Raw genomic sequence first — 54601 nt, forward strand, 5'->3', positions numbered from 1 at the left:
GTGGATAAGGGACGGACGTAAGCACCGCAGGAGCGAGTGAAACGAGCGACGAGGAGCGCAGAGAGCGTCTGCCCGCCTCACGGCTGGGGCTTCGGAGGCGTTCGCCGCCGATTGGCGGGCAGCTATTCACTACAGAACGGCGACATCACTGGGGACGGTTCCCTCCCTAGAAACGTATTAGTCCGCGATCGCTTCCGACTCGGCGGTCATCGCAGACGGGTCCTTCACCCAGAGATCGCCGAACAGGTCGTCCTGCTGGAGGCGGACCGAGCCGCGGTGGGCCATGAACAGCAGCGCGAGGTACGTCATGAACGGGCGGCCGCCGGCGCTCTCGATCTCCGCGAACAGCACTTCCGTGCGCCCGCGGTCGAAGTGCGTCCGAAGGACGCTGTCGATCTCCCCGATCACCTCCTCGATGTCCTCGTCGTGGGTGCGGTCGGTCGCCTCGCCCGCGGTCGGCTCGCCGTCCTGCCGGAACTCGTCGCCGGCGCGGTAGTCGAGCGTCTGCGTGCCGCGGGCGTGGCCGTGCGGCGACTCCGAGGTGTCGTACTCCCGGGAGTCCTTCCACCACGAGCCGCGCTCGGCCTCGCGCAGCTCCCGCACGAGCTCGTCGAGCGTCTCCGGCGACCCGCGAGTGTTCTTCCGGTCGAGCCGGCGGTCGATCTCGGCCTCCAGCTTGTCGACCGGGTCGAACCCGTCGGCGGCCGGGTCGGGCGCGCCGCCCTCCATCGCGACCTCCCACGGCTCTGGCTCCGGCTCCTCGTCCTCGTCGTCGTCCGCCAGCATGCCGTCGCTTTTCATCCGGAGGAGGACGCTGGCGTAGAACAGCGCCCGGCCGGTCGTTCGGAGGTCCGTCTCGTCGAGCTTCTCCAAGAAGGCGTCCGTCACTTGGACGATGTCGATGTCCCACGGTTCGATCTCGCCCTCCTCGGCGAGCTGGACGAGGAGCTCGACTGGCTCGACCTCGTCGTCGTCGGTCTCGTCCGGCGGTGCGACATCGGGCACGTCCGACGGTGAGACGTCGGGCACGTCCAAATCGGGCGCGCCGGTCGACTCCGCCTCGTCTCCGGACGCGTCGTCCGTGAACGGGGCCGCGCCGTCGCGGTCGCTCGTCAGGTCGAGGTCCGGGACGCCGCCGGCGGCCCCGTCGCCCTTCTCAGTCATCCGCACTCACCTCCTCGTCGGCGTCGTCGCCGAACTGCATCCCGGTCACCGCCGAGAGGTTGTCGCCCTGCATCGTGACGCCGATGGCGCGGTCTGAGCGCTCCAACAGCGCCGCGCGGTGGCCGACGACGACGAACTGCGCCTCCTCGGCCAGCTCCTCTATCATCTCGCCGACGCGCTCGGCGTTGACGGCGTCGAGGAAGGCGTCGATCTCGTCGAGCGCGTAGAACGGCGCGGGGTTGTGGCGCTGAACGGCGAAGATGAAGGACAGGGCGGTGAGCGACTTCTCCCCGCCGCTCATCGCATCGAGCCGCTGGACCGGCTTGTCCGCGGGCTGGGCCTTCATCGTCAGCCCCTCCTCGAACGGGTCCTCGGGGTTCTCCAAGACGAGCTCCCCCGTCCCGGCCGAGAGGCGCGCGAAGATGTCCTCGAAGTGGTCGTTGATCGACTCGAACGTCTCCATGAACGTCTCCTTCTTCGCCGCCTCGTACCCCTCGATGCGTTCCTCGATGGCGTCGCGCTCCTCGACGAGCACGTCCCGGCGCTCCCGGAGCTCGTCGAGCGCGGCCTCGACCTCCTCGTACTCGTCGATCGCGAGCATGTTCACCGGCTCTAACGCCTCCATCTCGGTCTCCAGCTCCTCGATCCGCGACTCGACCTCGTCGAGGTCGGGGATCTCGTCGGCCTCGTAGGCGCCGACCTGCGACTCTAACTCGTCGATCTCCCACTCCAAGCGGTCGCGGCGGTCGGTGAGGTCCGACAGGTCCGACTCGGCCTCGGCGACGAGCGACCGCTGCTCGTCGCGCGCCTGCGTCGCCTCGCGGATCTCCTCGCGGAGTTCCTCGCGGTCGCTTTTCAGCGCCGAGAGCTCTTCTTCGAGGTCGGCGATCGCCTCCTTCTTCGCTTCGAGCTCCGCCTCCCTCTCCTCGATCGCCGCCTCGTGGTCGGCGATCGCCTCCTCGGCCTCCGCCTTCGCGTTTTGGGCCTCCTCGACGTCGTCGTGGAGGTCGTCGAGCGCGTCCTCGGCGTACCCCTTCTCTAACTCCAGTTCGTTGATCCGGCCGTCGAGCGAGCTCATGCGGTCGTCGAGGTCGCCGATCTCGGCGCGGATCTCGTCGGCGCGCTCGGAGAGCTCGGGGATCTTCGAGTCGGCGAGTTCGGCCTCGATCTCGTCGATCTCGGCCGCGAGCTCGTCGATCTCCGCGTCCGTCTCCGCCAGCTCCTCGTCTAACGCGGTCATTTCCGCGTCGACCGACTCGCGTTCCGCCTCCAGCTCCTCCAGTTCGGCCTCTAGCTCCTCGATCCGGGCTTCCGCCTCCGCGAGGTCGTCTTCTGCGCGCTCGACGTCCGCCTCCAGCGACCGGACGCGCTCGGCCGCGTCGGCCTTCCGGTCGCGCGCGTCCTCGATGTCGTCGTCGAGCGCGTCGATCTCGGACTGGACCGACCGGCGCTCGTCTTCGAGTTCCGAGATCTCCGTCGCGAGCCGTTCGATCTTGCCGCCGCCGGACTTCGTGAACGAGTAGCGGGAGCCGCCGCCGGAGCCGCCGGTCATCGCGCCCGACTTCTCGACGAGGTCGCCGTCGAGGGTGACCATCCGGTAGTCGCCCATCAGATCGCGGGCGGTCGCCATGTCCTCGACGACGAGCGTCGAGCCGAGCACGTACGAGAAGATCGACTCGTACTCGGCGTCGTAGTCGACGAGGTTCCGCGCGAAATCGACGACGCCCGGCAGCGAGGGTTTCCGCGGCAGGCTCCGGTCGTCCATCTCCGTGACGGGGAGGAACGTCGCCCGCCCCGCGTTGCGCCGCTTGAGGTAGTCGATACAGGTCGAGCCGACACCGTCGTCGTCGACGACGACGTTCGCCAGCCGCCCGCCGGCCGCGGTCTCGCAGGCTTCGGCGTAGTGGGCTTCGACAGAGGCGAGTTCGCCGACCGCGCCGTGGACGCCGTCGATGCCGCCGTTCTTCACCTCGGTGACCGCCCGGGGCCACGAGGCGTCGCCGCGCTGGTCGGCCGCCGCCTCCAGCTTGGCGTACTCGTTCTGCTTCTCGCGGAGGGTGTCCTCGATCGCCTCGAGGCGCTCCTCTGCTTCCGCCTTCTCGGCGAACAGGTCGGCGACCGCGTCCTCGATGGTCGCCTGATTCTTCTCGGCCTTGTCGAGCTCCCCTTTCAGCTCGGAGATCCGCGCTTTGTGTTCCGGGAGCGACTCCCGGGCCTCCTCCAGCTCCTCGCGAGCCTCGCTCACCGCGTTCGAGCGGCGGCGGGCCTCGTCGAGCAGCCGGTCTTTCTCACGTTGCGTCTCGTTTTTTTCCTCGCGGAGCGACTCGATCGCCTCCTTCTTCTCCGACAGCTCGGCCTTCAGCTCGTCGAACTCGGTGTCGGCACCCTCGATCTCCGCCTCGACGTCGGCCAACTCGGAGCGCTTCGTCGCCAACTCCGATTTCACCGCCGCCTTCTCCACTTTCGTCTCGCGGATCTCGCCTTCCAACTCCTCGATTGTCTCCTCCTTGCGGTCGATCTGGACGAACGCCTGCCGGCGGTCGTTCTCGGCGGACTCGGCGCGCGACTCCGCCGACTCGATCCTGTCTTCCAGCCGCGAGATCCCGCCTTTGATCTCCTCGATCTCCGAGCGGATCTCGATCTGCTCGTCTTCGCCCTTCGTCTCGATCTCGTGGTTGAGGTCTTCGAGGTCCTCCTCCAGCCGGGTGAGCTTCCCCTGTCTGGCGTCGAGTTCCGCGCGGAGCTCACCGAGGTCCGCCTCGGCCTCGTCGATGTCGGCCTCGACGGTCGCGAGCGCGTCGCGCTTCTCCTCCAGCTCGGAGGCCTTGCGGAACCCGCGGTACTCCTCTAACTCGTCGCGGAGCTCCTGGTACTGGAGGGCGGTCTCGCGCTCGTCGGAGAGCCGGTCGAGCCGGTCCTCCTTCTCGCCGATCCGGAGGTCCGCCTCGCCGATGCGGTCCTCGACGGTGTCGAGCTCCTCGTAGGCGGCCTCCTTCTTTTCGTCGAACTCGGCGACGCCCGCGATCTCGTCGATTATTCCCCGCCGCTGGTAGGGGGTCATGTTGATGATCTCGGTGACGTCACCCTGCATGACGACGTTGTACCCCTCCGGCGTCACGCCCGCGGCCGCGAGCAGATCCTGAACGTCCGAGAGGTTCACCGAACGGCCGTTGAGGTAGTAGTACGAGTAGTAGTTGTCCTCGGTCTCCTTGACGCGCCGCTTGATCGTGATCTCGGAGACGTCGCCGACGTTCTCCGTGCCGGCCGCGGAGACGACCTGCGACCGGTCGAGGGTCCCGTCCTCGTTGGAGAGAACCACCGTCACCGAGGCCTCGTTCGGCCCGTCGGCGGCCTCGCCGTCGTCGTGGCCGGGGTTGTAGATGAGGTCGGTGAGCTTCTTGGCGCGGATCCCGCGAGTGCGGGCGAGGCCGAGCGCGAACAGCACGCCGTCGATGATGTTCGACTTCCCCGAGCCGTTCGGGCCGGTGACGACCGTGAAGTCCTCGTAGAAGGGGATCCTCGTCGTTCGCCCGAAGCTCTTGAACCCGTCCAGAACGACTTCAGTGATGTGCATGTGGTCGGAGGCGACCGGTTACGCGACGATGATGTCGTCGCCCTCGCTCGACTCGCCCTCGTCGTCCTCGGCGGGCTCCTCGGCCGCCGCGTCGGCGTCGGGCGTCGTCGCCGACTGCTCGGGCACGATGACGTCCTCACCGTCGCTCGCGGCGTCCGCGCTGGCCGCGTCCGCCCCGTCGGACGACTCCTCGACGGACTCGAAGACGTCGACGTGGTCGTCGGAGTGGGTCGTCCGCTCGCCGCCGGACGCCGAGTCGTCCCCGGCCTCCTCGGCCGCGGGGTCGTCTCCCGCCGAGCGATCGGCCGCGGGCTCGGCGTCGGACGCACTCGCCTCGGCGCCGGCCGCCGGGCCGGCGGCGTCGGCCTCGACCGCGACCGACCGCTCGTCTTCGAGCTGTCGGACGCGTTCCTTCATCTCGACGAGCTCCTCGGTGAGCCCGTTGACCGCCGCCTGTAGCTCCGCGACCTGCCGTTCGAGGTCCTCGACGCGGTTACTCATTATATTCACGCATGCTCGCGCGACGCGTATAAATCTGCGTCAGACACATGTGTGACCAAATACCACGATCGGGGGCGAACGCCGCGGCGTATCGACGTTCGGCCAAACATTTCGGATTCGGTAAACGTGTCAGACAACGGGGGAAGATACTTGTACCGACCGGCGGTACGAGTCCGGTATGAGCAAGATCACCTTCCGGGCGGACGACGACCTCGTCGACCGGCTGGAAGCGTGTGACGCCTCCAAGAGCGAGGTAATGCGGGAGGCGCTCCGGACGCACCTCGACGAGGTCGACGCGGAGGACGGCGCGTCCGACGCGTCCGACGCCGCGGCCGGGAGCGTCGACGACGCCCTCGCGGACCGCGTCGACGAGCTGATCGCGGAGCGGCTCGACGCGGCGTTCGACGAGCGGCTCGGCTCGGCGGACGGCGCCGGTCTACCCGCGTACGCGCCCGGCGGCGCCGGCGGCGCCGGCGACGTCAACGTAAACGTCACGCTCGACGCGCCGTCAGCCGGGTCGAGCGAGCCGGCGGAGGCCGTCAGTGTGGCGCGTGAGACGGCCGAGGCGGCGGACTCGGGCGGACGTAAGACGGAGGATAGCGTCGGTGCCCGGAACCGTGAGGCGCAGACGGGCGAAAGTGCTTGCGGTGGCTGCGGCGAGGTCGTCCCGCGAGAGCACGTGTACTGCCCGAACTGCGGAGAAAAGCAGTCGCACAGAGCGTTCTGCGAGTGCGGTGACGAGATCCGGACGGACTGGGCGTTCTGCCCTGGCTGCGGTCGGCGGACCCCGGCCGCAGACGTATTGAAAGACAGGTAACAGGTTGTAAGCGCTCAAATCCGTCGAAATCGACCGACTCAGCGGTCTGTCTTACAACGTCCGATAGTTTTATATTGGTAGCCTCGGTGATTTGAGTTGCGTAAGACGGTCGTCTTACAACGGGCGTCCGGCTCGGGGCACGGCCCCCTGCCCGGGCGGCTCCGGACTGTAAGACACACGCGTCGCGTGTTCGCCGTCTTACCGGGGGAATACAATGGAGCGTGTGACACTACGAATCCCGAAACAGCAGATCGACGAGGTCGAACAGATGGTGGAAACGGGCGAGTTCCCGAACCGGAGCGAGGCGATCCGGTCGGCCGTCCGAGACATGTTGAACGAACAGGACGGCGAGCGCGACGAGCGCGGCCGCAACCGCAGCTGGGCGAAGGTGTAAACTGATGCAAGATCTCGTTCAGGACGCCCTCGACAACGCGGAAGCGGAGAAACGCGACATGGACGTCGACATGGACGACGACGAGTTCGGGGACCCCCGGATCGTCATCGTCGGTGCCGGCGGCGCCGGGAACAACACGGTCAACCGGCTGTACAACATCGGCGTCGACGGCGCCGACACCGTCGCCATCAACACGGACAAACAGCACCTCAAGATGATCGAGGCCGACACCAAGATCCTCGTGGGCAAGTCGCTCACGCAGGGGCTCGGTGCCGGCGGCGACCCCAAGATGGGCGAGCGCGCCACGGAGATGGCGCAGGGGACGATCAAAGAGGTGCTCGGCGACGCGGACCTCGTCTTCGTCACCGCCGGCATGGGCGGCGGCACGGGCACCGGCGCGGCGCCCGTCGTCTCGAAGATCGCCAAAGAGCAGGGCGCCATCGTCGTCGGGATGGTGTCGACCCCGTTCAACGTCGAGCGCGCCCGCACGGTGAAAGCCGAAGAGGGGCTCGAAGACCTCCGGAACGAGGCCGACTCGATCATCGTCCTCGACAACAACCGCCTGCTCGATTACGTCCCGAACCTGCCGATCGGGAAGGCGTTCTCCGTGATGGACCAGATCATCGCGGAGACGGTGAAGGGGATCTCCGAGACGATCACCCAACCGAGCCTCATCAACCTCGACTACGCGGACATGTCGACGATCATGAACCAAGGCGGCGTCGCGGTCATGCTCGTCGGCGAGACGCAGGACAAGAACAAGACCCAAGAGGTGGTCAACGACGCGATGAACCACCCGCTGCTCGACGTCGACTACCGCGGCGCCTCCGGCGGGCTCGTCCACATCACTGGCGGCCCGGACCTCACGCTGAAGGAGGCCGAGGGAATCGCGAACAACATCACCGAGCGGCTGGAGGCGAGCGCCAACGTGATCTGGGGCGCACGCATCCAGGAGGAGTACAAGGGGAAGGTGCGCGTCATGGCGATCATGACGGGCGTCCAGAGCGCGCAGGTACTCGGCCCCTCCACCCAGAAGCAGGCCGACAAGTCACGGGCGGCGGTCAACGCCGACGACCTCGGCGACTCGCGCTCCCGGGCCGCCGAGGCGAACGAGGCAGCAGGCGGTGCGGGCGGCGCAGGCGGCGCGGGCAACAGGGGCGAGCCGGCGGTCTCCGGCGGCACCGACCGCGGCTGGGAGTCCGACGGCGGCAGCGACCAGATCGAGAAGAACAACGGACTCGACGTCATCCGCTGACCCTCGGTCGTCCGGGGATCGACCGCGGTCGACTTTTTCCGACGCGCCGGCGCGCGTCTTCCGCGCTCAGACGGCTTCGATCGATTCTAGCAGCCGGCACTTCCGACAGACGTCGCGACTCGTCTGCGAGCCGCAGCGCTCGCACTCGCGGAGGGCGGAGCTCTCGCCGTCGGCGTCGTCTCCCTTCTCGCCGTCCCCGCGGTAGGCGTCGGCCGCCAGCGCGGACAGTTCCTCGTAGCCGGCCATGATCGAGTGGCGCGCGCCGGGGTGGTTCTCCTCTAAGGCGTGGATCGTCGACTGGATCTCGCCGCGGTACGCCTCCTCGGCGTGGGGGCACTCCGCCATGTGCGTGGGGAGGTCGCGGACGTGGCAGTACAGCGCGATCTCCTTTTCGGGCACGTCGCGGAGCGGCTTGGCACGCGGGACGAACGCGTCGGTGTCCCCGCGCTCGTCGAAGGGCCCGAGCGAGGCGTCGAAGTGTTTCGCGACCTGCCGCACGTCGCCTTCGAGGAAGTTCATCATGGCGGTCTGCGCCTCGTCGTCGAGGTTGTGTCCGGTGAGAAGCTTGTCCGCGTCGAACTCGGCGGCGTAGTTCTCCAGCAGGTCGCGGCGGAACACGCCGCAGTACGCGCAGGCCGCCATATTCTCGGGGTCGTCTTCGACCACGTCGTCCATCCGCACGTCGAACTCCTCCTCGTAAGACACGAGTTCGTGGCGCATGGAGAGGTCGTCGGCCAGCTCCACGCAGGCGTCCACGCTCGCGTCGCGGTACCCCTCGATCCCCTCGTGGATCGTTAAGGCGAGCATCTCCACGCGGGGGTCCTTCCCGAACACGTCGTCCAGGATCGTCGTCAGGGCGACGCTGTCTTTCCCGCCGGAGAGGCCGATCACCCAGCGGTCGGGGTCGTCGGGGGTCGCGTCCGGGTCGAGGAGGCCATCCTCGCGGACCCGACGCTTCACGCGCTTCTCGACCGACTGCCGGAGGTGTTGGCCGCAGAGGTGCGCCCCGGAGTAGGCGGCGTGGTGGATCGCGTCGGCCCCGCACTTGTCGCACTCCATCGGTGTCGGGTTGCGGTCGCGCGGGGATACCCGTTTCGGGCCAGCTACGCGAAGAGAGTAGTGAGACGGGGCGGCGGCGACGCCGGCGCAAACGATTCCGAGAGCCCGACCGTTCGCTCGGGAGTGGCGGAACACGGATTGGTCGAAACCGCCTCCGAGGCCCCAGCCGCGAGGCCCCGCACCTCACGCCTCCCCAGCCTCGTCGCCGGCTGCCAGAGGCGCGTCGCGCCTCGCTCCCGCTCACGCCCCGCGGGCGTTCGCGGCGTCCCTCGGGCGTGCTCCTCGCGGCCTGTCGGCCGCTCGCAGGCACTCGCCGTTGAGATCCGCGTAAACGCGTGTTAGACGCCAGTGATCCACGACTGAAGCCGTGGGATTCCTCCCTGTTCCTCTGTGAAACCCCGGACGCGTTGTCGCCGGTTCCGACACCGGTTTGTCGGCGGAACCCCCCGAATCGGCGTGACCGATTCCCCGACCGGGGCCGACCGCGATCCCGACCCGCGACCGCTTCGCGAGGACCCGCCGGCGGAGAGCCGCCGCCCCCGGCTCTGGCGGTACGGGTTCAACCTCCTGCCCGCGTACCGGGGGACCGGGGCGCGCGTCGACCACATCGCCGCCGGGTGGCGGTACGTCCGGATTCGGGTTCCGCTGAACTGGCGCACCCGGAACGCGGTCGGCACAATCTTTGGCGGCAGTATCTACGCCGCGATCGACCCGGTGTACATGATGATGCTCCGCCGCGTCCTCGGCGACGGGTTCACCGTGTGGGACAAGTCGGCGGCGCTGGAGTTCATCGAGCCGGGTCGCGACACGCTGTACGCGGAGTTCGAACTGCCGTCCAACGAAACCGAGGCGATCCGCGAGGAACTCGACCCGGGCGAGTCGACCGACCGCGAGTACCTCGTCTCGCTCGTCGACGAGGACGGGGGGGTCCACGCGGCCTGCGAGAAGACGCTGTACGTCCGCCGCGACGAGTGAGGAGCCGTCGCGAGCCGGCGGCGGGTCGGCTCAGTCGTCGGCGGCGCGTCCGACGGCGTCGAGCGGCGACACCGAGATGACCAGCCGGTCGTCCGCGGTGGTGCTCACCATCTTCGACTCGGCGAACCGGCTGCCGTCCGCCCGGAGCCCCGTGCTCGTCCCGCTCCACCGCTCGCCGCCGGTCACGGCCGGGATGATGTGGGTGCGGATGTGCTCGACTTCGTCGGCGGGGTGGAGCCGCTGCCACGGCTCACCTTCGAGCTCCTCGGGGTCGTACCCGTACAGCTCGCCGTACTCCTCGCCGACGAACTCGAAGGTGCCGTCCGGTCCCACGGTACAGACGCCGTCGAGCGCGACGTCCGAGGGACGGCCGTCGTCGAAGCCGGCGTCGAGGCGCCCGCGCTCGCCCGCCTCGGCGCGTTTGACGCGGCGGAGCAGTGCGGTGTAACCGTCCGCACCGCCGTGTTTCGAGACGTAGTCGCTGACGCCTGCGCGGACCATCTCGGCCGCGATCTCGTCGGGACCGGTCGCCGAGAACAGCAGGAACGGGAGCTCCGGCTCGGCCTCGCGCGCCGCCGAGAGCAGTTCGACGCCGGTGAGGCCGGGCATGTCGTAGTCGCTGACGACGCAGTCGAACGACTCGCGCTCGACGCGGCGGAGCGCCTCGCGGGGGTCCGTCTCGGCCGCCGTCTCGCAGCCGAGGTCGTCGTCTCGTTCGAGGTGCGTCGCCACGAGCCGGGCCAGCCCCGGTTCGTCGTCGACGCACAGGAGGCGAAACGTGTCCGTCATTGCGAGTCCTCGGGGAGTGGCGTACTTATCCGTGACCGTTCGATATTCAGGGCTGAGAATCGCGGACGAGACCGGTCGTTACGCGGTCGCGCCGGCGACGAGCGCCTCCTCGACCGTCTCGACGAAGCGGTCGGGGTGTTCGACGTGCGGGAGCAGCCGCGCGCGGTCGAAGACGACGAGGCGCGCGTCGGCCGCGTCCGCGAGTTCGCGGCCGTCCGTCAGGGGGCTCACGGTCGCCTCTCGGCCCCAGACGATCGTCGGGGGCACGTCGAGGTCGGCGAGCGCGGCCGCGAGGTCGATCTCGCTGTTGAGCGTCCCGGAGACGAACGACGCGGGTGCGAAGCGCGCGTTCTCGACGTGGGTCGTGCGCCACTCGTAGTCGGTCCACTCCGCGCTCGGGTTCGCCGGGTCGTCGTAGCCGTGGTCGGCGTTGAAGTACCGTATCGACGGCTTCGCCGTGATGGCGTTGAACAGCGCCCGGCCGACGAGCGGCGCGCGGAGCAGTTCGCGGAGCCACCCCTTCGCCGGACTCGGCCCCGCGGTCGCGGTGGGACAGACGGCGAGGAAGCCGCTCAGCTCGACCCCGCCGTCCGCGTCGCCGTCGTCGACCGCGGCGGCCGCGTACGCCGCCGACAGCGAGGAGGCGACGACCGCGGGCTCGTCGAACTCGGCGAGGAAGTCGTGAACGAAGTCCTCGTACAGCGCCGCGGAGTACCGGAGCGGCGGCCGGTCGGAGCGGTCGTACCCCGGGAAGTCGGGCGCGACGACGTGGTACTCGTCGGCCAGGTCGTCGAACACCGCGCGCCACTCGCCGGAGGAACCGGCGGCGTTGATCCCGTGGAGCAACACGAGGTCGGGGTCGTCCGGATCGCCCGCCTCGGTGTACGCGACATCCATCCCGCGCCAGCGGAAGAGGCCGTCGTCGCCGTCGAGCGGGGGCTCCAGTTCGCCCTCGTAGCGGAGGCCGGTGTTGAGCGCGGCGAGCGCGCCGACGCCGAGGACGGCGCCGCCGAGGAGGTTCCTGAGCTTCATACAAACTGTTGGTTCGCTGGCGACTTATACTCGTGGGACGCGGCGGAACGCCGCCCCTCGGAGCGGGCCGGGCGTTCGGGGAACCGCCCGTCAGTCGCCGGCGTCGCCGTCCGCGGCCTCGTCGACGCAGTCGGCGATCGGACCGACGATCGCCTCGGCGACCGCGTACGGGTCCGTCTCCCGGTCGCGGACGCGCTCCGCGAGCCGGTCGATCCCGCCGTGCCGTTCGATCTCGGCGGTCGCGAGCGACCCCACGGCCGCCCGCACGAGCGTGCGGATCTCCTCGGCGTACCGGCGCCGCTCCGTCGCCGCGATCCGACCGGACTCCCGGAGGTAGGCCGCGTGCGCGTCGAACGTCTCGATCAGCGCCGCCACGCCCTCGCCGGTGTTCGCGACGGTCTCTAACACGTCGGGCGTCCACGACCCGTCGGAATCGCCCGCGTGCGGATCGGACCCGCTGTGTCCGGACCCACCCGCGCGGTCGCCGTCGCCGTGATCGGACGACGAGCCCCCGGCGCCGGTCGGGGCCGTCGAGGTCGCGCCGTGGTGGCCGGCGTCGCGTCCGGTCGTACCGCCCTCGCGGCGGTGGACCATCTCCTCTAGCTCGGCGACGGTCCGCTGTGCGCCGTCCATGTCAGCCTTGTTGACGACGAACACGTCGCCGATCTCGAGGATGCCGGCCTTCAGCGTCTGGACGTCGTCGCCGGAGCCGGGCTGGACGAGCACCGCGACCGTGTCGGCCGTGCGGACCACGTCCACCTCGTTCTGTCCGGCGCCGACGGTCTCTAACACGACCAAGTCCTTCCCGAAGGCGTCGAGCGCCTTCACGGCGTCCGCGGTCGCCGTCGAGAGTCCCCCGAGCTGACCGCGCGCGCTCATCGACCGGAAGAACACGTCCATGTCGCCGACGTTCGACCCCATCCGGATACGGTCGCCGAGGACGGCGCCGCCGGTGTACGGCGAAGAGGGGTCGACCGCGATCACGCCGACCGTGTCGCCGCGCTCGCGGTAGGCGGCGGCGAGCTTGTCGACGAGCGTCGACTTCCCGGCGCCGGGTGAGCCCGTGATCCCGACCACGTCCGCGCCGCCGGTGTGCTCGTGGAGCGCGGAGACGATCGCCCGGTAGCCCGGCGTCCGGTTCTCGATCTTGGTGATCACGCGGGCGAGGGCGCGGTGGCTCCCCGCGAGGAGGTCCTCGACGAGCGCGGCGTCCGCCTCGGAGAGCGTCGGCGCGTCGGCGACTGCGGATGCGTCCGGCCCGGCCATCTACGCGCGCTCCGGAACGTTGTTCCGGATGAACTCGATCGTCTCCTCCATCGGCGTCCCGGGGCCGAACACCTCGGCGACGCCGAGCTCCTTCAGGTCGTCCTCGTCCTCGTCCGGAATGATCCCGCCGACGAGGACGAGGGTGTCGTCGAACGCGTCGTACTCCTCGAGCCCCTCGATCACCTTCGGGACCAAGGTGTTGTGCGCGCCCGAGAGAATCGAGATGCCGAGCACGTCCACGTCCTCCTGAACCGCCGCCTGAACGATGTCCTCGGGCGCCCGGTGGAGCCCGGAGTAGACGACCTCGAAGCCGGCGTCGCGGAACGCCCGCGCGATCACGTGTGCGCCCCGGTCGTGGCCGTCGAGCCCCACCTTCGCGACCAGACACCGGACGGCCCGCTCCTGCTGTTCGGCACTCATGCCCCATGGTGGGTCACGTGCCCGCTTGATTCTAACGGAAGATAGGGAAGGTCCGAGCGGGGGACCCCCTCCGATCCGGATCCGCCACCGACGCGTTGAACGCGCGGACGACCGTAGATCGTCTCGTGACCGACACCAACGACGGCGATTCCGCGACCGCCGCGAGCGACCGCGGAGGCGGCCTTCCGCCCGAAACGCGGATCGGCCGCGGGGCGCTCCGGGTCGCCGACCTCGACGAGGCGGTCGCGTTCTACCGCGACGTGGTCGGGCTCTCCGTCCTCGACCGCAACGACGGGCGCGCGACGCTCGGGGCGGGAGGGGCCCCGCTGCTCGTGTTGGAACGCGACGCCGACGCGCCGGACCGAGAGCGGAGCGACGCCGGGCTCTTCCACACCGCGTTTCGTGTTCCCTCGCGGGCCGCGCTCGGCGAGGCGCTGGCGCGCGTCCGGGAGGGGTGGCGCCTCGACGGCGCCTCCGACCACCTCGTCAGCGAGGCGCTGTACCTCGACGACCCGGAGGGAAACGGGGTAGAGATATACCGCGATCGGCCGCGGGAGGAGTGGCCCCGCACCGGGAGCGGAACGGCGCGGATGGCGACCGAACCGCTCGATATCGAAGGAGTCGCCGAGGCCGCCGGCGACGGGAGCGACGGCGGCGGAGTCGGCTCCGCCGCCCTCGTCGATCGCGCTCCCGCCGACACCGATTTGGGTCACGTACACCTCGAAGTGACCTCGCTGTCGGCGTTCGAGGCGGTGTACGTCGACGGACTCGGCTTCGCGACGGGGATGAGCGGCCCTGACGTCCGGTTCGTCGCGGCCGGCGGCTACCACCACCACCTCGGCGCGAACACGTGGCGAGGGCGGACGACGCCGGCCGGCGGGCGCGGGCTGGCGTGGTTCGAGGTGGTCGTTCCGGACGTGGCCGCGCTGGACGCGGTCCGAACGCGGCTCGACGCGGTCGCGGCCGAGGGCGACGCCGAGTTTGCGGTCGCCGAGCGCGACGACGGGATCGTAGTCACCGACACCGACGGCATCGAGGTCCGCGTTCTGACTGAGTAGTCGGTCCCGCGGGTCCGCTCAGTGGCCGGCCTCGGACCGGCTCACGAACCGCTCACCCGACGATCGTCCGGAGCGTCGACTCGGTCAGGAAGGCGGTGACCCCGAGCGCCTCGGTCGTCATCCACCCGAGGAACACCGCGTACATGGCGAGGAAGACGTACCCCTCCTCGGTCGATATCTCGAAGTCCGTCGCGGACAGCACCACGACGACGAGCGTCGTGTAAAACAGGAACAAAAGCAGCGGGACGGAGGTGAGGAAGCCGATCGACACCCCGCCGGCGAGGATGACGCCGATCGGCAGCGCCGCGACGAGGTTGAACGTGTTCGTCCCGAAGACGTTCGCGACCGCCGCCCGCTTGTCGCCCGCCTGCCCCATCTTCACGCCGACGAGGAGGTCCGGGAACGAGCTCATCACCGAGAGCACGGTCACGGAGATCAGGAACGGCGGCGCGCCGAGCGCGTCGGCGACCTGAAGCGTCATGCCGATCATCGACTCGACGCCGACGAGCACGACGGCCAGCCCGCCCGCGAACAGGCCGAGCTGCTTCGGGACGTTCGTCGACTCGGCCCGTTTCCGATCCGACGCGCCGCTCTTGCCGCCGACGAGCAGGATGACGTACACGCCGTACAGTACCAACAGCCCGACGCCCATCTGCGGGGAGATCCGGGCGAGCTCCCGCCCGTCGGTCCCGAGGACGCCCAAGGCGATCACGCCGAAGAGGGCGAGGACCGCGACGGTGTAGAAGATGGCGTCGCGGTAGACGATCCCCTGCGTCGTCGCCGTGTCGCCGCTCGTGATGGCGACCGCGGCCGGGATGACCAAGATGTTGAACACCGCCGTACCGATGAGCGCACCGGCGCCGACGCCGAACTCGCCGAGGACCAAGACGGAGATCACGATGATCGCGAGCTCGGGGAACGACGTGGCGGCCGCGACGATCAGCCCGCCCTGTACCGCCTGCGAGACGCCAAAGTGGTCGCTGACCTTCGAGGTCGTGGACTCGACGACGTTCGCGCCCTTCCACGTCAGGAGGAACCCGATCACGCCGAGCGCGATCCAGACGACGAGCGGCTGGTCGCCGATGAGCTCGTAGAGTATCGTCACCGTGCGATCGGTACGCACGGAGCCGATTAGTGATTCCGGAAGCGCTCGGGTGGTCCGGCCGTCGGTGCGTCAGTCCGCCGGACGGCGCCCGCCGCGCGCGGCGACCGCACCGCGTCGGCGGCCGTTCCGGATCCCCGGGCGAATTTCGAGGAACGTTATCCGAACTTGCCCGTGATGTAGTCCTCGACGCGCTGCGCTTCGGGGTCCTCGAAGATCTTCGCCGTGTCGTCGTACTCGACCAGCTCGCCGCCGGTGAGGAACACGGCCGTCCGGTCGGAGATCCGGGCCGCCTGCTGCATGTTGTGCGTGACGATGATGACCGTGTACTCCTCCGCGAGGTCGTCGATCAGGTCCTCTATCTTCGAGGCCGCGACGGGGTCCAACGCGGAGGTCGGCTCGTCCATCAGGATGACTTCCGGGTCGGGTGCGATGGCCCGGGCGATACAGAGGCGCTGCTGTTGCCCGCCGGAGAGTTCGAGGCCCGAGGAGTCCAGCTGGTCTTTCACCTCGTCCCACAGCGCGGCGCCCTTCAGCGACTCCTCGACGCGCTCGTCGATGTCGCCGTCGAACCCCTGGATCTTCAGCCCGTACGCGACGTTGTCGCGGATCGACTTCGGGAACGGGTTCGGCTTCTGGAACACCATCCCGATCTTCCGGCGCAGGGCGACGGGGTCGACGTCGGCGTCGTACACGTTTTTGCCGCCGAACTCCACGTCCCCCTCGACGCGGCAGATCTCGATCATGTCGTTCATCCGGTTAATACACCGGAGGAACGTCGACTTCCCGCAGCCCGAGGGGCCGATGAGCGCGGTGACGCGCTCTTCGGGGATCTCCATCGTCACGTCGTCGATGGCCTGCTCGTCGCCGTAGTAGACGTTCAGGTTCCGCGCCGCCACCGCGGTGCCCGCGGCGGGCGCCGCGCTGTCGTCGTTCGAGTCCGCCTGTACCTCCGTCGTGATGAGCGAGTCGTCTGATGTGGTGTTACTCATGTTAGCTCCCCCGTTCCGCGCGGTTCCGCAGCAGAATCGCCGTCCCGTTCATGCCGACGAGGATGAGAAGTAGCGTGATAACGCCTGCGGCGACGACGCCGTAACGGAAGTCGGCCTGCGGGAAGCCGGCCCACGTGTAGATCTGCATCGGCATGGCGCTGAACCGACTGAACAGGCTGTCCGGCGCCCTGAACACGGTCGTCGCCGCGCCGATCATGATCAGCGGCGCCGTCTCGCCGATCGCGCGGCCGAGCGCGAGGATCGTCCCGGTGAGGATGCCCGGCATCGCCTCGGGCAGCACCACGTTCTTCGTCGTCTGCCAGCGCGTCGCGCCCATGGCGTCGGAGCCGCGCCGGAGGTCGTCCGGCACCGACCGGATCGCCTCCTGCGCGGAGATGATCGTGATCGGGAGGATGAGCAGCGACAGCGTCAGCGCCGCGGTCACCGCCGTCCCGATGCCGAGACCGAGGAGGTTCGCGAACAGTCCCAGCCCGAGGAGCCCGTAGACGACCGACGGCACCGCCGCGAGGTTCGCGATGTTGACCTGGAGGATCCGCGTCAGCGTCCCGAGCGGCCCGGTCCCCGGCGTGTATTCCTCCAGGAAGACGGACGTGCCGACCCCGAGCGCGAACGACAGCACGGCGACCAGCGCGATGATGATGACGGACCCGACGATGGCCGGATAGAGTCCGGCGTCCGACGGCGTCCGAGAGGGTGCCGCCGTGAGGAACGACCCGTCGAGCCACGGGTCGGGGGCCGGGAAGCCAAGTGCTCCGACGATCAGCGCGCCCAGGACCGCGCCCGCGGCGAGGAGCAGCGGGAGCCCGAGGCCGGCGAGACCCTCGCCGGCGTCGACGACGCGAGAGACGTACACCGCGGTCGGCACGCCGATCGAGACGAGCACGAGGAGGACCGTCGGGGAGGGCAGCCCGGCGCCGGGCGCCAGGAACCCCCCGGCAGTCGCGGCGGCGAGCGGGACGCCGCCGACGGCGGCCGCGGCGACGCGCCCCCGGCGGTCGGCGACGAGGAGCGCCCCCGCGACCGCGACCGGGACGGCGACCGTCCAGAGGTAGATGATCAGGTCCGACGGGTACGTCGGGATCACCTCGCGGAGGAACACCGCGGCGACCAGTCCGCCGAGGCCGACCGGCGCCGCCGCGGTCCGCGCTCGGGGCGTCGACCGTCGCCGCCCGAACGCGTACAGCCCGACGGCCGGGAGGACCCCGAGCGTGTACGCGAGGAACCACAGCAGCGGGTCGAACACGAGGAACAGCGTGCCGACCGCGAGCCCGACGGCGGCTCCGCCGACCAGCCGCCCGAGGAGTCCGAAGCCGACCGCGCCGACGCGGCCGCCGCTGCCGACGTACGCGAGGTACGCGGTGACCGGGGCCGCGACGACGAAGAGGTACGCGAGCTGCCAGTTGAGCCGCGGAATCGGCACGACGAGCGCCTCGATGGCGGTGAACAGCGCGGCGACGGCGACGAGGCCGCCGCCGAGCGCGCCGAGCGCGCGTCGGGTCACGGTCGGGTCGCTCGCGCTGTACAGGCAGAACGCGAGGAACGGGACGACGAGCGTGAGGAAGTACGTCAGCAGCCACTCCGGGCTCGCGTTCGCGAGATCGAAGGCGTCGATGGCGACGTACACGAGGAGCACGCCGAGCGCGACGAGGCCGAACACGCTCGCGCCCAGGGACAGGTACTCGAAGACGATTCCCCGGACTCGACTGACCTCGCCGAAGCCGTTCGCGTTCGCGTTGTCGGTCGCCATCAGTACTCCTCCCGGTAGCGTTGCGCGATGATATCACTGATCACGTTCATGACGAGCGTTACCGCGAACAGCGCGAGGCCGAGCGCGAACATGGAGTTGTACGGGAGCGTCCCGCCGGTGAGGTCGCCGCCGGTGATCTGGACCATCGCGACGGTGATGGTCATCCCGGACTCCAAGAGCACGTCGGCCGGGTTGACGAAGGGGATACCGAAGAGCGCCTCCCGGACCGCGGGCATCCGCGCCTGCGCGCCCATGGCGACGACGACGATCATCGTCTCGCCGATAGCGCGGGAGACGGCGAGGATGTACGAGGAGGCGATCCCGGAGATCGACGCCGGGACGACGATGCCGGTCGACACCTCGAACTTGGTCGCGCCGAGCCCGTAGCCGGCCTGCCGCAGCTCGTCGGGCACGGCGCTCATGGCGTCCTCGGAGATCGACGACACCATCGGGATCGTCATGATCCCGACCATGATCGACGCGGACAGGGCGTTGAACGTGCTCATCTCCGGGAACAGCGTCGCCTTCAGCGCCGGAGTGACGTACACGAGCGCGAAGTACCCGTACACGACCGTCGGGATCCCCGCGAGGATCTCCAACAGCGGTTTCAGGATCGACCGGGCGTTCGGGGTCGCGTACTCGCTGAGGTAGATTGCCGTGAGCGTCCCGATCGGGATCGAGATGAACGCCGCGGTGATCGTCACCGTGATCGTCCCGATGAGAAGCGGGATGATGCCGAACGCCTGCCCGCCGCCGGCCGGGTTCGGGCTCCAGTTGGTGCCGGTGAGGAACTCGGCGACCGAGATCGAGCGGAAGAACACCACCGCGTCCGACAGGAGCGTGACGAAGATTGCGGCCGTGGTGAGCAGGGTTATCGCCGCACACGCCGCGAACAGGCCGCCGTAGGTTCCCTCTTTCAGTCGTGTGAGCCCGCCCCGCCGCGACAGGTCGGGACTCTCTGTGCTGTCAGTCACGAACGGTGGGGTATCGAACGCTGTCGTAAATCAATACACCGGTTCATCGCGCCGGCTCAGCCCTGCGCCTGCTCGATCGCGTCTTCGAGCGTCTGCATCTGTTCCTCCTGCGTCTCCTCGGTGGCGGGCACGTAGCCGACGTCGTTGGCGACGAGCTCCTCGTTCGTCGTCTGTTCGACGAAGTAGCGGGCGAACTCGGCGATGTGCTCCTCGCCGAGCGACTCGATCGACGGGTAGGTGAAGAGGGGCCGCGAGAGCGGCGTGTACTCGCCCGACGAGGCGGTTTCGAGGCTCGGCTCGACCGGCCCGTCGCCGTCGTCGATGCCGAGGGCCTTCAGCTGGTCGGGGTTCTGGAAGTAGTACGCGAAGCCGAAGTAGCCGATCGCGTACGGGTCGCCGGAGACGCCCTGGGCGATCGTGTTGTCCTGCTCAGTCGCCTGATAGTCGCTGGTGTGGCCCTCCTCTTCGAGGATCGCCTCGATGAAGTAGTCGTACGTGCCGGAGGTGTCGGCGGCGCCGAAGCGGTTTATCTCCTCGTTCGGGAACTCATCGCGGACCTCGTCCCACGTCTGGACGGGGTCGGACTTCCAGATCTGGGCGAGCTCCTCGGTCGTGAGCGAGTCGATCCAGTCGGCGTCGGGGTTGACGACGACCGTGAGCGCGTCGGTCGCCGCGATCAGCTCGACGTACTCGACGCCGTTCTCCTCGCATAGCTCCTCCTCCTCGGGCTGGATCGGGCGGCTCGCGTTGTTGAAGTCGGTGTCGCCCGTACAGAAGAAGTTCGAGAATCCGCCGCCGGACCCCGTCGAGCTGATGTCGGGGTCGACGCCGGGGTGCTGCTCGGCGAAGTCCTCCATGACCGCGCTCATCAGCGGGAACACCGTGCTCGAACCGGCGATGTTGATCGGACCGGAGAGCTCGTCGCCGCCCGAGCCGCCGTCTCCGCTCTGCGTACAGCCGGCGAGACCGAGCGCCCCGGCGCCGGCGATCGCCGCGAGCGATTTCCGCCGCGTGATTCCCGTTGCGTCCGCGTCGTGACTGGACTCCATTACGTGTGGGTGGACGAGTTCCGGTTAAGTAGTATGCTATGAACGGTACGTGGTGTCGCATACTCCCCAGTACGGCTATATGCTTCCACATATTCTATATAGTAGTATATACTCCCGAAGAGCGACGGTCGGCGGGGAGAGACGGCGGCGCGCGGCTCCTCGGCGCCGGATCGGGGCGAAACCGGGACGTGGTTTTAAGTCCTCGTACCGGGAGAACCCGGACGAATGACGCCTCCCACGACCGACGGGCCGCCGGCGCCGACGACCTCCCGGGAGGAGGCGTGGGTGGCTCACGCCGCGCTGCTCGACGCCGCGCGGAGCGCGACCGACGACGAGGCACCGTACCACCGCCCGATCGAGTCGTTAGAGCGGGGCGCGGCGCTCGACGACGAGGGCGTCGCCCTGCTCCGCGACGCGCTCGTCGACTACCTCGGCGACGCGCCGGTCCGCGACCGCGCCCCCGGGCGAGCGCTGTTGCGGCGCACGGACGAGGCGACGGACCGGCGGTCGCGGCGAGCGTAGGGACGGCGGTCGCGGCGAGCGTCTCGGTCCGGCGGCTCCGACGGACCGAGTCCCCACGCTACGATCCGACCTCCACCGCCTCGATCAGCAGCTCCGCCACGTCAACGATCTCGATCTGGTCCTCGAAGTCCCCCGTCTTCCGCCCGTCCTCGAACATCGTCGTACACATCGGACAGGCCACGACGAACTTCTCGATCGACGCCCCCGCGTCGGTGTCCTCGACGGCCTCACGGAGGCGCTCCTCGCTCGGCTTGACTTCCTCCTCGTGTTCGGTCCAGAGCCCGCCGCCGCCGCCGCCGCAGCAGAACGAGTCGTCCCGCGACCGGGGCATCTCGTGGAGGTCGGCGCCGGTCGCCCGGATGAGCTCGCGGGGCGCCTCGTACTCGTCGTTGTACCGGCCGAGGTGACAGGGGTCGTGGTAGGTGACGGTGTAGTCCAGCTCGTCGCCCGAGAGGCCGAGCCGGCCCGCCTCGACCAGCTCCTCGACCACCTGCGTCCAGTGGAACACGTCGACCGCGCCCTCAGCGTTCCACGGCTCCTCGCGCTCGAACGGCATCATCGGGTCGTCCGCGAACTCCGCGAAGTCGACCTCGGGGTACTCGTTTTTGATCGTGTTGTAGGAGTGCGGATCGGTACAGACGATGTTCTCGAACTCGCAGTCGGCGAACGTCTCGACGTGGTGGCCGGCGAGTTCGAGGTAGAGGAACTCCTCGCCGATCCGGCGGATGTCGTTGCCGTCCGTCTTCTCGTCGTCAAAGAGGATGCCGAACGACACGTCCGCCTCGTCGAAGAGGCGGGCGAGCGCACGCGCGACCTTCTTGTTCCGGTCGTCGAAGCTCGGGTAGTCGCCGACGTACCAGAGGTACTCCACCTCGGTCTCGCGGGCGTCCGGGACCTCGACGCCGTCGAGGTCGTCGGCCCAGTCGCCGCGGGTCGCCTGGGAGTCGCCGAAGGTGTTCCCCTTCTGCATCACGTCTTGGAACACGTCTTGGAGGTTCGAGTCGACCGCCCCCTCGTCGACGAGCTGGCGGTTCATTTTCGTGAAGGAGGTGAGGTGCTCGATGTCGACCGGGCAGGCGTCCATACACGCCATACAGGACATACAGGACTTCATCGACTCGGCGTCGATGACGCCGCCCTCGTCGGCGACGATGGGGACCGTGCCGCCGTCGGTCGCCGCGGGACCGCCTCCGCCGCCCGAGCCGGCCACCGGGTCGTCGCTCACCGACTCGCGGTACGACTTCAGATCGAGGATGACGTTCCGCGGGTCGAGGTTGCGCCCGACCGTGTCGGCGGGGCAGGCGTCGGTACACCGGCCGCACTTCGTACAGGCGTCGCCGTCCATCAGCTCCTTCCACGTGAAGTCGTCGAGCGACTCCGCGTTCGTGTGGTCGAGGTCCGCGGGGACGTTCGGGAGCCGCGCGCCCGCCTTCTCGTCGCGGGCGACGACGTTGGCGAACGACGAGATCATGTGGAACGGCTTCGCGTAGGGGATCCACGCCACGAACGCGAACGCCAGCAGCGAGTGGCTCCACCAGAGGACGCCGTATATCGCCTCGGCGCCCGCGGCCGTGAGCCCGGCCGACTCCAGCCCGGTCGCGAGCGCCATCCCGACGAAGCTCACCGTCTCGGTCGCCCGCCCCGGCTGGCCGACCATGCTCACGCCCTCGACGACGAAGCCGCCGACGCCGAGCAGGAACAGCGTCCACACGAACGCGTCGTCCTCGAAGGAGGTGTGTTTTCCCCAGAGCCGCCCCTCGCGCTGCCGGTAGCGGCGGTACGCGGCCATGCCGACGCCGACGACGAACAGCAGGCCGAACGCGTCGACGGCGAACTGGTACGCGAGGTAGAAGTCGCCGACCCAGAAGGACTCGCCCGTGAGCGGACGGTAGAGGTCGATGTCGATCCCGAGGATGGTCGTCGCGACGAGCAGGACGAGGAACCCCCACAGCACGAACGTGTGCATCACGCCGGTGTAGAGGTCCCCGTCGAACTGGTTCTCGTTCGCGAGGACGGTCTTCGTCGCCCCGATCACCCGTCCGGGGAGGTCCGACAGCCGGTCTCGCGGGTCTTCGCTCCCGCGCGCGTACGCCGCGAACCGCGCGTACACGCCGTACAGGAAGACGAGGATCGCGACGACGGCGAGCCAGTAGAACGCGGCCTTCCCCACCGGACCGATGGTCCAGAAGGTTTCGCGGGTGGCCGCCTGTAAGGGAGTCATGATCGATCACCGGGATACGGCCGGGTTAAAACTTGCCACAGCGCAGCGGCCGCCGCGCGGCGTTCGCGCGAATCGAAGGGCTCCCGCCGCGGGGGAGATCCCGGTCCGCGCAAGCGACGACGGCTCAGACGGCCCGAAACAGCGCCGCCGCCAGCAGCGCTCCCGCGAGCGCCAGCGCCGGCGCGTCGATCCGGGTGAGCGTCAGCCGCGGCAGCGTCGGGTTCCACGCGAAACAGCGGGCCGAGAGCGCCGTGGAGAGGCGGTCCGCGCGCCCCAGCGTCCGGGTCGCGCCCGCGACGGCGACGCGCTCGATCCGGTCGACGAGCGGGCGTTCGGTGCCGAGCCGGGCCGCCGACGCCTCCCTGACCGCCGTGATCTCCCGCCGGAGAACCGGGAGGAACCGGAAGACGAGCGAGACGCCGACGCCGAGGAACACGCCGGGGCGACCCGGGACGGTCCGCTGGATCGCCGCGCGCGACTCCCGGACCGTCGTGGTACGGACGTACGCCGCGCTGACGACGACGACGAGCAGCACGCGGTAGCTCGACAGCGCCGGGTAGACGGCCGCTCCCGGGTCTATCGCCGGCGGAGACAGCTCGATCGTCGCGACGAGCGGCGCGGCGACGAGGAAGGGGAGGATGACCCTGAACGAGCGGACGACGCCGGCGAGCGACAGCGACGCGAGCCGGGCGACCGCGAGCGCGAGGACGGACAGGACGGCGAGCCCGCGGGGGGTCGTGTACGCGAACGCCGCGGCGGCGAACGCGACCTGAACGGCGATCTTCGCCCGGGGGTCGAGCCGGTGCGCGACAGTCGAGCCGGGGACGTAGCCGATCATCGCGTGTCGGACTCGCCCTCGAGGCGCTCGCTCGCCGGGACGTGGACGTCGAGCGCGGGGAGTTCGGCGCGCGCCGCCTCGGGCGGGGCGTCCAACGCGATCGACCCGTCGGCGAGCGCGATCACCCGGTCACACCGGTCGATCAGGCCGCGCAGGTCGTGAGTGACGACGACGATCCCCGTTCCGTCGGCCGAGAGCGACGCGAGGTGAGACAGCAGCGAGCGACGGGCGGGCTCGTCGAGCCCCGAGAACGGCTCGTCGAGGACGAGGTGGTCCGGCGCCATCGCCAGCGCGCCGGCGACCGCGACACGGGCCTTCTCGCCGCCGGAGAGCGCGTCGATCCGCTCGTCGCCCCGCCCGGCGAGGTTGACCGCGTCGAGGGCGGTCGCCACGCGTCGGTCGATCTCGTCGTGGGACAGACCGAGGTTCTCGGGGCCGAACGCCACGTCGGCCGCGATCGTCGCGGCGACGAAGCTGTCCGCCGGGCGTTGGAACACCATCCCGACCGCCGTCCGCGCCGCGACGAGGTCCGCCTCGGCCGGGACGCCGTTGACCCGGACCTCTCCCTCGGTGGGCGAGAGCAGGCCGTTGAAGTGACGGACGAGCGTCGTCTTGCCGGAGCCGTTCGGGCCGGTGACGAGGAGGAACTCGCCGTCGTCGACGGAGAGCGAGACCGAGTCGAGCGCGACCGCCCCGTCGAACGCGTGCGTGAGGTCGCTGACGGCGATCACGCCGGGTCAGGCAGCCGCGATCGCGTCGTTCTTGACGATGCCGACGGCGGCGGCGATCTTGACCGCCTCGACGGGGACGAAGGCGAGCGAAGAGACAAGGAACGCCTGCCACAGCGACGCGTACCACGGGTCGTACTGTATCACCGCAAAGCCGACCGTGCCGAACCCGTAGATGATCGCGGTCCCGGCGACCATCGCTCCCACGAGGACCGGCGTCGGGACCGCGTCGACCTCGGAGAGGCTCGTCCCGCGGTGGGCGACGAGCCCGATCACTCCCGCGGCGAAGGGGTACGACCAGAGGAACCCGAGCGTCGGGCTGGCGATCAGGTAGCTGATCCCCGCGGTGCCGCCGGAGAAGACCGGCGCGCCGACCGCGCCGGCGGCGAGGTACAGGACCATCGAGAGCGACCCCCACACCGGGCCGAGCATGATCCCCGCGAGGAACACGCCGAGGACCTGGAGCGTGATCGGTACCCCTGCCGAGAGCGGGTTCGGGAAGGAGACGTACGCGAACGCCCCGACGAGCGCCGCGAACAGCGCGGCGCGAGCGAGGTTCGTCGCCGCCTCGTCGCCGACGAGATCGACGGACTCCGTGTTCGTTGCCATGACTCAACGGACTCGTAAACCCACTTCAACGTAGCGGTTTACGAGCTCTGGGCGGGCGGGCAGCGCAGCCGGACGTCGAGTCGAGCACTTCGGGACTCTCTCGATAATCTCTGAATAATAACGTTCATCCCTACCCGGCGTCCACGACGCGAGTATGCCGAAGATAAGCGTCGAGAGCCCGGCGGAGCTGCTCGCCGACCTCGACGACCACGTGGGCGACGACGAGAAGTTCGTGAACCGCAGCGACGCGGTGCGCGCGTCGATCCGGAAGACCCTCGACCTGCTCGACGAGATCGACGCCCGCCACGACCGGCTCGACGACGACCCGGCGACGGCGGCGGGGTTGGAGGGGAGCGAGTCAACGGAGGAGACCGATGAGTAGTCGGACGGCGGCCGGCGGGAACGGGCCCTTCCGGACCGACCCGCTGGACCGGACGGCGGTCGCGGCGGTGGCGCTTATCACGCTGTTCACGGTCGCGCTCGGGACCGCGCAGCTCACCGCAGCGAAGGTGCTCGCGCTGCCGCTCCCGTTCGCGCTGCCGGTGGTCGGCGCGGAGATCCTGCTGCCCGGCGCCGCGCTCGCGTACGCGCTCACGTTCCTCGCCTCCGACTGCTACGCGGAGCTGTACGGCCGGCGCGCGACGCAGGTGGTCGTCAACGTCGCGTTCCTCGCGAACTTCCTCGTGTTAGCGCTGGTGTGGTCGACGCTCGCGGCGCCCGGTGTCGACCCCGAGGTGTCCGCCGCCTTCCAGGCGGCGCTCGGACCGGCGGCGAACATCGTCGCGGGCAGCCTGCTGGCGTACGTCGTGAGCCAGAACTGGGACGTGTTCGTGTTCCACGCGATCCGCGACCGCACGGGCGAGGGAATGCTGTGGCTCCGCAACATCGGCTCGACCGCCACGAGCCAAGCGATAGACACCGCCATCTTCGTCGGCGTCGCCTTCTACGCCGCCCCGCTCTTGCTCGGGGTCGGGCCGGTGTTCGACCCGCCGGCGCTGCTCGCGCTCGGACTGGGTCAGTACCTGCTGAAGCTCGCGATCGCCGTCCTCGACACGCCGGTCGTCTACCTGATCGTCGGCGCGGTCCGAGACTGACTGCTTTCGACGGCGTTCGACCGCGTTTCGTCGCTTTTCGCCTCGCTCGCTGCTCAAGCGACCGCCAGCGCCCGCGCCGGGCGGTCGGGGAGATCGACCGGGACCTGCTCGAAGGAGTCGCCGGCGTCGCGGGTCACGAAAAGCCCGCGGTTCGAGAGCGCCCAGATCTCGCCGCCGGACCGCCCGGCCGCGAGGACCGCTCGATACGTCCCCTCCCCGGTCGGAACGCCGCGGTCGTCGAGGCGCTCGAACGCGCCCGCGTCGCCCGTCGCCCCCGTCCCCTCGTCCTCCTCTTCCCCGCCGCGACGGTAGCGGTACAGGTGCGCCTCGCCGCGGCGGTGGGCGGCCGTCGCGCCCCGGGCCGCGCTGACCACGGCGGTGTCCGGGTCCCCGGGGTCGACCGCGAGCCCCCAGACGTAGCCGTGGTCGAGGCCGGCGTCGCGGACGCGCCACGAGTCGCCGCGGTCGTCGCTCTCGGCGAAGCCGTCGCCGGCGGCGGCGTAGACACGGTCGGGGGCGTCCGGGTGCGTCGCCATCGCGTGGGTGTCGCGGCGCGACCCCGGCGGGCGGTCGGTCCACGTCGCGCCGCCGTCGGCCGTCACGGCGAGCGCACCCGCCTCGATCCCGAGGAGCCAGCGGTCCGGATCGGCGGGACAGGGTTCGATCCACCGGACGTGGTGCGTGTCGGGTCGCGGCGGGAACGACCACTCGGACGCCGAGGGGAGGTCGGTCAGCCCGCCGACCAGTGCCGCCGTCTCGCCGCCGTCGACGGAGCGGTACGCGCGCGAGGGCTCCGTGCCGATCCAGACGACCGAGGGGTCGTGCGGGCTCGTCGCGACCGCGGTGACCGCGTCCGGGCCGGACCCCTCGGGACCGAGCGTCGACGCGGCCGCGCCCGCGAACCGCTCGCCGCCGTCGACGGAGCGGAACAGCCCCGCGTCGAAGGTCCCGGCGAGGACGCGCGGACCGCGGGTTCCGGCTCCCGCCGCGCCGTCGCCGGGGTCCGCGACGGAGAGACAGTCGACGCGCTGGCCGGAGAGGCGAGTCTCGACCGCGCCGGTCGCGGGGTCGACGATCCGGAGCCCGTCGTCGTACGCCGCGTAGACGCGCATGGTTCGACGTTCGCCGGGAGGGCTCAAAAGCGTACGCCAGTCGCCGAGAGGAACGAGTCGCCTAGGGAGGGCGAGAGTCGTCGTCGGAACCGGGCGCTGGCGCGCCGCGAACCGGGTCCGCGAGCGCAAGAGACTTACCGCCGCCACCCGTGTGAACTGTACGCATGGATCTTCGCGTTCAGGGGGACGTTCCTCCCGACCCGTTTCTCGGCGCCGCGGACCTCTTCGAAACCGAGCGCTCCGTGGAGGCGCCGGTCCGCGTCATGGTCCGCGAGGACCCCGACGAGCGGACGTGGGCCGGCCACTACGACGACCACCACGTCCTGAACGTCTCCCGGCGGGCCGCCACGAGCGCGATGGCGCGCGAACTGGCGATCCACGAGCTCGCGCACATGGCCCGGTACGAGGAGGGACACCCCTCGCACCTTCAGTCCACGGAGGAGGCGTTGTACCTCGGTCTCTCCGGTGAGAAGGTCGAGCGCCGCAAGCTCGCGCACTGCTACCAGATCGCGAACCACATGAAAGACATCTACGCCGACGACATCACGCTCGCGGTGGCGCCCGCGAACAAGCTCCTCGGCTTCCTCGAATCGACGCTGGCGGCCGCGGTCGCGGACCGCCCCGACGTGTCTCGTACCGGTTCACCGCCGGTGACGGCGGGCGCCGACCCGGAGATCACCGCCGTCAACGCCGCGTTCGCGCTCGCCCTCGTGGAGCGACACGACATCGCTGGTCCTGACCACCGCATCTACGACCTCGCGCGCGCGGCCGGCAGCGACACCGACGCCGTCGACGTGGACGCGTTCAAAGCACGGTTCCTCAACCTCGGTCACGACCCCTCGAAGAGCGACTACCGGAAGGCGCTCGTCGCGGCCGCCCGCGCGTACGCCGTTTGAAAGCCGGGGAGGCGTGGGGCTGTGGTGCGGCAGGAGGTTTGGCGGTGGTCTTCGCCGCTTCGGTGATGGCTGTTTATAAGTGAACGGCTGGGTCTTCTGACGTTCGTACTGACAATCGCGGTCAGCTACCCACAGACAATCGCATCGAACTCCGAAGATGTCGTAGTCCGCGACTATTCCGCGTCGTTCCGAGCGGGCCCGCCCTCGCCGTCCGTCTCCGCCGCCTCGGTCTCGTCGGTCAAGTCGGTGGCCTCGACCGGGGCGCTCGAGTCCGCCGCCCCCGCGTCGCCGTCGAGGACCGTCACGCGCGCGGACATGATGCGGGTGTTGTCGACGCGCTCGATACGGATCCGGATCTCGTCGAACTCGATCTCTTCGCCCTCCTCGACGAGGCGCCCGGCGCGGTTGAACACGAAGCCCGCGAGCGTCTCGAACTCCTCGCCCTCCGGGAGGTCGATCCCGAGGATCTCGTTGACCTCGTCGATGTTCACCTCGCCCTGGACGACCGCGACGTTGTCGTCGACGAACTCCACCGGCGCCTCCTCGTCGCCCTCGAGGATCTCGCCGACGATCTCCTCGACCATGTCCTCTAAGGTGATGATCCCCTCCGTGGTGCCGAACTCGTCGATGACCGTCACCATCTGGAGGCGGTTCTCCTGCATCTCCGCGAGCAGCTCGTCCGCGTTCTTCGACTCCGGGACGTGGAGCGTGGGCTTGACGACGCGCTCGAGAGAGGGCTGGCCCTCGGAGTAGCGCAGTTCGCGGACCAGATCGCGCACCGTCACCACGCCGATGATGTTGTCGAGGTTCCCCTCGTAGACGGGGACGCGCTCGTGGTCGGCCTGGATACACGTCTCGATCGCCTCCTCGACGGAGTCCTCCTTCGCGACCGCGGTGACGTCGAGCCGCGGCGTCATCACCTCCTTGGCGATGGTGTTGTTGAACCGGAAGATGCGGTCGAGCATCTCCCGCTCCTCCTCCTCGATGACGCCCTCGCGCTCGCCCGTCTCGATGATGTCCTGGATCTCGTCGCGGGTGACGTACGTCGACTCGATGGCCGCCGAGCCGCCGATGACGCTGTTGACGCCCTTGACGATGTAGTCGAAGAGGACGACGAGCGGGTAGAGGGCGTACTCGGAGGCCTTCAGCGGGCGGGCGATCCGCAGCGCCCACGACTCGGTGTTCTCGACGGCGTACGACTTGGGTGCGCTCTCGCCGAAGATCAGCACGAGCGTCGTGATCCCGAAGGTCGTCGCCAGCACCGACTGCCCCCGCGAGAGGTAGATCCCGAACAGCGCGGTGGCGATGGAGGTCATCGCCACGTTGACGATGTTGTTCCCGACGAGGATCGTCACCAGCAGGCGGTGGGGGTTCTGTTTCATGTCGCGGATCGTCTTCGCCCCCGTCACCCCCTCGTCGACGAGGCTATCGATGCGGTGTTGCTGCAGCGAGAACATCGCGATCTCGGACGAGGAAAAGAACGCCGAGAGCCCGATGAGAAGCATAATCGCAACGACACCGAGGGCGGTCACGACCTCTTGACCCGGCATCGGTATCTGGAGGACATCGACCACCGGCGCACTAGACGACAAGCCCATGTTCGTTTGTCATCCGTCGGCCCGCGATTAAAGCGTTCCCTTCGACTAACCCGGAAGCGACCCGACCGCCGCGGAAACGGTCGCCGTGCCGCGCACCCGAGCGCGCCCACCGGTGCGCGCGGTGCCCCGAATCGTCGCCGACTCGGATCCGCCGACACCGAGGGTGCCGCTGCCGACACGATTACCCGTCTCGCGGGCGAATCGCGAGGCATGACCGAGCCACAGATCACCCTGTACCGGCTCCAAGCGTGTCCGTACTGCGAGCGCGTGGTCCGGACGCTGAACGAACTCGACGTGGCGTACCGCTCCCGATACGTCGAGCCGATGCACTCGGAGCGCAACGTCGTCAAGCGCGTCTCCGGCGCGCGGAGCGTCCCGGCGATCGTCGACCACGAGACGGGCGTGACGATGTCCGAGAGCGCGAACATCGTCGAGTACCTCCGCGGCACGTACGGCGACGCGGCGGCCGACGGCGGCCGCGCGGTCGACGCCGAGGGAGGTGCCTGAGATGCCCGACTTCGACGTCGTCTCTCTCCCGGAGCCCGACCATGTCGACGAGGGCGACGCGGCGCCCGACTTCACCCGCCCGCTCGTGAACGGCGAGTACTGGGAGGACCGCTCGCTCGCCGACGTCGTCGACGGGCCGACGCTCCTCCTCTTCCACCCGATGGACGGCGCGTTTCAGGGGACGTACCTCTACAACACGGTCGACGACCACGGGTGGAGCGACGAGGTCGACGTCCTCGGCGTCTCGATCTCGACGCCGTACGCCCACAAGCGCCTGCTCGCCGACAGCGGCGACGGCGTTCGCATCTTCTCTGACCCGGGCGCGGGCGTGATCGAGGAGTACGGCCTCGCGCACGACATCGACGGCATGACGGGGGTCACGGAGAGTCGTCCCGCCGTCTTCCTCCTCGACGCCGACCGAACCGTCGAGTACGCGTGGGTCGCGGGCGAACACCCCGCATTCCCCGACGCCGAGGCGATCGACGACGCGGTCGCGAACCTCGTCGACTGATACCCTCGCGCTCCGCGGCCGCGTCGTCTCCCGGCGGGCGTCGGTGGGGGCGGCAACGTCCACTCGTCACGCTTTTTCAACTCGGCACCGAATAGCCGCACGTGACCGCCGATACGAGCGACGACGGACCGGACCGATCCGACGAGCTGCGCGCGGCGGCCGCCGCCGTCGACCGCGGCGACCTCGTCGTCTACCCGACCGAGACGGTGTACGGGCTCGGCGCGGACGCGCTCGATCCCGACGCCGTCGAGCGCGTCTTCGACCTGAAGGGCCGCGACCGGTCGAATCCGCTCTCGCTCGGCGTCGCGAGCGTCGACGACGCCCTCCGCCACACCCGCCCGACGGAGCGGGCGGTGGCGTTCGCCCGGGCGTTCCTCCCGGGGCCGGTGACCGTCGTCGTCGAGCGCGGCGACGGCGTGCCGGACGCGCTCACCGCCGGCCGCGACCGCGTCGGGATCCGCGTGCCGGACCACGACCTCGCGCGGGCGCTCATGGCCGAGACCGGTCCCCTCACGGCGACGAGCGCCAACGTCTCCGGGACCGGCAGCGTCACCGACCTCGGCGACCTCGACGACCGGGTCCGCGACGGGGTCGCCGCCGTGATCGACGGCGGCGAGACGCCCGGCACCGAGAGCACGGTCGTCGACCCCGAGGCGGGGACGATCCACCGCCGCGGGGCGATGGCGGGCGCCATCGAGGCGTGGCTGGCGGACCCGCCGGTAGACGGGTAGAAGCGCCGGCGAGAAGCGGTCGGCGCGTTAGACGGAGAGGTCGCCCTTCGCCTTGATCACGTCGAGGTCCCCGGCGTCGACCGTCTCGACGTCGAGCCAGTGGGGGACGTACTCGCGTTTGTCGTAGGCGTCGCGCTCGTCCTCGGTGCCGACGGTACACCATAGCTGGGGCTCGTCCGGGCCGTGCCAGCCCCCCTGGACGTTGATGCCGAAACAGACCAGCTCCTCGCCGTCGTGCTCGATCACCGCGTCCTTCCGGATGTCGGGGTCGCCGCGGATGATGAGGTGTTTCATGTGCCGGCGTTTGCGTGTTCCGGGCTTAATCGCTTCGATACCGCGAATCGACGGGCGTCGGGGCGCGACCGCGAACGTCGATTCCGATCAGCCGGAGTAGTAGTACTCGCCGTCGCGCTTCTGCTGGCTGTCGAGCTGTGAGCCCGGCTTATTGATCCGGGGGCGTCCGGTGCGCTCGTCGCGGCGGAAGGTGATCTCGAGGTCGGCGAGGAACTCGTTCATGCCGTCGCGCATGTCCTGCGGCGGCGCCGCGCGGCCGCGCTCGGCCGGCTCGCCGTCGAACACCATCAGCCGGTCGGCCAGCAGGTCGATCATGTAGATGTCGTGGTCGATCACCATCACCGTCGCGTCGTGGTTCTCGGCGTACCGGCGGATCGCCGTCGTCGCCCGGACGCGCTGCTCCACGTCGAGGTGGGCCGAGGGCTCGTCGAGCAGGTAGAGATCGGCGTCGTCGGAGAGACAGGCCGCGATGGCGACGCGCTGACGTTCCCCGCCAGAGAGATCCGAGAGGTTCTGCTCCATCACGCGCTCCAACTGGAGGGGCTGGGCGATCTCGGTGTTCCAGTAGGAGGAGCCGAACTCGTCGGTGATCGACGAGAGGAACGCGTCGACCCGCATGTGCTGGTCGATGTCGATGTACTGCGGCTTGTAGGAGATGTCGAGCGCGAAGTCGAGCTCGCCCTCGTCGGGCTCCAAGTCACCCGTGAACAGCTGCGCGAGCGTGGACTTCCCGATCCCGTTCGGGCCGACGACGCCCAACACCTCGGAGCGGTTGATCTCGCCGCCCTCGACGCGGAGCTCGAACTCGCCGTCGCCGTACGACTTCCGCAGGTCCGGGTACTCGATCAGCGTCTCGCTCCGTGAGGCGACCCGCGGCGCGTGCTCCTCGAAGGTGATCGCCGACGGGCGGATCCGCATGTTCTCGTTGTCGAGGTACCCCTTCAGGTACTCGTTGATCCCCTTCCGCACCGACTTCGGGTCGGTGATGACCCCGTACGCGCCGGGCTCCCCGTACGCGACGTGGAGGGTGTCGGCGAGGAGGTCGAGGATGGCGAGGTCGTGTTCGACGACGAGCATCGACCGGTCGGCCGCGTCGTCGTCGGCGAGCTCGCGGATGAGCCGGGCGACGATCATCCGCTGGCCGATGTCGAGGTACGGCGTGATCTCGTCGAGGAAGTAGAAGTCGGCGTCACGTGCGAGGCACGCCGCGATGGCGACGCGCTGGAGCTCGCCGCCCGAGATGGAGTCGATGTCCTGGTCCATCACCGGGCGGATGTTGAGGCGGTCGACGAGATCGTCGAGCGCGCCGCGCTCGTCGGTCCGCTCCAGGAGTTCGCGGGTGTTCCCGTCGAACTGGTTCGGGATCTGGTCGACGTACTGCGGCTTGCGCGCGACCGTCACGTCGCCGTCGCGGAGCGATTCGAGGTAGCTCTGGATCCCGGTGCCGCGGAAGCGGTCGAGGACGCGCTCCCAGTCGCCGTCGGCGGCGTGGTCGCCGAGGTTCGGGACCATCTCGCCGGCGAGCGCGTGGACGGCCGTGGACTTCCCGATCCCGTTCGGACCGAGGATACCGGTGACGCTGCCCGGCTCCGGCGTGGGGAGGCCGTACAGCGAGAAGGCGTTGTCGCCGTAGCGGTGGACCGGGTCGTCGTCGAGTTCGGAGGGGAGGTTGATGATCTCGATGGCGTCGAACGGGCAGGAGTTGACGCAGATGCCGCACGTCTCGCCGAGACAGATTTCCTCGGAGATGTGGATCTGGTCCGGATCGCCTTCTTCGGCGTCCTCGCCGCGCTCCGTGATACACTCCTTGCCCGTCCGGTTGGGCGGGCAGTCCTTCATACACTCGTAGTTACAGCGGTCGGGCTGACACCGGTCGAGGTCCACGACCGCGATACTGTCGTCCGCCATCTCAGACCCCCAGTTCGACGCCGGACGTCAGGAGGACGGTGTAGCTGATGAACCAGAGGGTGAACGTGAGAAACGCGATGTAGAGGTTGTCTTTGACGCCGAAGTCCCCGACGCCGACCGCTTTAAATATCGGGTACTGCGCGATGACGAACGCCCCGAGCACGAACACCGCGGTCGTGCTCGCGGCGGAGGCCGGATCGGTGCCGACGTAGACGGCCGAAACGACGCCGGCGGCGATCCCGGCGAGACAGCAGATGGTCGTGACGACCACGCCGCGCGCGTGGTCGGAGAGGCCCGAGTCGTCGCTCATGCCTTCGGATCCGCGAGCGCCCGTGAAAAGCCGTTCGTTCCCGCCGCCGGCCGCGACCGCGACGGGAGTACCGCGGGGACATCCGCCGGGTCGGTCCGGCGCGCGTCGCCCCGGCCGAGGCGCGCGCGAGCCGAATCGCTGACTGACTGGTCAGTCCGGCGGGGAGAAATAGGGCCATATTGCCGGTTTGTACCGCGAAAAGCGGCGCATATCTCCGGTATACGGCGGTTCAGCGGCAATGCTCCATCAACATTTATGAGCGTGTGCGGTTTCGAATCGTAACGATGGAAGGAACTCAAACGGAGGGCCTCGACGACCTCCCGCCGAGCGCCAAACTCGTCTTCAAGGTGCTCGAGTACAACGGACCGTTGACCCAGAAGGGGATCGTCCAAGAGTCGATGCTGTCGGCCCGCACCGTCCGGTACGCGCTCGAACGGCTCGAGGGGATCGGCGTCGTCGACGAGGACGTCTACTTCGCGGACGCCAGGCAGAACCTCTACAAGCTCACGGAGCCGGCTCAGGAGTTCACCGCCGACGAGAACGAGGCCTCCTGTACGGCCGACTGACGGGATCTTCCGATCGTCGGTGCGGTTCCGATCGCCCCCCTTCTCGCGGCGGCCCGATGCGGTCCCTATGACTCCGGACGCTCCGCGCCACGTGCGCCGCTGACGGCGGTCGCGATCGTGAGGACGACCGCGACCGACAGCGCCGAGGTCGCCGCCAGCACGAACGCCAGCAGGAGGAACCAGACGTCCGGTCCGAAAAGCGGGTACTCGCGCGTGTCGATCACGGGGCCGAGCAGTTCGAGGGTCCTGACGAGGTACAGCAGGACCGCGAGCAGCGCGCCAGCCGCCGCCCCCACTCGGACGTTGCGGTAGAACGACAGCGACTCAAGGAGAACCAGCATCGGGGGCTTCGAACTGTCCTCGCTCACGGGTAGCCGTACGGTCGGCGGCCGCAAAGAGTCATCGGAACGCGACCGAGGCCCCCGGAAGCGGGGGGCGACGAGGCCGATTCGAAGCGGACGGGCGGCCCGTTGACCGAGCCTCGACGACACGGGGAGAGGATATCCTACACGATCGAAACGGACGTATGAAGGCCTGACAGCGTCAGTGACAGTCGTAAAGTGGATCGGCGGGAGAGGAGGCGTATGGCCAAACTGGTGCTGTCCGCGTTCCCGATGATAGACCCGGAGACGTACCGCGAGGTGCTCGCGGACGCGGTCGACGAGCCGGTCGAGATCGAAGTCGCGGAGCTGGGCTCGACCGAGCGGCTGATCGACGCGATCTCGGGGGCCGACGCTGTCGTCACCGACATCAACACGCCCGTCACGGAGGCGGCGCTCGACGCCACGGACCTCGACGTCGTGGTCCGGTCGGCGGTCGGCGTCGACAACATCGACGTGGAGGCGGCCGCGGAGCGCGGCGTCACCGTCACCCGCGTCCCGGACTACTGTACCGACGAGGTCGCGACGCACTCGGTGACGCTGCTCCTCGCGTGCCTACGGTCGCTGAAGCCGTACGACGACGCCGTCGCGGGCGGCGGGTGGAGCTGGGAGGCCGGCGCGCCGATCCGGCGCGTGAGCGCGTCGACCATCGGGCTGCTCTCGTTCGGGCCGATCGCGCAGCGCGCCGCCGAGCAGCTCTCCGGGTTCGACGCGGACCTCGTCGCGTACGACCCGTTCGTCGGTGCCGACGAGATGGCCGCGTACGGCGTCGAGGAGGTCGATTTCGAGGCGCTGTTCGACCGGGCCGACCACGTCGGCGTCTACGCCCCCCTGACGGACGCGACCCGGGGAATCGTCGACGCTGACGCGCTGGCGCGCCTCGACGCGGACTCGGTCGTCGTCAACGTGAGTCGCGGTCCGGTCGTCGACGCCGACGCGCTGCTCGACGCCCTGGAGGCGGACGAGATCAAGGCCGCCGGCCTCGACGTGCTCGCCGAGGAACCGCCGGAGGACGACCCGCTCGTCGGGCGCGACGACACGGTCGTCACGCCGCACGCGGCGTGGTACAGCGAGGAGGCGAAGGACGACCGCAACCGGAGCGGCGCGGCGGACGTGGCGGCGGTCCTCAACGGCGAGACGCCGGCCGGCCGGGTCGACCCCGACGCGGACTGGCTGTAGTTCGGCGCCGTCGACGGCGCAGGTGCTCCGTCTACAGGCGGTCGAGGGCGTCGAAGTCGTCGTCGTCCGAGTCGCCCGCGTCGTCGAGAGCCGGCGAGTCGCTCCCGCCGTCGCCGTCGGGGTAGTTCGCGTCGAGCCCCGCAGCCAAGCCGACCCCGAGGTCGTAGGTGTCGCGGACCGTCTGCGCGAGGACGCCGTCGCGGTCGAAGACGACGTAGACGGCGACGAACTCGTACTCCGCGGGGCGCAGCACGAACACCTCCCGCGGGTCGTCGTCGTCCCGCGAGTCGTTCACCCGCGCGACGAGCGGTTCGATCGGGAGCCGCCCGGTTCGGACCTCCTCGAAGGTGTCGCTGCCGGGCGCATCGGCGAAGAGGTAGAGCGCGCCGTTCGGATCGCCGTCGTTTGACCGGGTCGTGATCGAGCCGACGGGCTCGCCGTCCGCGCGGATCTGTCGCCACGTCTCGACGGCCGCCTCGAACATCCCCTCCACGTCGTCGGCGAAGCGGAACCGGGTCTCGCGGACGACCTCGACCTCGCGGAATCGCGCGGAGCCGTCGGTCCACGCCAGCGTCGCGTCGACGACGAAGCCGGGACGGAGCGCGTCGACGGCGTCCGCGAGGTCGCCGTCGTATCCCTCGGCGGTGGCGTACAGCGGGTCGTACCGGTCCGCGGCGTCGGGGTCCGTCGGATCGACCGGCTCGTCGGCGAGTTCGACGAGGACGAACTCCTCGGCGTCGTCGACGCCGCTCCGAGCCGCGTCGTCGTTGATGTCCGGCCGCTGGCGCCGGTCGTGGACGCGGAACCGGCCGCTCGTCGTCGGGTTCATGCCCGAGAGAACGGGTGGCGGGCGGAAAAGACGGTCGGAAGCGGGCGCCGAAACCGGCGTCGGCCGACCGCGGATCCGTGTCGTTATGGGGCGGGCGGCCCAATGAACCGGTAAATGGGGATCCTCGAGGACAAGTCGAACGCCCGGCTCTTCTACAAGTACCTCTCGAAGGTGTACGACCAGATCAACCGCTTCAACTGGAACGAGGAGATGCGCGCCGAGGCGCTCTCGTGGCTGGAGTTCGGCGACGACCCGACGGTGCTCGACGTCGGCTGCGGCACCGGGTTCGGCACCGAGGGACTGTTAGAGCACGCCGACGACGTCCACGGCCTCGACCAGAGCGTCCACCAGATGGAGAAGGCGTTCGAGAAGTTCGGGAAACACGACCGCGTCGACTTCTATCGCGGCGACGCCGAGCGGCTCCCGTTCCGCGACGACGCGTTCGACGTGGTCTGGTCGTCCGGTTCGATCGAGTACTGGCCGAATCCCGTCGAGGGGCTCCGCGAGCTCCGCCGCGTCGCGAAGCCCGGCGGACAGGTGCTCGTCGTCGGTCCGGACTACCCGAACAACCCGATCCTCCAGCGAGTGGCCGACGCGATCATGCTGTTCTACGACGCCGACGAGGCCGACCGGATGTTCGAGGCCGCCGGCTACGAGGAGTACGAACACCACATCCAGCAGGCGACGCCACAGAGTCCGCGAGCGATCACGACCGTCGCTCGCGTTCCCGGCGGCGACGGAACGGACGACGGGTCGGGTTCGACCGCCGCCAACGCGGAACCCTCGGCGCCCGACGCCGAGTGAGAGCGCGGTTCCCGCGTCGCGCTCGCTTCAGCCCGCTTCGACGGACGCCTCCAGCGACGCGACCGGCTGCCCGTCGGCCGTGATGTCGACGGTGACCGTCCGGTCGGGTTCGAGCGTCGGATCGTTGGTGTCCGCGACGCGGAACGTCGCCGTCTCCCCGACGCGCAGCGTGTCGTCGCCGGCGGCGTTGAACGGACCGGTCGGCCCGGGGTGAAACCCGGCGGCCGAAAAGAACGGGAGCGGCGGCTGTTCGTCGAGCGGTTCGCCGTCGATGCTGACGCGGATCGTCACGGCCGAGACGTCGATCGGGTCGCCGCCGCGGTGATCGATCGCGATCCGATCGTCGGTCGCCGACAGGGACAGCACCGCCGACGGCGGCACCCTCGCGCTGGGACCGTCGAGCGCGGCGGCCGCGACGCCGCCGGCCAGCACGACCGTGATCGCGATGAGCAGCACGCCCGCGACGGGCGCCATTCCCCGGCGGCGACGAGCGGCTGGTGGCACGGCGGTCCTGCGGCGGTTCCGTACAAAAGGGTCGGCCCGGGCGGCGGCGAGCGGGGGCGGAAACGCGGGCCGGAACGGGCGGTCCGGACCGGCGGAGACGACCCGGCCGACCGGTCACTCGTCGCCGACCGGCCTCGGGGTCGTCAGGGGTTCGATGTCGTCGAGAACGACGACGTACGGCTCGTCGACGACCGTGATCCGGTACGGCTCGGCGGGCGAGAGCGTCCGAACGACGCCGGCCCCGTCGGTGGTGCCGATCGCCCGACTGTCTCCCCCGCCGACGGACTTCGTGACGGTGACATCGGGAACCGGTTCGCCCGTCTCGTCGTCGAGGACGGTGACGGTCACCGGGCCGCCGGGGTAGGTCCGCTCGACGGTGACGTTGAACCCGTCGCCGGAGGCGGTGACCGGTTCGCTGTCGGGGAACGCCGTCAGGCCGACCCGCTGGTGTTCGACGAACACCTGTTCCGTCCCGCCGCTGACGAACGTCTGGAGGGTGCCGAACTCGTGCGGGATCGTGATACGCTGGACCGAGCCCGCGCCGAACGCGTCGGGCTGGCGGAGCGCGGCCGTCTCAGGGTAGGCCGCCTCGGTCATCTCGATGGCCGCGTCGTTCGAGATGTCGCTGCCGCCGCGGTCCCAGCGGCCCGTGCGGAAGACCTCGCGGACGTACTCGTCCTCGACGACGGTCGCGAGCACGACGGCGCCCTGGCTCGACGCGACGTAGATGTCGCTCGGGGCGGACTGCCCGCGGGCAATGGCGAGGGCGCGGTCGCGGACCGGCCCCTCGTACACCTGTAGCGCCACCTGAAGCTCGTCGAGCCGACCGGGAGAGCTGAAGTCCTCCGTCGCGTCGGCGAGCGCGTCGATCGCGTCGAGCCGCTCGTCGTACTCCTTAGCGGTCGCCGCCACACGGACGAGTTCGTCGAGCAGTTCGCGGTCGGTGATCTCGCCGTCGGCGTGCGAGCTGAAGGCCTCCGACTGGCGGCTGTACAGCGCCACCTCGGCGCGCTCGACGCGGTTGATCTCCGCGAGGATCTGCTGTTGGCGCTCGACGTTCGTCTCGGTGCGCTCGATCCGGTCGACGACGGCCGCCGTCTCGAAGGCGGCGTCGGCGTCGGCGGTCGCGAACCCGAGCGACGATCCGAGGTCGGGGCCCCGGGTGGACGTGCTGACGCGCGTCGCCGCGCCCGACGGCGTCGAGAGCGTCCGGAGCGTGAGGTTCGCCGTTTCGATCTGCGGCGCGAGTTGGCTGGGGGTCGACGGGGAATCCGCCGAGGAGGCGAGATCGACGGACCGTGACGGGGATGTGGAGGGCGAGACGGGATCAACGGACTGCGCCGGGCCGGAAGGCGGGACGGAGGCGGCGGGCCGCGCCGGCTCTGAGGCGGGCGAAGCGCCGTCGGAGGCGGCGACGCCGGGGCCGGCGACGCCGGCGACCGGCGCCACGAGCAGCAGGACCGCGACCGCGGCGATCGGGAGGGCTCTCATCGTCTGCTGGTTCGCCCCGCGATACAAAAAATCCACCCACTGCGGTCGGTCACCGGCGCCGTGCGGGTCGGTGTCGCGGTCGACGGCGCGTCCGGCCGCGGACGTGAGTGGGAGTTCGACCGCGTTTCCCGTCGAAAAACAGCGTATGGAAAGCGTTTTGCCCGGCGCGCGAGTGGCCGGAGACGTATGCGGAACCCCGCCTTGCGCGCGTTCTTGGTCGCGATCGTCGCGCTCGCGTTGCTCGCGAGCGCCGGCGGCGCGGTCACCGGCGCGACGACGGCCCCCTCTCCCCTCGACGCGGAGGTCGCCCCGAACCACGCCGGGCCGCTCGACGGCTCGACCGACGTTCGGGGGTCTCTCGGCGGGGAATCAGCGGTTCGCCAACAGACCGACGACGCGATCACCTCGCCGTCGACGACCCGTATCCGACTCGCGTTGAACCCGGACCGGAGCGCCGACTGGACCGTCGCGGTGCGGTACTCGCTGGCCGACGAGAACGAGACCGACGTGTTCCGCACGGCCGGCGAGCGCTTCCGCGGCGGCGAGATCGGGCCGAACGCCGCGCTGTTCGAGGGATTCCGTCGGGAGGCGAGCCGCACCGTCGACCGGTCGATGTCTATCGAGGGCGTCGAGCGGGAGGTCGAGGTGTACGAGGACCCGAGCGAGTTCGACGTCGCCACCGAAGACGCCGTCGCCGTCGGTGAGTTCCGCCTGCGGTTCACCTGGACCGAGTTCCTCGCACAGGACGGCGAGAGCCTGATCCTCGGGGACGCGCTGACGACGCCGGGCAACGAGACGTGGCTGCGTAGCCTCGAGGCGAGCCAGACCCTGGAGGTGGCGACGCCGGAGGGGTACGCCGTCACCGGAACGCCGAGCACCGCCGTGACGCAGCTCTCCGACGGCGACGTGATAATCGAGGGCCCCCAGACGTTCGAGAGCGGCGACCCGGTACGGATCGTGTACGAGCCCGCCGGGGCGGGCGCTCCGTGGGGAATGCTGGCGGCCGCGATACTGCTCGGGGCCACGCTCATCGCCGGCAGCGTCGTCGGGTACCGCCGGATCACCGCCGAGGAGGACGTCTCGGACGAGTCAGCCGCGACCTCCGAGACCGCGGACCCCGGCGGCGCCGACCGGAAGCCGATCGGTGCCGGCGACGGCGGTCCGGAAGACGACGGTTCGGGGGACGACCCCGACGATTCCGTCGGAAAGGGGGAGGACGGCGACGACGGGCCGGACCTCTCGCTGCTCTCGGACGAGGAACGCGTCGAGCGGCTCCTCGACGAGAACGGCGGCCGGATGCGGCAGGCAGACATCGTCGCCGAGACCGGGTGGTCGGACGCGAAGGTCTCGCAGCTGCTCTCGGCGATGGCCGACGAGGGGCGCGTCGAGAAGCTCCGACTCGGCCGCGAGAACCTCATTTCGCTGCCCGACGGCGAGGACGAGACGGGCGGCGACGGCGAGGAGTAGGCGGAAGCGGCGGCGACAGCGAGGAGACAGCGACGGCGGCGACAGCGCCCGTTCGAGCGCCGAGCGCTGACCCGCGGAAGCGGAAACCGCCGGTCCGTCCTCGCCCGTTCCGAAAACCATTACAGGGCGAGCGACCGAGTAACGATCATGAAGGTTCTGGTGACCGTCAAGGAGGTCGCGGAGGCGGACGACGACTTCGCGATCGAGGGGACCGACATCGCCGAGTCCGATCTCGAGTACGATCTCAACGAGTGGGACGACTACGCCGTCGAGGCGGCGGTCCAGCTGGCCGAGGCCGGGATCGCGGACGAGGTCGTGACCGTCACCGTCGGGCCGGAGCGCTCGGAGGAGACAATCCGGATGGCGCTCGCGAAGGGCGCCGACCGCGCGGTCCGCGTCTGGGACGACGCGCTGGACGGCGGGTTCGCCGACGTCGCCTCGAAGGTCGAGCTGTTCGAGGCGGTCGTCGCGGAGGAGGAGCCGGACCTGATCCTCGGGGGGGTCCAGGCGGCCGACACCGGGTTCGGCGCGACCGGCGTCGCGCTCGCGGAGCGGATCGGCTTCGAGCACGCCGCGGTCGTCAACGACCTCGACGTCGACGCGGACGCGGGGGTGGCCCACGTCCACCGCGAGCTGGAGGGCGGGGTCGAGGAGCTGACCGACGTCGACCTCCCGGCGGTGTTGACCGTCCAGACCGGGCTCAACGAGCCGCGGTACGCGAGCCTCCGCGGGATCCGGCAGGCACAGCGGAAGGAGATAGCGGTGAAGGCGCTGTCCGACCTCGGGCTGACGGCCGAGGACGTCGAGAGCGCGCTGACGCTCACCTCGATGTACGAGCCGGAGAGCGAGTCGGACGCGGAGATCATCGAGGGGGACGCCGGGGAGTCCGCGGGTCGCCTTGCCGAGGTCCTCCGTGACAAGGGGGTGAGCGCGTAATGAGCGTGCTCGTCGCCGCCGAACACCGCCGGGGAGAGCTCCGCGACGTCTCGTACGAGGCGATCACCGCCGGCCGAGAGCTCGCCGACGCGCGGGGAGTCGACCTCCACGTGGCGGTCGTCGCGGGCGACGTCGACGCCTTCGCGGAGGAGCTGAACCGCGAGGGGGTCGACGCGATCCACGCCGTCGCCGACGGCGAGGAGTTCGACCACAACGCCTACCGAGCGGCGGCCTCGACGCTGGCCGACCGCGTCGACGCCGGGGCGGTGGTGATGCCGAACTCCGTCAACGGGCTCGACTACGCGCCCGCCCTCGCCGAGAGCCTCGGCGTCCCGCTGGTGACCGACGCGGTCGGGATCGAGTACGACGACGGGCTCACCGTCACCCGCGAGATGTACGGCTCGAAGGTCGAGACGACGGTCGACGTCGAGGGCGACTGGTTCGTCCTCACGGTCCGGGGCGGCGAGTGGCCGCCCGCGGAGGGCGTCGGAGACGCGACGGTCGAGACGGCCGACATCGACCTCCCCGAGTCGGGAGCCCGCGTCACCGGCTTCGAGGAGGTCGGCGGCGGCGACGTCGACATCGCGGACGCCGACGTGCTCGTCTCGGTCGGCCGCGGCATCGAGGAGGAGGAGAACATCGAGCTCATCGAGGACCTCGCGGACGCGCTCGGCGCGACGCTGTCCGCCTCTCGACCGATCGTCGACAACGGTTGGCTGCCGAAGAACCGGCAGGTCGGACAGAGCGGGAAGGTCGTCACGCCGGACGTGTACATCGCGGTCGGCATCTCCGGCGCGGTCCAGCACGTCGCCGGCATGAAGGGGTCGGACACGATCGTCGCGATCAACACCGACCCGAACGCGCCGATATTCGACATCGCCGACTACGGGATCGTCGGCGACCTCTTCGACGTGGTGCCCGAACTCATCGACGAGTTCGCGTAGGCGGACCCCGGAGCCGGCGGCAACGCTCTTGTATCGCGGCGGAGTACCGAACGTTCTGACGGCGTTCGCCGTCTCGTCACGATGATCCCGATCCGCACCAGCGTTCCGACCGTCGACGAAGCGGAGGCGCTGCTCGCCGGAGTCCGACGGACAGTCGACATCGAGGCGGACGGCGCGGCCGCGGCCCTAGCCAATGAGGAGCCGGATCTGGGCCTCCTCGAGATCGTCTCGGGCCCGTTCGCGTCCGTCGCCGATGTCGACGAGCGGCTGGCGCGGACCGAGTCGTACCTCCACGAGCGCGGCGACCGGCGCGCGGTGTTTCTCACGGTGTACAGCCGGATGACGGCGACCGTCCGGACCGCGATCGACGACGGCGCGTTCGTCGACCCGGAGTGGGCCGCGTCGTACCTCGTCGCCTTCGCGGAGCGCTACCGCCGGGCGCTGGCGGCGTTCGAGCGCCGCGCGTTCGAGTCGCTCCCGCGACCGTGGCTGATCGCCTTCACCGCTGCGGTCCGCGGCGAGTCGCTCGTCGCGCAGGACGCCCTGCTCGCGATCAACGCGCACATCACCTACGACCTCACGTACACGCTCGGTGAGGTCGAAATCGACCCGGACCGCGATGTCAAGCGCGAGGACCACGACCGCATAAACGCGATCCTCGCCCGGCTCGTCCAGACCGTACAGGATGTCCTCGTCGAGGCGTACGCTGCGGTCGGGATCGCCGGGGTCGGCCGGCTGCTCGATCCCCTCGACGACCGGTTGGCCCTGCTCGGCCTGAAGGGCGCTCGGGAGTTCGCCTGGCGGAACGCCGTGTTACGCGCCGACCTCCCGGCGTGGCTCGGGGAGCGATACGTCGACTGGCGCGCCGAGACCGTCGCGACTGGCGCCGCGGCGGCCGTCCTCGCGCCGGATGTAGACGCCGACGCGACGGGGCGCCTGCGAGAGGCGGAGGACGGCGGCGACGCGGCGAGCGCGTTCCGCGAGGCGGTCCGACGGCGGATGTAGCGACGAGAGAAACACTGATGACGGTCCTCGCGGATATGACGACTATGCCACATATCCGGGGGACGGTCCACGGCGTCGCCGCGATGGTGACCCTCGTCGTCGGGTCGATGCTGACGGACGCGATCCGCGAGGAGTACGAGCTGTTCGCGCAGATCGCGGCGACGACGACGCACCTGCTCATCGACGTCGCGGAACTGCCGGTGTCGCGAGAGATCGCGGCGGTGGTCGTCCCCGTCGGCGTGCTGATGGGAGTCTGGGTGTTCGCGTACGAGCTCCAGCGGCTGATGCGGGCGAAGTGAGAGCCCGGTCTCGGTTCGTTTATCACCCCGCCGACCCTCGGATCGGGCAATGAGCGAGGCCGACGAGCAGCCGGCTGCGACCGCGACGGGCCGGGAGATCTGGATCGAGAAGTACCGGCCGCAGACGCTCGACGACATCCACGGGCAATCGGAGATCGTCGAGCGGCTCCAGAGCTACATCGCGCAGGACGACGTGCCGCACCTGCTCTTCTCGGGGCCCGCGGGCGTCGGGAAGACGACCGCGGCCACCGCCATCGCCCGCGAGATCTACGGCGAGGACAACTGGCGCGGCAACTTCATCGAACTGAACGCCTCCGACCAACGCGGCATCGACGTCGTCCGCGACCGGATCAAGGGGTTCGCGCGCTCGTCGTTCGGCGGCGACTTCCGGATCGTGTTCCTCGACGAGTCCGACAGCCTTACAGATGATGCACAGGCGGCGCTCCGCCGCACGATGGAGCAGTTCTCCGACAACACCCGGTTCATCCTCTCGTGTAACTACTCGTCGAAGATCATCGACCCGATCCAGTCGCGCTGCGCCGTCTTCCGGTTCTCGCCGCTGTCGGACGAGGCGGTCGGCGGGATGGTCCGCGAGATCGCGTCCGCGGAGTCGATCGAGGTGACCGACGCCGGAGTCGACGCCTTGGTGTACGCGGCCGACGGCGACATGCGCCGCGCGATCAACTCGCTTCAGGCGGCGGCGACGACGGGCGACGTGGTCGACGAGGAGGCGGTGTACGCGATCACGGCGACCGCCCGCCCGGAGGAGATCGAGTCGATGGTGACCGACGCGCTGGAGGGCGACTTCGCTCGCGCGCGCTCGACGCTCGACACGCTGCTCACGGAGACGGGGATGGCCGGCGGCGACGTGATCGACCAGCTCCACCGCTCAGTCTGGGAGTTCGACCTGAACGAACGCGAGGCGGTGCGGCTCATGGAGCGCATCGGCGAGGCCGACTACCGGATCGCCGAGGGCGCCAACGAACAGGTCCAGTTGGAGTCGCTGCTCGCGGCGCTCTCGCTGGACGAGTAGCGATAGACCGGTTTCGAGTCTCCGGGCGCTTGTTTATCCGGTACTGACGACCCAGCGACGGCGAACACTTCCAAAGCCCAGCCGCTCGGTTACATGTCGTTGAGTCCGGGGCGACGACGGACACCCCCGAAGCCCCGCCCCGCACGGCAACCGCGCCTCACGCCTCCCCAGCCTCGTCGGTCGCCCTCCGCGCTGCTCCGGGCGACCGGCTCCCTCGCGCGTGCTCCTCGCGGCCGCCTTCGGCTGCCACTCGGAGGCACGCACCACCGTGGCGAGCGCGCTTTTTAACTCACGCCGGCGCGGACTCCCGGTATGCTCGTCGTCGTCTCCGACACGCACGCACGCGAGGAGTCGAGGCTTCAGGGGCGGACCGCGGAGGCGGTCCGCGAGGCGGATCTGGTGATCCACGCGGGCGACTTCTACCGCGAGCCGGTCTTAGACGCTTTTCAGTCGACCACCGCCGCCCTCCGGGCGGTCTACGGCAACAACGACGACGCCGCGATCCGCGACCGCGTCCCGGAGGTTCGGACCGTCGAATACGCGGGGGTCAGGTTCGCGGTCACGCACCGACACCGCAGCGGCGACACGGGGCTCGTCATGCTCGGTCGCGGCCGCGACGCCGACGCCGTGATCTGCGGCCACAGCCACCGGCCGCGGTTCGACGACTCAGGCGGGCTCCCGATACTGAATCCGGGCAGCCACGCCCAACCGCGCGGGAACCGGCCGGCGCACGCGGAATTGCGTCCGGTGGACGACGGGGCCGGAGACGGTCTGGACGGGCGACTGGTGACGCCGGACGGGGAGGAGTTCGAGACGTTCCGGATCGGGGCCGAGAGCCGCGAGTAAGGGAGCGAATCACGAGAAGCGGATCGGGCTCGCCGTCGCGTCGGCAGAGACCGATCGCGACGCCCCGCTGACGGCCGGGCCGGCCGACGGTCGTGTCAGCGGTGGAGGACCCGGATCGACGCGGATGTGGGCGCCGGCTGTCGGTCGCTGGTCGGCCGGGGAGGGGGATACCGGACTGGGTAGGGAGCGGGTGCGAGTCCGACCAGCCGGCGGTCGGCCGGCGGGTTCGAGCGTGAGGGCCGAAGCGGGGGGTCGCGATTACACGTAGTCGGGGTATCGACATATACGTGGCTGAGGGACAAAAACGCGTTTTAGTTACCGGGATCCGATCGCCTGAACGCGTCGGAATCGTCCGGGTCACGCGACCGTTCGGCTCGAAACTTATAACCGCGTGCCGACGGATTCAGGCGTATGCTCCCGGTCCAACCGCTGTTCGTACTCCTGTTGGTGGGTCTTCTCGGGCTGTTCTTCTTCGGGTTCCTCCTCGTCCGGCGCACGGTGGCGGGGCTGAACGAGGGGTACAACGACGGGCGACGCTGATGGTCGTCGCCACCGCCGCGACCCTCCTCGTCGCCGCCGCCGCCAGCCTCTTTATGGCGTGGTCGATCGGCGCGGGGTCGTCGGGCTCGACCCCGTTCGCGCCCGCGGTCGGGGCGAACGCGATCTCCGTGATGCGGGCCGGGCTCGTCGTCGGCGTCCTCGGGCTCCTCGGCGCGATCCTCCAGGGCGCGAACGTGACCGAGGCGGTCGGCACCGAACTGATCGGCGGGGTGACGCTCACCGCCGTGGCGGCCATCGTCGCGCTCGTCACGGCCGCCGCGCTGGTCGCGGTCGGCGTGTTCGCCGGCTACCCGATCGCGACGGCGTTCACCGTCACCGGTGCGGTCGTCGGCGTCGGCCTCGCGCTCGGCGGCGACCCGGCGTGGCCGAAGTACGCCGAGATCGCGACGCTGTGGGTGCTCACGCCGTTCGTCGGCGGCGGCGTCGCCTACGGCGTCGCGCGCATGCTCATCGGCGAGTCGCTGCCCGAGCGACCGCTCACGGCCGCGCTCGCCGGCGTCGTCGGCGCGATCCTCGCGAACGTCGGGTTCGCGCTGCTCGGTCCCGCCGGCCAGCAGGCGTCGGTGGCGAGCGTCCTCGGGGCGGGGCTGGGCGGCAGCGGCGCGGGTCCCGCCGCGGTGAGCGTCGCGATCGCCGCGCTCGTTTCGGTCGCCGTGTACGCGGACCTCGGCCGCGACCGCGAGGGGGCACAGCGGCGGTTTCTGCTCGCGATGGGCGGGCTCGTCGCGTTCTCGGCCGGCGGGTCGCAGGTCGGCCTCGCGATCGGCCCGCTCGTCCCGATCTTCAGCGAGGTCGGCGTCCCGCTGTGGGCGCTACTCGTCGGCGGCGGCGTGGGGCTGTTGGCCGGGTCGTGGACCGGCGCGCCGCGGATGATCAAGGCGCTCGCGCAGGACTACGCCTCGATGGGGCCGCGACGGTCGATATCGGCGCTCATCCCGTCGTTCGCGATCGCGCAGACCGCCGTCGCCTTCGGGATCCCCGTCTCGTTCAACGAGATCATCGTCTCGGCGATCGTCGGTGCGGGCTACGCCGCGGGCGACGCCGGCGTGAGCCGGAAGAAGATGGGGTACACGGTCCTCGCGTGGATCGGGTCGCTCGTCGGCGCGTTCGTGCTCGGGTTCGGCCTCTACTCGGCGGTCGACTTCGTCGCGTGACGGGCGGCGACGCTCCGCTTCACCCTCAGGCGCGTCCCTCGGGGTACGTCGGCAGCCGCGCGGACCGCGCGCTCCCGTCGACGAACGGGAGGTCGACGGCGGTGGCCGGACTCTCCTCGCCGTCGACGCGGACGGCGACCTCGCCGAGGGCGGCGTCGAACCCGACGAGCGCCAGCGCGACTGGCACGTCCGTCGCGGGGCCGACGGCCGCCCGCGTCACCTCGCCGATCGCCTCGTCACCGTCGAAGACGGCCGCACCGGACGCGGGGAGCGCGGCGTCGATCCCCTGCGGGTCCGCGTTCGGGTCGACGCCGTCGACCGCCTCGGCGACGCCGTCGAGTTCGAGGCCGACGAGCCGTCGGCTCGGTCGCCCCTGATTCTCCACGCGCGAGACGACCTCCTGCCCGACGTAACACCCCTTCTCGAAGTCGAGCGCGTTCCGGAGGCCGAGGACGTTCGGGACCGTGCCCGCCAGTTCGTACTCGAAGAGGGGCGTTCCGGCCTCCGTCGCGAGCGCGTCCCACGTTCGGTACCCGAACGGCGCGGCGTTGAGCCCGCGGTTGATCAGGGTGTCGAACACGTCGCCCGCGTCGGCGGCGGCGCAGACGATCTCGTACCCCTCCTCGCCGAGCGGCGCGTCCGTCGCGATCACGGTGACGCCGGCGTCGACCATCGACCCGCGGACGAACGAGAGGGGCCCCTCCGGCGCGCCCGGTCCGCCGAGGACGGAGGCGACCTTCTCGGTCGACTTCGGGCCGTGAACCCCGAACACGCCGAACTCGTCGGACACGTCGTCGATCGCGACGTCCTGAATGAACACGTTCTCCGCCCAGTCGGCGGCGACCGACTCGACCCGTTCCGGGGGGAGGAAGACGAGCAGCCGCTCGTCGGCGTTGTACACGTACATGTCCGTCTCGATCCCGCCTTGGGGATCGAGCAGGAGGGCGTACGTTCCCTCGCCGTCCTCGGCGGGGACGCGGTTCGAGACGGCGTTGTCCACGAACTCGACGCGGTCGCTCCCCCTGACGGCGAGGACGCCGTACCCCATCTCGATCACGCCCGCGACGTTTCGGACCGCCTTGCCGACGCGGACGGGCTTCCCGTAGTGGTCGACGACCTCGCGACCGCCGCGGTCGCGGTACGCGGCGCCGTGCGCGTCGTGGGTACCGGAGACGAGCGTCATGGTCGAACGGTGGCGATCGAGGGGCAAAAGGCCGCCGTCTCCGACGGCTACAGTCCGAGTCGGTCCCGGATCGCGTCGACGAGGCTCTCGGAGGGGTCGTCGTCGGGCGCCTCCGGGTCCGGAACGACCTTCTCGTGGGCGTACACCCGAACGTGCTCCTCGGACTCGACGGTGATCAGCGAGTCCTCCTTCAGCGTCGAGAGGGCCTCCTCGACGGCGTCGATGTCTGCGTCGACGGCCGCGCGCAGTTCGAGGACGGTCATTCCCTCGTCGCCGCGGTCGACGAGCGCGTCGAGCAGCGCGACCTCGACGTCCGGCCGGTCGCGGTATTCCGGCTTTGCGGCCATACCCGTCCCTTGTGCGGGCCGGACTTTACGTCTACCGGCGATCGGAGAGGGATTGGCGACCGGAGAGATCGGGCGACAGATCGTCGGGAGGGTACGCCGGTCGCGCCGCGTCAGCGGACGATCCGCGAACAGGTGCCACAGAGGTTCTCCTCTTTCACGTCGACCTCGCGGACGGTCGGGGAAAACGACATCACGCACTTGCTGTTGTCGCAGTGCTCCAGGCCGAGAGTGTGACCGATCTCGTGGACGACCTCCTTGCGGACGCGGTCGCCAAACACGTCGACCGCGGGCTTGGTGGAGACGCCGCCGTCGGAGGAGGTGCGGAGGCGGTGCGTGGAGATAACGGAGCCGCTGCCGTTCAGGTACGCGAGGCCGAACACGTAGTTCCGGCGGCGGTAGTAGAGGTCCTCGGGCGTGATGCCGATGTTCTTCTCGCCGCCGCCGACCCGAGTGACCGTCTCGATGAGGTCCTCGGCGCGGTACTGGTCCCTATCTGCCTCGAAGGCGGAGTCGGGGATCGGCTGATCGTCGTGGACCGTCACGTCGCAGTCGTATACGGAACGCAGCGCACCGGAGGCCTCCCGTTTCACTCGGGGGGTGACCTCCCCGACCGGGACGATGTCCACGAGCATGGAACAGCTTTTGAACGCCGCGGTCATAAAGGCCGCGCCGTGGTACGACCACCCCCGTCGGAGCGGGCGCTTGTTGCCGCACTCGGGCGGTACGAACGATTGATCGAGGTCGGAGTCGGCCGCCGGCCGGGCGTCGCCCGTCCGCTCGCCGATCGGGGCCACGAGGCCGTCGCGATCGACATCGAAGTGAGCGAGGCGGCGCAGGACGCGGCGGCGGGGAGGCAGGCGCCGAGCGGGGGAACGCTCCGCGTCGTCGCCGCGGACGTGACGGCGCTCGCGGCCGACGACGAGCGGGCGGCGCAGAGCGCGCTTGGGATCGGCGCGAGCGACGAGACCGCCGGTGAGGCTCCGGACGCGCCCGGCGGCGTCGACGCCGTGTACGCTCGGAACCTCCCGGCGGAGCTACAGCGGGCGACCGTCGCGCTCGCGGAGCGACTCGGCGCCGCCTGCCTGTTCACCACGCTCGGGTTCGAGGAGCCGGTCGTGGACGTCTCTCGGAAGTCGACGGAGTCGGGAACTGTCGTGTTCGTCGCGCGGTGACGGAACGGACCGGCGACCGGGACGCCGCACGGCTCGAACCGGCGACGCCGACCGCGAACCCGAACGTTCATTCGGGCGCCAGTCGGGGGTACCCGTATGCAGGTCGACGCAGTCGTCCTCGACATCGACGGGGTGTTGGTCGACGTGGCGGACTCCTACCGTCGGGCGATCCTCGAATCGGTCGACCGGGTCTGCGGCAAGCCGATCGACCCGGACGCGGTCCAGGCGTTCAAGGACGCCGGCGGGTTCAACAACGACTGGGAGCTGACCGACGCAGCGGCGTTGTTCGTGTTGGCCCGCCGCGAGGGGCTCCGGATGGACGTCGACGAGTTCACCGAGCGCGTCCGCGAGCTCGGGGGCGGGCTCGACGCCGCCAAGGAGGTCGTCGGCGACCTCCCGCGAGTCGCACAGGCCCGCGTCCGCGACCAGTGGGACCGGGACGCGCTCCGCGAGACGTTTCAGGCGCTGTACCTCGGCAGCAAGCTGTACCGCGAGTTAGAGGGTGGCGAGCCGCCGTTCGAGGCCGACGGGTACATCCACGACGAGCCGACGCTCGTCGACCCCGAGACGATCGCCGACCTCACCGGGCGGTTCGACGTGGGCGTCCTCACCGGGCGGCCGGCGGCCGAGGCCGACATCGCCTTGGACCGCGTCGGCCTCGACGTGCCCGAGGACCGGCGGTTCACGATGGACGACTGGGAAGAGGGGAAGCCGCACCCGCGGGCGCTCGTCGAGCTCGCCGAGCGGTTCGGCGCCGGGCGGGTCGCGTTCGCGGGCGACACCCTCGACGACGTGCGGACCGCACGCAACGCCGACGAGTCTGACGAGACGCGCGTCTACTACGGGGTTGGCGTCCTCACCGGCGGGCTCACCGGCGAGGCGGGGCGCGAGAAGTTCGCCGGTAACGGCGCGGACGCCGTGGTCGAAGACGTGAACGAACTGGTTGGGCTACTGGAGTAGTCGTCGTCGCGTCGGCTCGGGCACCGTGCGCCCCTCCCGCGTTAACCGCTCCGTGACGGATCTCGCCGGCGATCGCGGATACCGCCGGTATCCGGGACACGTCGGGTCCGGTGAGCGACGACCCCGCGAACGAGACCGCGACCGACGTGACGCTCCAGCAGGAGTAGACGGCCAGATACAGCGGGGAATCGGTGAAAAACCGGAATGGGCCTTGCCGGTACCCCACTCCGGAGCTTGCGCCGGCTCCCGATGGGCGACCAGCAACGTGATGATGTGATTCTCGGTGGGTCATAGGCCGGGAAGGTGGTCGCGACGCTGCTCGGATTTCTCGCGCGCGCTCCGCCGGTCGTAATGCTCGTCGAGGATGGTGTTGCTCGCGTCGAGACGATCGGAGACGACGCGCCGGGGTACGTCCTCGCGCCGGTACGCGGTGACCCGTCCGCTCCGAACGTCGTGCGGGGACCGGGACGAGGGGCAGGTACTGGCCTTGACCATGTCCGTCGCCTCGCAGGTGTCCACATCGCGATCGTGGGGACACTCGGCACCGCGCCAACAGGGGCGGGTGATCCGATAGAGAGTGTCCCGAATCGTCGAGATGGACGCGCGCCCGTACTGCGTCGCAACGAGGGGGTCGCGGCCGTAGTCGTCTTTCACGTCGTCGCGCGGACCGTCGATGTAGTCCTCCAGAACGCGGGAGACGTGCGGACTGATCGCGTTCCACCGCTCGCCCTTCTCCTTGTTTTTGAGAGGCGTATCGACCTCCGGGCGGTGACGGAACTGGACGCCCGGCCGGTCTGTATCGAGGTCGAGGTCGCCCAAGTCGAGCGAGCGAACGGCGCCGGCCCGCGCGCCCGTGTGCCACATCAGGAGCAGCGTGACGTGTTCGCGGCTGGCGTAGTTGTAGCGGTTCAGGTACTCCAGAATATCACCGACGCGCTCGGGTTCGAGCGTCGTGTCGCTCACGTTTTGCCCGTTGCTGACCGTCGGGAGGGGAACGTCCTCGCGAAGTCCGCCGCGGACCGCGTCGATCTCTTCCGCGAATCGGAGGAACGAGCGAAGTGTCGCCAGCTGGCCGCGGAGGGTCACCGGGGCAATCGGGTCGCGACCGTCGCCGTTTCCTTCCCGTCTCCAGACGCGGTATCGATAGAGGTCACGACCGGTAAGCTCGTTCAGGTTCTCGATCCCTTCCTCGACACACCACTGCTGGAACGCTTCGAGCCGGTACCGGTGGCTTTCGAGCGTCCGCTCGCTCAATTCGTCGCGACGGGCTTCGAAGTACATCTCGACGCCCTCGCTCGGAGATAGGGGTTCGAGGTCGTCGCTCATTGCTTCCCTCCGTCATCGTCGAGGATGTTCGCGCACCGCTCGCAGACGGGTTCGTCCCGATCGGCGTCGTACCCGTCGGCGTAGTTCTCGCAGTAGGAACAGGTGCCGTCGGAGTTTTCACTTAGCGTTACATCTGCCCGTCTGGGGCCTGTAAGCCCCGATATGGTTCCGTGCATTGGCATCACGGGAACCACCGTGGGGCCGCGCTGTAACGCGGCCCTTCTTCACTAACCGACCAGAGTCATCAGGAACCAGCTGATAGTCCCCGAGTAAACGGACAACAAGATACTACTTAATGCTTTTGCTGAATAGAAATTACTAATTAGTAAATCCGTCTGCGATATCACTATCAGTCAGGACGCTGTATTCCGGATATGAGCGAAGAAGACGACAAAAGTGGACGGCCGACAGCTCCAGAGGGATTCAAGCGGGTGACAGGGCCGGAGATGCCTGATGAGCAAAAAGAGCTACTGGAGATCGCGCCACGAGACACAGACTGGATGACAGACCTTGACAATCAGATACTCTACGTATTGTTGACTGGACTAACACTAACACCATCGGTAATAGCCGATAATTTGGATAAATCTAGACAAGCAGTTTCACAGAGGCTGAACGCTCTTCGAGCTGGAGGACTTGTAGAAAAAGAGGAACGAGGGAAGTACACGCTCACAAAGGAAGGATATGCGTATACACAGGTTGGAGATGTTAAAAGCAGCAAATGAATAATTCTGGAATATGTTATTGTAACTTAGTGGGACAAAATTACTCGGTCCAAGGATAGGGTTCACCGCATTCGTGACAATAATTAGGGACATCTGTTGATGAGCCGACCGAGACTACTCCATCAACATCGTAATTGCCTCTGATTTTTTCACCACATTCCTGACATTCAGTAATTGTTTCCGCACCACACTTCTCGCAGAAATTTTGGCGGAACTCAGGAGAGCTTGCGTAGCGATCCGTAATCTGGTGGCCATTAAGGCACACCTGCATGATGTCGTATTTGCCCATATACAATCTCAATCGTAGTTCCTCTTAATTATTCTTCCAAGCGTCGATCTCTGCTAACTTCATATTCCGATGAATCTCAGTCTCTTCCTGGAATAAATTCTTCTCAGTAGGATTCCCAAACTCGTCAGCCGTTGTGAGGCTAATTTGAATATATATCTCATCTATACCCTTATTGCTAAGATGGGTTGTGATTTCTGAGAAACTACCTCTCATCGTGTCTTCGTCAGATTGTACCTCAAACTGCGGACAACAAAATACATCTACATTTTTCTCATCTGGACCGATAATCTTTCCACCATCTTCAGAACCGGTTCTGGTTAATTGAGTTGATACTGTTTGTCCAAGAGCTGAGCCAGAGACCTGCTTAAGCTGGGTAACAATGTATAATTCGACGATCGCGCCACCACCATAGTTTGATATGTTAAACTGACAGTCATCGTCTATAGTTTCGCGCTTGAGAATATCTAATAATGCCTTTTTTTCAGTTTGAAGGATTTCATGCTGACTCTGTTGTATCTCCGCTTGTTTATCTA

60 protein-coding genes (1 of these 60 cut by a window edge) are annotated in these 54601 nt (G+C 69.2%); 27 read left to right on the forward strand and 33 right to left on the reverse strand.

The genetic code is table 11. The annotated features are described in order from the left end of the window. Window positions 1–177: 177 nt before the first annotated feature. Genes B9H04_RS05855 through B9H04_RS05865 form a run of 3 tightly spaced genes read right to left on the reverse strand, consistent with a single transcriptional unit; the run spans window position 178 to window position 5239 of the window. Window positions 178–1164 (reverse strand): segregation and condensation protein A, encoded by a 987-nt coding sequence (locus tag B9H04_RS05855; protein WP_085682530.1) that lies wholly within the window; start codon window positions 1162–1164, stop codon window positions 178–180. Further along, window positions 1157–4738 carry a chromosome segregation protein SMC gene (gene smc, locus B9H04_RS05860; protein WP_085682531.1) on the reverse strand — a complete coding sequence of 1194 codons (3582 nt, stop codon included), beginning with the start codon at window positions 4736–4738 and terminating at the stop codon, window positions 1157–1159. The genes B9H04_RS05855 and smc overlap by 8 nt, the downstream gene beginning before the upstream one ends. Before the next feature lie 18 nt (window positions 4739–4756). Further along, window positions 4757–5239, reverse strand: a complete 483-nt coding sequence (locus B9H04_RS05865; protein ID WP_049931492.1) for a DUF7518 family protein — start codon at window positions 5237–5239, stop codon at window positions 4757–4759. 178 nt (window positions 5240–5417) lie between these two features. Between B9H04_RS05865 and B9H04_RS05870 the strand changes: the two genes are divergently transcribed. The 3 genes from B9H04_RS05870 to ftsZ all read left to right on the forward strand — a co-directional run bounded on the left by B9H04_RS05870 (window position 5418) and on the right by ftsZ (window position 7705). Further along, the gene (locus B9H04_RS05870) at window positions 5418–6056 is read left to right on the forward strand and encodes a double zinc ribbon domain-containing protein (RefSeq protein ID WP_049931491.1); all 639 of its coding nucleotides are present in this window, start codon (window positions 5418–5420) and stop codon (window positions 6054–6056) included. Between the two features lie 214 nt (window positions 6057–6270). Further along, window positions 6271–6450 carry a ribbon-helix-helix domain-containing protein gene (locus B9H04_RS05875; RefSeq protein WP_006111915.1) on the forward strand — a complete coding sequence of 60 codons (180 nt, stop codon included), beginning with the start codon at window positions 6271–6273 and terminating at the stop codon, window positions 6448–6450. 4 nt (window positions 6451–6454) lie between these two features. Then, window positions 6455–7705, forward strand: coding sequence for a cell division protein FtsZ (gene ftsZ, locus B9H04_RS05880; protein WP_049931490.1), 1251 nt, complete (start codon window positions 6455–6457; stop codon window positions 7703–7705). Between the two features lie 66 nt (window positions 7706–7771). On the opposite strand, the gene ncsA is transcribed toward ftsZ, so the two are convergent. Next, window positions 7772–8764: a tRNA 2-thiolation protein NcsA gene (gene ncsA / locus B9H04_RS05885; protein WP_049931489.1), complete on the reverse strand. Its 993-nt coding sequence runs from the start codon at window positions 8762–8764 to the stop codon at window positions 7772–7774. 456 nt (window positions 8765–9220) lie between these two features. Between ncsA and B9H04_RS05890 the strand changes: the two genes are divergently transcribed. Then, the gene (locus tag B9H04_RS05890; protein ID WP_085682532.1) at window positions 9221–9739 is read left to right on the forward strand and encodes a DUF4442 domain-containing protein; all 519 of its coding nucleotides are present in this window, start codon (window positions 9221–9223) and stop codon (window positions 9737–9739) included. Window positions 9740–9769: 30 nt separating this feature from the next. On the opposite strand, the gene B9H04_RS05895 is transcribed toward B9H04_RS05890, so the two are convergent. The 4 genes from B9H04_RS05895 to B9H04_RS05910 form a co-directional block, all read right to left on the reverse strand. Then, complete coding sequence (locus B9H04_RS05895) at window positions 9770–10528, reverse strand: response regulator (RefSeq protein WP_049931487.1); 759 nt, start codon at window positions 10526–10528, stop codon at window positions 9770–9772. A gap of 78 nt (window positions 10529–10606) precedes the next feature. Then, window positions 10607–11560, reverse strand: coding sequence for an alpha/beta fold hydrolase (locus tag B9H04_RS05900; RefSeq protein WP_049931486.1), 954 nt, complete (start codon window positions 11558–11560; stop codon window positions 10607–10609). A gap of 90 nt (window positions 11561–11650) precedes the next feature. Then, window positions 11651–12826, reverse strand: a complete 1176-nt coding sequence (gene meaB, locus B9H04_RS05905; RefSeq protein ID WP_085682533.1) for a methylmalonyl Co-A mutase-associated GTPase MeaB — start codon at window positions 12824–12826, stop codon at window positions 11651–11653. Then, window positions 12827–13246: a cobalamin B12-binding domain-containing protein gene (locus B9H04_RS05910; protein WP_049931484.1), complete on the reverse strand. Its 420-nt coding sequence runs from the start codon at window positions 13244–13246 to the stop codon at window positions 12827–12829. 125 nt (window positions 13247–13371) lie between these two features. On the opposite strand from B9H04_RS05910, the gene B9H04_RS05915 reads away from it, so the two are divergent. After that, on the forward strand, window positions 13372–14304 hold the full coding sequence (locus B9H04_RS05915; protein ID WP_049931483.1) for a VOC family protein: 933 nt from the start codon (window positions 13372–13374) through the stop codon (window positions 14302–14304). Window positions 14305–14356: 52 nt separating this feature from the next. On the opposite strand, the gene B9H04_RS05920 is transcribed toward B9H04_RS05915, so the two are convergent. The 5 genes from B9H04_RS05920 to B9H04_RS05940 form a co-directional block, all read right to left on the reverse strand. Further along, entirely contained in the window at window positions 14357–15409 is a 1053-nt protein-coding gene (locus tag B9H04_RS05920; protein ID WP_049931482.1) for a sodium:calcium antiporter, read from the reverse strand. 155 nt (window positions 15410–15564) lie between these two features. After that, window positions 15565–16398, reverse strand: a complete 834-nt coding sequence (gene pstB / locus B9H04_RS05925; protein WP_049931481.1) for a phosphate ABC transporter ATP-binding protein PstB — start codon at window positions 16396–16398, stop codon at window positions 15565–15567. 1 nt (window position 16399) lies between these two features. Then, window positions 16400–18166, reverse strand: a complete 1767-nt coding sequence (gene pstA, locus B9H04_RS05930) for a phosphate ABC transporter permease PstA (protein ID WP_049931480.1) — start codon at window positions 18164–18166, stop codon at window positions 16400–16402. Then, window positions 18166–19140 carry a phosphate ABC transporter permease subunit PstC gene (pstC, locus tag B9H04_RS05935; protein ID WP_049931479.1) on the reverse strand — a complete coding sequence of 325 codons (975 nt, stop codon included), beginning with the start codon at window positions 19138–19140 and terminating at the stop codon, window positions 18166–18168. The genes pstA and pstC overlap by 1 nt, the downstream gene beginning before the upstream one ends. Before the next feature lie 56 nt (window positions 19141–19196). Then, window positions 19197–20189, reverse strand: a complete 993-nt coding sequence (locus B9H04_RS05940) for a PstS family phosphate ABC transporter substrate-binding protein (protein ID WP_049931478.1) — start codon at window positions 20187–20189, stop codon at window positions 19197–19199. Window positions 20190–20414: 225 nt separating this feature from the next. On the opposite strand from B9H04_RS05940, the gene B9H04_RS05945 reads away from it, so the two are divergent. After that, window positions 20415–20711, forward strand: a complete 297-nt coding sequence (locus B9H04_RS05945; protein WP_049931477.1) for a DUF7853 family protein — start codon at window positions 20415–20417, stop codon at window positions 20709–20711. Window positions 20712–20769: 58 nt separating this feature from the next. On the opposite strand, the gene B9H04_RS05950 is transcribed toward B9H04_RS05945, so the two are convergent. The 4 genes from B9H04_RS05950 to B9H04_RS05965 all read right to left on the reverse strand — a co-directional run bounded on the left by B9H04_RS05950 (window position 20770) and on the right by B9H04_RS05965 (window position 25107). Beyond that, window positions 20770–22932: a (Fe-S)-binding protein gene (locus tag B9H04_RS05950; RefSeq protein ID WP_049931476.1), complete on the reverse strand. Its 2163-nt coding sequence runs from the start codon at window positions 22930–22932 to the stop codon at window positions 20770–20772. Window positions 22933–23056: 124 nt separating this feature from the next. Further along, window positions 23057–23770: an energy-coupling factor transporter transmembrane component T family protein gene (locus tag B9H04_RS05955; RefSeq protein ID WP_049931475.1), complete on the reverse strand. Its 714-nt coding sequence runs from the start codon at window positions 23768–23770 to the stop codon at window positions 23057–23059. Continuing rightward, window positions 23767–24501, reverse strand: a complete 735-nt coding sequence (locus tag B9H04_RS05960) for an energy-coupling factor ABC transporter ATP-binding protein (protein WP_085682534.1) — start codon at window positions 24499–24501, stop codon at window positions 23767–23769. Before B9H04_RS05960 ends, B9H04_RS05955 begins: the two co-directional genes overlap by 4 nt. Before the next feature lie 6 nt (window positions 24502–24507). Continuing rightward, a complete protein-coding gene (locus B9H04_RS05965; RefSeq protein WP_049931473.1) occupies window positions 24508–25107 on the reverse strand; it encodes a biotin transporter BioY in 600 nt (199 codons plus the stop codon). Window positions 25108–25261: 154 nt separating this feature from the next. Here B9H04_RS05965 and B9H04_RS05970 point away from each other — a divergent pair, with 154 nt between their 5' ends. Together B9H04_RS05970 and B9H04_RS05975 are read left to right on the forward strand one after the other, a co-directional pair. Next, a complete protein-coding gene (locus tag B9H04_RS05970) occupies window positions 25262–25489 on the forward strand; it encodes a CopG family ribbon-helix-helix protein (protein ID WP_085682535.1) in 228 nt (75 codons plus the stop codon). Further along, on the forward strand, window positions 25482–26201 hold the full coding sequence (locus tag B9H04_RS05975; protein ID WP_049931471.1) for a queuosine precursor transporter: 720 nt from the start codon (window positions 25482–25484) through the stop codon (window positions 26199–26201). The genes B9H04_RS05970 and B9H04_RS05975 overlap by 8 nt, the downstream gene beginning before the upstream one ends. Window positions 26202–26254: 53 nt before the next feature. Here B9H04_RS05975 and B9H04_RS05980 read toward each other — a convergent pair whose 3' ends face one another. Next, complete coding sequence (locus B9H04_RS05980) at window positions 26255–27313, reverse strand: WD40/YVTN/BNR-like repeat-containing protein (RefSeq protein ID WP_049931470.1); 1059 nt, start codon at window positions 27311–27313, stop codon at window positions 26255–26257. Between the two features lie 164 nt (window positions 27314–27477). Between B9H04_RS05980 and B9H04_RS05985 the strand changes: the two genes are divergently transcribed. Further along, the gene (locus B9H04_RS05985; protein ID WP_049931469.1) at window positions 27478–28209 is read left to right on the forward strand and encodes a DUF5781 family protein; all 732 of its coding nucleotides are present in this window, start codon (window positions 27478–27480) and stop codon (window positions 28207–28209) included. Between the two features lie 173 nt (window positions 28210–28382). Here the strand turns inward: B9H04_RS05985 and B9H04_RS05990 are convergent, their stop codons facing one another. Next, a complete protein-coding gene (locus B9H04_RS05990) occupies window positions 28383–29807 on the reverse strand; it encodes a hemolysin family protein (RefSeq protein ID WP_049931468.1) in 1425 nt (474 codons plus the stop codon). Between the two features lie 210 nt (window positions 29808–30017). On the opposite strand from B9H04_RS05990, the gene B9H04_RS05995 reads away from it, so the two are divergent. The 3 genes from B9H04_RS05995 to B9H04_RS06005 all read left to right on the forward strand — a co-directional run bounded on the left by B9H04_RS05995 (window position 30018) and on the right by B9H04_RS06005 (window position 31556). Further along, window positions 30018–30314, forward strand: coding sequence for a glutaredoxin family protein (locus B9H04_RS05995; protein ID WP_049931467.1), 297 nt, complete (start codon window positions 30018–30020; stop codon window positions 30312–30314). Window position 30315: 1 nt separating this feature from the next. Beyond that, a complete protein-coding gene (locus B9H04_RS06000; protein WP_085682536.1) occupies window positions 30316–30825 on the forward strand; it encodes a redoxin domain-containing protein in 510 nt (169 codons plus the stop codon). 101 nt (window positions 30826–30926) lie between these two features. Next, the gene (locus B9H04_RS06005; protein ID WP_049931465.1) at window positions 30927–31556 is read left to right on the forward strand and encodes an L-threonylcarbamoyladenylate synthase; all 630 of its coding nucleotides are present in this window, start codon (window positions 30927–30929) and stop codon (window positions 31554–31556) included. A 27-nt stretch (window positions 31557–31583) separates the two neighbouring features. Here B9H04_RS06005 and B9H04_RS06010 read toward each other — a convergent pair whose 3' ends face one another. The 3 genes from B9H04_RS06010 to B9H04_RS06020 form a co-directional block, all read right to left on the reverse strand. After that, the gene (locus B9H04_RS06010; RefSeq protein ID WP_049931464.1) at window positions 31584–31850 is read right to left on the reverse strand and encodes an HAH_0734 family protein; all 267 of its coding nucleotides are present in this window, start codon (window positions 31848–31850) and stop codon (window positions 31584–31586) included. An 87-nt stretch (window positions 31851–31937) separates the two neighbouring features. Further along, complete coding sequence (locus B9H04_RS06015) at window positions 31938–33758, reverse strand: ribosome biogenesis/translation initiation ATPase RLI (protein ID WP_049931463.1); 1821 nt, start codon at window positions 33756–33758, stop codon at window positions 31938–31940. A gap of 1 nt (window position 33759) precedes the next feature. Then, window positions 33760–34068: an EMC6-like membrane protein gene (locus tag B9H04_RS06020; RefSeq protein WP_049931462.1), complete on the reverse strand. Its 309-nt coding sequence runs from the start codon at window positions 34066–34068 to the stop codon at window positions 33760–33762. Between the two features lie 284 nt (window positions 34069–34352). On the opposite strand from B9H04_RS06020, the gene B9H04_RS06025 reads away from it, so the two are divergent. Next, window positions 34353–34634 carry a MarR family transcriptional regulator gene (locus B9H04_RS06025; RefSeq protein WP_049931461.1) on the forward strand — a complete coding sequence of 94 codons (282 nt, stop codon included), beginning with the start codon at window positions 34353–34355 and terminating at the stop codon, window positions 34632–34634. 65 nt (window positions 34635–34699) lie between these two features. Here B9H04_RS06025 and B9H04_RS06030 read toward each other — a convergent pair whose 3' ends face one another. Next, on the reverse strand, window positions 34700–35002 hold the full coding sequence (locus B9H04_RS06030) for a DUF7536 family protein (RefSeq protein WP_425433476.1): 303 nt from the start codon (window positions 35000–35002) through the stop codon (window positions 34700–34702). A 216-nt stretch (window positions 35003–35218) separates the two neighbouring features. Here B9H04_RS06030 and B9H04_RS06035 point away from each other — a divergent pair, with 216 nt between their 5' ends. Beyond that, window positions 35219–36193 carry a C-terminal binding protein gene (locus B9H04_RS06035; protein WP_085682537.1) on the forward strand — a complete coding sequence of 325 codons (975 nt, stop codon included), beginning with the start codon at window positions 35219–35221 and terminating at the stop codon, window positions 36191–36193. 31 nt (window positions 36194–36224) lie between these two features. On the opposite strand, the gene B9H04_RS06040 is transcribed toward B9H04_RS06035, so the two are convergent. Continuing rightward, window positions 36225–37022 carry a DUF6663 family protein gene (locus B9H04_RS06040; RefSeq protein WP_049931459.1) on the reverse strand — a complete coding sequence of 266 codons (798 nt, stop codon included), beginning with the start codon at window positions 37020–37022 and terminating at the stop codon, window positions 36225–36227. 114 nt (window positions 37023–37136) lie between these two features. Between B9H04_RS06040 and B9H04_RS06045 the strand changes: the two genes are divergently transcribed. Next, window positions 37137–37826, forward strand: coding sequence for a methyltransferase domain-containing protein (locus tag B9H04_RS06045; RefSeq protein WP_049931458.1), 690 nt, complete (start codon window positions 37137–37139; stop codon window positions 37824–37826). A gap of 27 nt (window positions 37827–37853) precedes the next feature. On the opposite strand, the gene B9H04_RS06050 is transcribed toward B9H04_RS06045, so the two are convergent. Next, window positions 37854–38300, reverse strand: coding sequence for a type IV pilin (locus B9H04_RS06050; RefSeq protein ID WP_049931457.1), 447 nt, complete (start codon window positions 38298–38300; stop codon window positions 37854–37856). A 144-nt stretch (window positions 38301–38444) separates the two neighbouring features. After that, window positions 38445–39821, reverse strand: coding sequence for a DUF7094 domain-containing protein (locus B9H04_RS06055; protein ID WP_049931456.1), 1377 nt, complete (start codon window positions 39819–39821; stop codon window positions 38445–38447). A 186-nt stretch (window positions 39822–40007) separates the two neighbouring features. Here B9H04_RS06055 and B9H04_RS06060 point away from each other — a divergent pair, with 186 nt between their 5' ends. From B9H04_RS06060 to B9H04_RS06095, 9 genes are all read left to right on the forward strand, one after another. Next, complete coding sequence (locus B9H04_RS06060) at window positions 40008–41288, forward strand: helix-turn-helix transcriptional regulator (RefSeq protein ID WP_049931455.1); 1281 nt, start codon at window positions 40008–40010, stop codon at window positions 41286–41288. 147 nt (window positions 41289–41435) lie between these two features. Beyond that, on the forward strand, window positions 41436–42224 hold the full coding sequence (locus tag B9H04_RS06065) for an electron transfer flavoprotein subunit beta/FixA family protein (RefSeq protein WP_049931454.1): 789 nt from the start codon (window positions 41436–41438) through the stop codon (window positions 42222–42224). Then, window positions 42224–43168, forward strand: a complete 945-nt coding sequence (locus B9H04_RS06070) for an electron transfer flavoprotein subunit alpha/FixB family protein (protein ID WP_049931453.1) — start codon at window positions 42224–42226, stop codon at window positions 43166–43168. Before B9H04_RS06065 ends, B9H04_RS06070 begins: the two co-directional genes overlap by 1 nt. A gap of 81 nt (window positions 43169–43249) precedes the next feature. Beyond that, the gene (locus B9H04_RS06075; RefSeq protein WP_049931452.1) at window positions 43250–44173 is read left to right on the forward strand and encodes a DUF5995 family protein; all 924 of its coding nucleotides are present in this window, start codon (window positions 43250–43252) and stop codon (window positions 44171–44173) included. 44 nt (window positions 44174–44217) lie between these two features. Continuing rightward, the gene (locus B9H04_RS06080; protein ID WP_211216864.1) at window positions 44218–44472 is read left to right on the forward strand and encodes a hypothetical protein; all 255 of its coding nucleotides are present in this window, start codon (window positions 44218–44220) and stop codon (window positions 44470–44472) included. 49 nt (window positions 44473–44521) lie between these two features. Further along, window positions 44522–45505, forward strand: a complete 984-nt coding sequence (locus B9H04_RS06085) for a replication factor C small subunit (RefSeq protein ID WP_049931451.1) — start codon at window positions 44522–44524, stop codon at window positions 45503–45505. 312 nt (window positions 45506–45817) lie between these two features. Then, the gene (locus B9H04_RS06090; RefSeq protein WP_049931450.1) at window positions 45818–46351 is read left to right on the forward strand and encodes a metallophosphoesterase; all 534 of its coding nucleotides are present in this window, start codon (window positions 45818–45820) and stop codon (window positions 46349–46351) included. 411 nt (window positions 46352–46762) lie between these two features. Then, window positions 46763–46891 (forward strand): DUF7859 family protein, encoded by a 129-nt coding sequence (locus tag B9H04_RS19425; protein ID WP_254921732.1) that lies wholly within the window; start codon window positions 46763–46765, stop codon window positions 46889–46891. After that, window positions 46891–48066 (forward strand): inorganic phosphate transporter, encoded by a 1176-nt coding sequence (locus tag B9H04_RS06095; RefSeq protein WP_049931449.1) that lies wholly within the window; start codon window positions 46891–46893, stop codon window positions 48064–48066. Before B9H04_RS19425 ends, B9H04_RS06095 begins: the two co-directional genes overlap by 1 nt. 25 nt (window positions 48067–48091) lie before the next feature. Here B9H04_RS06095 and ygfZ read toward each other — a convergent pair whose 3' ends face one another. The 3 genes from ygfZ to B9H04_RS06110 all read right to left on the reverse strand — a co-directional run bounded on the left by ygfZ (window position 48092) and on the right by B9H04_RS06110 (window position 50228). Further along, window positions 48092–49249 (reverse strand): CAF17-like 4Fe-4S cluster assembly/insertion protein YgfZ, encoded by a 1158-nt coding sequence (gene ygfZ / locus B9H04_RS06100; protein WP_049931448.1) that lies wholly within the window; start codon window positions 49247–49249, stop codon window positions 48092–48094. Between the two features lie 47 nt (window positions 49250–49296). Continuing rightward, complete coding sequence (locus B9H04_RS06105) at window positions 49297–49596, reverse strand: DUF6432 family protein (protein WP_049931447.1); 300 nt, start codon at window positions 49594–49596, stop codon at window positions 49297–49299. A 110-nt stretch (window positions 49597–49706) separates the two neighbouring features. Continuing rightward, window positions 49707–50228 (reverse strand): archaemetzincin family Zn-dependent metalloprotease, encoded by a 522-nt coding sequence (locus B9H04_RS06110; RefSeq protein ID WP_049931446.1) that lies wholly within the window; start codon window positions 50226–50228, stop codon window positions 49707–49709. Window positions 50229–50267: 39 nt separating this feature from the next. Between B9H04_RS06110 and B9H04_RS06115 the strand changes: the two genes are divergently transcribed. Both B9H04_RS06115 and B9H04_RS06120 read left to right on the forward strand, forming a co-directional pair. Further along, window positions 50268–50768, forward strand: coding sequence for a UPF0146 family protein (locus tag B9H04_RS06115; RefSeq protein ID WP_085682538.1), 501 nt, complete (start codon window positions 50268–50270; stop codon window positions 50766–50768). 96 nt (window positions 50769–50864) lie between these two features. Beyond that, complete coding sequence (locus tag B9H04_RS06120) at window positions 50865–51728, forward strand: TIGR01548 family HAD-type hydrolase (RefSeq protein ID WP_049931444.1); 864 nt, start codon at window positions 50865–50867, stop codon at window positions 51726–51728. A gap of 288 nt (window positions 51729–52016) precedes the next feature. Here the strand turns inward: B9H04_RS06120 and B9H04_RS06125 are convergent, their stop codons facing one another. Further along, a complete protein-coding gene (locus B9H04_RS06125; RefSeq protein WP_211216863.1) occupies window positions 52017–53054 on the reverse strand; it encodes a tyrosine-type recombinase/integrase in 1038 nt (345 codons plus the stop codon). Further along, entirely contained in the window at window positions 53051–53230 is a 180-nt protein-coding gene (locus B9H04_RS17915; RefSeq protein ID WP_139835030.1) for a hypothetical protein, read from the reverse strand. Before B9H04_RS17915 ends, B9H04_RS06125 begins: the two co-directional genes overlap by 4 nt. Window positions 53231–53428: 198 nt before the next feature. Here B9H04_RS17915 and B9H04_RS19135 point away from each other — a divergent pair, with 198 nt between their 5' ends. After that, the gene (locus tag B9H04_RS19135; RefSeq protein WP_248648651.1) at window positions 53429–53779 is read left to right on the forward strand and encodes a helix-turn-helix domain-containing protein; all 351 of its coding nucleotides are present in this window, start codon (window positions 53429–53431) and stop codon (window positions 53777–53779) included. A gap of 40 nt (window positions 53780–53819) precedes the next feature. Here B9H04_RS19135 and B9H04_RS06135 read toward each other — a convergent pair whose 3' ends face one another. Further along, a complete protein-coding gene (locus B9H04_RS06135) occupies window positions 53820–54068 on the reverse strand; it encodes a DUF2321 domain-containing protein (RefSeq protein ID WP_080508579.1) in 249 nt (82 codons plus the stop codon). Window positions 54069–54092: 24 nt separating this feature from the next. Continuing rightward, window positions 54093–54601, reverse strand: partial view of a hypothetical protein gene (locus B9H04_RS17920; RefSeq protein ID WP_139835031.1) — the 3' portion only. It continues 241 nt past the right edge of the window; the window shows 509 of its 750 coding nt (coding positions 242–750); its start codon lies beyond the right edge, outside the window; it ends in the stop codon at window positions 54093–54095.

The organism is Halorubrum ezzemoulense DSM 17463 (genome assembly GCF_002114285.1).
Lineage (GTDB): Archaea > Halobacteriota > Halobacteria > Halobacteriales > Haloferacaceae > Halorubrum > Halorubrum ezzemoulense.

Coding starts and splice junctions, on each gene's coding strand:
- B9H04_RS05855 (WP_085682530.1), bottom strand. CDS start 1,164: ATGACTGAGAAGGGCGACGGGGCCGCCGGCGGCGTCCCGGACCTCGAC.
- smc (WP_085682531.1), bottom strand. CDS start 4,738: ATGCACATCACTGAAGTCGTTCTGGACGGGTTCAAGAGCTTCGGGCGA.
- B9H04_RS05865 (WP_049931492.1), bottom strand. CDS start 5,239: ATGAGTAACCGCGTCGAGGACCTCGAACGGCAGGTCGCGGAGCTACAG.
- B9H04_RS05870 (WP_049931491.1), top strand. CDS start 5,418: ATGAGCAAGATCACCTTCCGGGCGGACGACGACCTCGTCGACCGGCTG.
- B9H04_RS05875 (WP_006111915.1), top strand. CDS start 6,271: ATGGAGCGTGTGACACTACGAATCCCGAAACAGCAGATCGACGAGGTC.
- ftsZ (WP_049931490.1), top strand. CDS start 6,455: ATGCAAGATCTCGTTCAGGACGCCCTCGACAACGCGGAAGCGGAGAAA.
- ncsA (WP_049931489.1), bottom strand. CDS start 8,764: ATGGAGTGCGACAAGTGCGGGGCCGACGCGATCCACCACGCCGCCTAC.
- B9H04_RS05895 (WP_049931487.1), bottom strand. CDS start 10,528: ATGACGGACACGTTTCGCCTCCTGTGCGTCGACGACGAACCGGGGCTG.
- B9H04_RS05900 (WP_049931486.1), bottom strand. CDS start 11,560: ATGAAGCTCAGGAACCTCCTCGGCGGCGCCGTCCTCGGCGTCGGCGCG.
- meaB (WP_085682533.1), bottom strand. CDS start 12,826: ATGGCCGGGCCGGACGCATCCGCAGTCGCCGACGCGCCGACGCTCTCC.
- B9H04_RS05910 (WP_049931484.1), bottom strand. CDS start 13,246: ATGAGTGCCGAACAGCAGGAGCGGGCCGTCCGGTGTCTGGTCGCGAAG.
- pstB (WP_049931481.1), bottom strand. CDS start 16,398: ATGAGTAACACCACATCAGACGACTCGCTCATCACGACGGAGGTACAG.
- pstA (WP_049931480.1), bottom strand. CDS start 18,166: ATGGCGACCGACAACGCGAACGCGAACGGCTTCGGCGAGGTCAGTCGA.
- B9H04_RS05940 (WP_049931478.1), bottom strand. CDS start 20,189: ATGGAGTCCAGTCACGACGCGGACGCAACGGGAATCACGCGGCGGAAA.
- B9H04_RS05945 (WP_049931477.1), top strand. CDS start 20,415: ATGACGCCTCCCACGACCGACGGGCCGCCGGCGCCGACGACCTCCCGG.
- B9H04_RS05950 (WP_049931476.1), bottom strand. CDS start 22,932: ATGACTCCCTTACAGGCGGCCACCCGCGAAACCTTCTGGACCATCGGT.
- B9H04_RS05955 (WP_049931475.1), bottom strand. CDS start 23,770: ATGATCGGCTACGTCCCCGGCTCGACTGTCGCGCACCGGCTCGACCCC.
- B9H04_RS05965 (WP_049931473.1), bottom strand. CDS start 25,107: ATGGCAACGAACACGGAGTCCGTCGATCTCGTCGGCGACGAGGCGGCG.
- B9H04_RS05970 (WP_085682535.1), top strand. CDS start 25,262: ATGCCGAAGATAAGCGTCGAGAGCCCGGCGGAGCTGCTCGCCGACCTC.
- B9H04_RS05975 (WP_049931471.1), top strand. CDS start 25,482: ATGAGTAGTCGGACGGCGGCCGGCGGGAACGGGCCCTTCCGGACCGAC.
- B9H04_RS05980 (WP_049931470.1), bottom strand. CDS start 27,313: ATGCGCGTCTACGCGGCGTACGACGACGGGCTCCGGATCGTCGACCCC.
- B9H04_RS05985 (WP_049931469.1), top strand. CDS start 27,478: ATGGATCTTCGCGTTCAGGGGGACGTTCCTCCCGACCCGTTTCTCGGC.
- B9H04_RS05990 (WP_049931468.1), bottom strand. CDS start 29,807: ATGGGCTTGTCGTCTAGTGCGCCGGTGGTCGATGTCCTCCAGATACCG.
- B9H04_RS05995 (WP_049931467.1), top strand. CDS start 30,018: ATGACCGAGCCACAGATCACCCTGTACCGGCTCCAAGCGTGTCCGTAC.
- B9H04_RS06000 (WP_085682536.1), top strand. CDS start 30,316: ATGCCCGACTTCGACGTCGTCTCTCTCCCGGAGCCCGACCATGTCGAC.
- B9H04_RS06010 (WP_049931464.1), bottom strand. CDS start 31,850: ATGAAACACCTCATCATCCGCGGCGACCCCGACATCCGGAAGGACGCG.
- B9H04_RS06015 (WP_049931463.1), bottom strand. CDS start 33,758: ATGGCGGACGACAGTATCGCGGTCGTGGACCTCGACCGGTGTCAGCCC.
- B9H04_RS06020 (WP_049931462.1), bottom strand. CDS start 34,068: ATGAGCGACGACTCGGGCCTCTCCGACCACGCGCGCGGCGTGGTCGTC.
- B9H04_RS06025 (WP_049931461.1), top strand. CDS start 34,353: ATGGAAGGAACTCAAACGGAGGGCCTCGACGACCTCCCGCCGAGCGCC.
- B9H04_RS06035 (WP_085682537.1), top strand. CDS start 35,219: ATGGCCAAACTGGTGCTGTCCGCGTTCCCGATGATAGACCCGGAGACG.
- B9H04_RS06040 (WP_049931459.1), bottom strand. CDS start 37,022: ATGAACCCGACGACGAGCGGCCGGTTCCGCGTCCACGACCGGCGCCAG.
- B9H04_RS06045 (WP_049931458.1), top strand. CDS start 37,137: ATGGGGATCCTCGAGGACAAGTCGAACGCCCGGCTCTTCTACAAGTAC.
- B9H04_RS06050 (WP_049931457.1), bottom strand. CDS start 38,300: ATGGCGCCCGTCGCGGGCGTGCTGCTCATCGCGATCACGGTCGTGCTG.
- B9H04_RS06055 (WP_049931456.1), bottom strand. CDS start 39,821: ATGAGAGCCCTCCCGATCGCCGCGGTCGCGGTCCTGCTGCTCGTGGCG.
- B9H04_RS06060 (WP_049931455.1), top strand. CDS start 40,008: ATGCGGAACCCCGCCTTGCGCGCGTTCTTGGTCGCGATCGTCGCGCTC.
- B9H04_RS06065 (WP_049931454.1), top strand. CDS start 41,436: ATGAAGGTTCTGGTGACCGTCAAGGAGGTCGCGGAGGCGGACGACGAC.
- B9H04_RS06070 (WP_049931453.1), top strand. CDS start 42,224: ATGAGCGTGCTCGTCGCCGCCGAACACCGCCGGGGAGAGCTCCGCGAC.
- B9H04_RS06075 (WP_049931452.1), top strand. CDS start 43,250: ATGATCCCGATCCGCACCAGCGTTCCGACCGTCGACGAAGCGGAGGCG.
- B9H04_RS06080 (WP_211216864.1), top strand. CDS start 44,218: ATGCCACATATCCGGGGGACGGTCCACGGCGTCGCCGCGATGGTGACC.
- B9H04_RS06085 (WP_049931451.1), top strand. CDS start 44,522: ATGAGCGAGGCCGACGAGCAGCCGGCTGCGACCGCGACGGGCCGGGAG.
- B9H04_RS06090 (WP_049931450.1), top strand. CDS start 45,818: ATGCTCGTCGTCGTCTCCGACACGCACGCACGCGAGGAGTCGAGGCTT.
- B9H04_RS19425 (WP_254921732.1), top strand. CDS start 46,763: ATGCTCCCGGTCCAACCGCTGTTCGTACTCCTGTTGGTGGGTCTTCTC.
- B9H04_RS06095 (WP_049931449.1), top strand. CDS start 46,891: ATGGTCGTCGCCACCGCCGCGACCCTCCTCGTCGCCGCCGCCGCCAGC.
- ygfZ (WP_049931448.1), bottom strand. CDS start 49,249: ATGACGCTCGTCTCCGGTACCCACGACGCGCACGGCGCCGCGTACCGC.
- B9H04_RS06105 (WP_049931447.1), bottom strand. CDS start 49,596: ATGGCCGCAAAGCCGGAATACCGCGACCGGCCGGACGTCGAGGTCGCG.
- B9H04_RS06110 (WP_049931446.1), bottom strand. CDS start 50,228: ATGCTCGTGGACATCGTCCCGGTCGGGGAGGTCACCCCCCGAGTGAAA.
- B9H04_RS06120 (WP_049931444.1), top strand. CDS start 50,865: ATGCAGGTCGACGCAGTCGTCCTCGACATCGACGGGGTGTTGGTCGAC.
- B9H04_RS06125 (WP_211216863.1), bottom strand. CDS start 53,054: ATGAGCGACGACCTCGAACCCCTATCTCCGAGCGAGGGCGTCGAGATG.
- B9H04_RS17915 (WP_139835030.1), bottom strand. CDS start 53,230: ATGCACGGAACCATATCGGGGCTTACAGGCCCCAGACGGGCAGATGTA.
- B9H04_RS19135 (WP_248648651.1), top strand. CDS start 53,429: ATGAGCGAAGAAGACGACAAAAGTGGACGGCCGACAGCTCCAGAGGGA.
- B9H04_RS06135 (WP_080508579.1), bottom strand. CDS start 54,068: ATGGGCAAATACGACATCATGCAGGTGTGCCTTAATGGCCACCAGATT.